27 protein-coding genes (1 of these 27 cut by a window edge) are annotated in these 40,988 nt (G+C 48.3%); 12 read left to right on the top strand and 15 right to left on the bottom strand.

The window, feature by feature from the left end; genetic code table 11:
* On the bottom strand, window positions 1-586 hold a 586-nt coding region (locus AC5JO6_RS01460), incomplete at its 3' end, for a tetratricopeptide repeat protein (RefSeq protein ID WP_496079256.1).
* A 321-nt stretch (window positions 587-907) separates the two neighbouring features.
* On the opposite strand from AC5JO6_RS01460, the gene AC5JO6_RS01455 reads away from it, so the two are divergent.
* From AC5JO6_RS01455 to AC5JO6_RS01440, 4 genes are all read left to right on the top strand, one after another.
* Window positions 908-4,345 carry a CHAT domain-containing protein gene (locus tag AC5JO6_RS01455; protein WP_496079255.1) on the top strand — a complete coding sequence of 1,146 codons (3,438 nt, stop codon included), beginning with the start codon at window positions 908-910 and terminating at the stop codon, window positions 4,343-4,345.
* A gap of 113 nt (window positions 4,346-4,458) precedes the next feature.
* Window positions 4,459-6,708, top strand: a complete 2,250-nt coding sequence (locus AC5JO6_RS01450; protein ID WP_496079254.1) for a caspase family protein — start codon at window positions 4,459-4,461, stop codon at window positions 6,706-6,708.
* A 225-nt stretch (window positions 6,709-6,933) separates the two neighbouring features.
* Window positions 6,934-9,846, top strand: a complete 2,913-nt coding sequence (locus tag AC5JO6_RS01445) for a tetratricopeptide repeat protein (RefSeq protein WP_496079253.1) — start codon at window positions 6,934-6,936, stop codon at window positions 9,844-9,846.
* A 45-nt stretch (window positions 9,847-9,891) separates the two neighbouring features.
* The gene (locus tag AC5JO6_RS01440; RefSeq protein WP_496079252.1) at window positions 9,892-11,949 is read left to right on the top strand and encodes a S8 family peptidase; all 2,058 of its coding nucleotides are present in this window, start codon (window positions 9,892-9,894) and stop codon (window positions 11,947-11,949) included.
* Window positions 11,950-12,290: 341 nt separating this feature from the next.
* On the opposite strand, the gene AC5JO6_RS01435 is transcribed toward AC5JO6_RS01440, so the two are convergent.
* The 3 genes from AC5JO6_RS01435 to AC5JO6_RS01425 all read right to left on the bottom strand — a co-directional run bounded on the left by AC5JO6_RS01435 (window position 12,291) and on the right by AC5JO6_RS01425 (window position 15,459).
* Complete coding sequence (locus tag AC5JO6_RS01435; RefSeq protein WP_496079251.1) at window positions 12,291-13,247, bottom strand: ParB/RepB/Spo0J family partition protein; 957 nt, start codon at window positions 13,245-13,247, stop codon at window positions 12,291-12,293.
* Window positions 13,244-14,074: a ParA family protein gene (locus tag AC5JO6_RS01430; RefSeq protein WP_496079250.1), complete on the bottom strand. Its 831-nt coding sequence runs from the start codon at window positions 14,072-14,074 to the stop codon at window positions 13,244-13,246. Before AC5JO6_RS01430 ends, AC5JO6_RS01435 begins: the two co-directional genes overlap by 4 nt.
* Before the next feature lie 278 nt (window positions 14,075-14,352).
* Window positions 14,353-15,459 carry a tyrosine-type recombinase/integrase gene (locus AC5JO6_RS01425; protein ID WP_496079249.1) on the bottom strand — a complete coding sequence of 369 codons (1,107 nt, stop codon included), beginning with the start codon at window positions 15,457-15,459 and terminating at the stop codon, window positions 14,353-14,355.
* A 153-nt stretch (window positions 15,460-15,612) separates the two neighbouring features.
* On the opposite strand from AC5JO6_RS01425, the gene AC5JO6_RS01420 reads away from it, so the two are divergent.
* From AC5JO6_RS01420 to AC5JO6_RS01410, 3 genes are read left to right on the top strand one after another with little or no spacing between them, the layout of a single operon-like run.
* Window positions 15,613-16,410 carry a DUF4058 family protein gene (locus AC5JO6_RS01420; protein WP_496079248.1) on the top strand — a complete coding sequence of 266 codons (798 nt, stop codon included), beginning with the start codon at window positions 15,613-15,615 and terminating at the stop codon, window positions 16,408-16,410.
* A complete protein-coding gene (locus AC5JO6_RS01415; RefSeq protein ID WP_496079247.1) occupies window positions 16,410-16,952 on the top strand; it encodes a hypothetical protein in 543 nt (180 codons plus the stop codon). The genes AC5JO6_RS01420 and AC5JO6_RS01415 overlap by 1 nt, the downstream gene beginning before the upstream one ends.
* Window positions 16,952-17,641, top strand: a complete 690-nt coding sequence (locus AC5JO6_RS01410; protein WP_496079246.1) for a hypothetical protein — start codon at window positions 16,952-16,954, stop codon at window positions 17,639-17,641. Before AC5JO6_RS01415 ends, AC5JO6_RS01410 begins: the two co-directional genes overlap by 1 nt.
* Before the next feature lie 44 nt (window positions 17,642-17,685).
* Here the strand turns inward: AC5JO6_RS01410 and AC5JO6_RS01405 are convergent, their stop codons facing one another.
* From AC5JO6_RS01405 to AC5JO6_RS01360, 10 genes are all read right to left on the bottom strand, one after another.
* Complete coding sequence (locus AC5JO6_RS01405) at window positions 17,686-21,333, bottom strand: DEAD/DEAH box helicase (RefSeq protein ID WP_496079245.1); 3,648 nt, start codon at window positions 21,331-21,333, stop codon at window positions 17,686-17,688.
* Window positions 21,326-22,183, bottom strand: a complete 858-nt coding sequence (locus AC5JO6_RS01400; protein WP_496079260.1) for a Hachiman antiphage defense system protein HamA — start codon at window positions 22,181-22,183, stop codon at window positions 21,326-21,328. Before AC5JO6_RS01400 ends, AC5JO6_RS01405 begins: the two co-directional genes overlap by 8 nt.
* Window positions 22,184-22,317: 134 nt before the next feature.
* Window positions 22,318-23,037, bottom strand: coding sequence for a hypothetical protein (locus tag AC5JO6_RS01395; protein ID WP_496079244.1), 720 nt, complete (start codon window positions 23,035-23,037; stop codon window positions 22,318-22,320).
* A complete protein-coding gene (locus AC5JO6_RS01390) occupies window positions 23,034-24,689 on the bottom strand; it encodes a hypothetical protein (protein ID WP_496079243.1) in 1,656 nt (551 codons plus the stop codon). Before AC5JO6_RS01390 ends, AC5JO6_RS01395 begins: the two co-directional genes overlap by 4 nt.
* Window positions 24,690-24,762: 73 nt before the next feature.
* Window positions 24,763-25,488 carry a hypothetical protein gene (locus tag AC5JO6_RS01385; RefSeq protein WP_496079242.1) on the bottom strand — a complete coding sequence of 242 codons (726 nt, stop codon included), beginning with the start codon at window positions 25,486-25,488 and terminating at the stop codon, window positions 24,763-24,765.
* A gap of 2 nt (window positions 25,489-25,490) precedes the next feature.
* Window positions 25,491-26,609: a hypothetical protein gene (locus AC5JO6_RS01380; protein WP_496079241.1), complete on the bottom strand. Its 1,119-nt coding sequence runs from the start codon at window positions 26,607-26,609 to the stop codon at window positions 25,491-25,493.
* 55 nt (window positions 26,610-26,664) lie between these two features.
* On the bottom strand, window positions 26,665-27,480 hold the full coding sequence (locus tag AC5JO6_RS01375) for a hypothetical protein (RefSeq protein WP_496079240.1): 816 nt from the start codon (window positions 27,478-27,480) through the stop codon (window positions 26,665-26,667).
* Between the two features lie 13 nt (window positions 27,481-27,493).
* A complete protein-coding gene (locus AC5JO6_RS01370; protein ID WP_496079239.1) occupies window positions 27,494-30,739 on the bottom strand; it encodes a putative type IV secretion/conjugal transfer ATPase in 3,246 nt (1,081 codons plus the stop codon).
* 25 nt (window positions 30,740-30,764) lie between these two features.
* Window positions 30,765-31,397, bottom strand: a complete 633-nt coding sequence (locus tag AC5JO6_RS01365; RefSeq protein ID WP_496079238.1) for a hypothetical protein — start codon at window positions 31,395-31,397, stop codon at window positions 30,765-30,767.
* A gap of 33 nt (window positions 31,398-31,430) precedes the next feature.
* Window positions 31,431-33,380: a hypothetical protein gene (locus AC5JO6_RS01360; protein ID WP_496079237.1), complete on the bottom strand. Its 1,950-nt coding sequence runs from the start codon at window positions 33,378-33,380 to the stop codon at window positions 31,431-31,433.
* 143 nt (window positions 33,381-33,523) lie between these two features.
* Between AC5JO6_RS01360 and AC5JO6_RS01355 the strand changes: the two genes are divergently transcribed.
* Complete coding sequence (locus AC5JO6_RS01355; protein ID WP_496079236.1) at window positions 33,524-33,874, top strand: Pepco domain-containing protein; 351 nt, start codon at window positions 33,524-33,526, stop codon at window positions 33,872-33,874.
* Window positions 33,875-35,401, top strand: a complete 1,527-nt coding sequence (locus AC5JO6_RS01350) for a GUN4 domain-containing protein (protein WP_496079235.1) — start codon at window positions 33,875-33,877, stop codon at window positions 35,399-35,401. It abuts the gene before it with no gap.
* Between the two features lie 277 nt (window positions 35,402-35,678).
* On the opposite strand, the gene AC5JO6_RS01345 is transcribed toward AC5JO6_RS01350, so the two are convergent.
* Window positions 35,679-38,966: a hypothetical protein gene (locus tag AC5JO6_RS01345; protein ID WP_496079234.1), complete on the bottom strand. Its 3,288-nt coding sequence runs from the start codon at window positions 38,964-38,966 to the stop codon at window positions 35,679-35,681.
* A 136-nt stretch (window positions 38,967-39,102) separates the two neighbouring features.
* On the opposite strand from AC5JO6_RS01345, the gene AC5JO6_RS01340 reads away from it, so the two are divergent.
* From AC5JO6_RS01340 to AC5JO6_RS01330, 3 genes are all read left to right on the top strand, one after another.
* Window positions 39,103-39,429, top strand: a complete 327-nt coding sequence (locus AC5JO6_RS01340) for a hypothetical protein (RefSeq protein ID WP_496079233.1) — start codon at window positions 39,103-39,105, stop codon at window positions 39,427-39,429.
* A gap of 28 nt (window positions 39,430-39,457) precedes the next feature.
* The gene (locus AC5JO6_RS01335; RefSeq protein WP_496079232.1) at window positions 39,458-40,420 is read left to right on the top strand and encodes an Rpn family recombination-promoting nuclease/putative transposase; all 963 of its coding nucleotides are present in this window, start codon (window positions 39,458-39,460) and stop codon (window positions 40,418-40,420) included.
* A gap of 83 nt (window positions 40,421-40,503) precedes the next feature.
* Window positions 40,504-40,988, top strand: partial view of a PD-(D/E)XK nuclease domain-containing protein gene (locus AC5JO6_RS01330; protein WP_496079231.1) — the 5' portion only. It continues 304 nt past the right edge of the window; only the first 485 of its 789 coding nucleotides appear in the window; it begins with the start codon at window positions 40,504-40,506; its stop codon lies beyond the right edge, outside the window.

Genomic DNA, 40,988 nt, shown 5'->3' with positions numbered 1-40,988 from the left:
CTTCTCTGTGAATTGTCAGAGCCTGCTGAAAAGTCTCCAAGGCTTTCGGATACTGTCCCAGATTGCGATACACCTCGCCAATATTGCTAAGCGTGGTACCTTCCACTGGACGATTTTCCACTTCTCTGTGAATTGTCAGAGCCTGCTGAAAAGTCTCCAAGGCTTTCGGATACTGCCCCAGGTTGCGGTACGCCTCTCCAATATTGTTAAGTGTGAGACCTTCCCCTGAACGATTTTTCGCTTCTTTGAGAATTACCAGAGCCTGCTGAAAAGTCTCCAAGGCTTTCGGATACTGTCCCAGTCCTTGATACACAAGTCCAATGTTGTTTATTATGGCTCCCTCACCCTGGCGTTCTTTAATCGCACGAGTAATTGCTAGAGCCTGCTGATATTTCGTCAATGCGACTCGATACTGCCCCTTCTGTCGCAGTTGCCTTCCTTCGTTGTTCAATCGAGTTGCCTCAGCTCTGCGCTCTTGTATCGTCTGCGCTAAAACAGGATGGGCTGCCTGAGAAGCCACCAGCAGGGGCGGCATCACCCACAGTAGTGTTGTCATCACTAAACCAGCAGTCAGGCGGGGGCGCATCAGAAGGCTCCTTCTTAGAGAAAATCGCTTACCGAGTAATCTAACTCTCTGAGCGATCGAGCTTATGCAATTCCCCGATCTTTAAAGATTCCCAGCCACCGATGCCCTGAAGAACCGCAAAGTGCCGCTTTCTTGATCGCACGTCTGCCATTAACCCCCTTTCTCACCACACTGCATAACCCCCGATCGCCCAGAGTGATAGATTACTGATGCGCTTCTCTACTATCGGAGGATTATCTAATGCGCCCTGCTCTGAAGTCGGTTGGTTTCACCCTCCTGCTGGTTTGCTCGACTACGATCGCTTTCTGCACTCCTGCCAATATGGGGCGATCGCACCTCTGGGCACAATCCACGACAAAGCAAGACCGCAAAGCGGAGGCAGATCGCCTCTTTGAACAAGGCACAAAACAGTTTGAACAGAACCAGAATGAAGCTGCGATTGCATCCTTCCAAAAGGCGCTATCAATTTACCAGGAATTGAAGGAGAGGCAAAAAGAAGGACAGGTGCTGAAGGCGATCGGCAACGCTTATCTGAATCTTAAGAATTATGCCAAAAGTCTCGGCTGCTATCAGCAAGCGCTAATCATTGCTCGTGAGATTAAAGAGTCTGATTTAGAATCAAGAGTACTTAACAATATGGGCTTAGTTCACCAACGCCTGAAACAGATAGCGTTGGCAACCGTATCTTTTGAAGAAAGTATCAAGGTCGCTCAGAATGTACAAAACTTTAAAATGGTGCTACTTGCTTCATCTAATCTTGGGAGCTTATATGAAGATGCAAAGAAGTATGAAAAGGCAGCCGTTGCCTATCAGCAAGCAGTAGATGCAGCAAGAAAGGCAGAGAATCTGCAACAGGAAGTCAAGAATTTACTAAATATTGCGAACGTCTCTTTTTACGTTTCTACTTCCGAAGCAAACTATCAAAATATAGTTGAACTTACTCAGCAAGGATTAAAACTGGCTCAAAACATTCACGATGCAGAGCAGGAATCTAGAGCATTAGCGATTTTGGGTAATACTTATAAATATTTAAAGGATTATCAGAAAGCAATCGAATTCTATAAACAAAGTGTTACGGCTGCAAAGGAGGCAAAAAATGAATGGCGTGAGACTCTAATCTTAAATGCTATTGGAGAACTGTATCTTTACAGTCTGGAAAACTATGATGACGCAGCAAAATATGCTCAACAGGCTCTACTTGTTGCTAGGAAAATTGGTAATCGATCGCTTGAGTCAACTTCACTTTCTCTTTTAGGAAATAGCCTAAACAACTCAGGAGCTTATCAAGAAGCGATCAATTACCAATTAGAGGCTTTAGCAATTGATAGAGAAATTAAAGATCGTAATTCTGAAGCACGAGATTTGCTAAATATCTCAGCGTCTTATTGGTCAAGTAGAAATTACCAGAAGTCGATCGAATCAAGCTTGCAAAGTTTAGCGATTGCCCAACAAATTAAAAACCGCTATTTTGAAGCACTTGCTCTGACAGAACTGGGTGCCAACACATGGGGACTTAATGATTATGGAAAAGGAATTGGATATAACCAACAAGCCTTAGAAATTTATCAAGCATTGAAGGACTATGACAAAGAATTATTGGTTTTGCACAACTTAAACTCTAACTACCTTTATTTGGGAGATTATCAGAAGGTAGATGAGTATAGCAAACGGATTTTAGACCTTGGACGTAAAGTCAAAAACCGTGAGTTTGAAGGTACAGCATTGGCATTTTTAGGGTTTAGTTACTTCGGACAAGGAAATCTCCAGAAAGCGCTTGAGTATGGTCAACAGGCATTAGTTATTGCGCAAGAAACTAACAGTCCTAGATCAGAATGTTTTGCGCTGCTTGTTCTCAGTAGCGTTTACAGTAATTATGGGAATTACAATAAGGCATTAGAACTAGCTCAGCAAAGTTTAACAGCTGCAAGAAAACCTAAAGTCCGTCAACAACATGTTTCGCTTGAAGGTCTAGCACTAAATATACTTGGCACTCTTTACAGAAAAACTGGGCAAGTGGAGAAGGCAATTGCTACGTATCGAGGATCGCTAGTAAACAACACTACTGATTCCGCAGCAGCCCAAGTAGGTTTGGCGCGTACTTATCGAAGCTTAAATCTGCCTATTACTGCGATTACTTATTACAAACAAGCATTGACTGAGGTCGAGCAAGTCCGTAGAAAAATCTCCAGGCTACCTAGACCATTACAAGCTTCTTTTCTCAAAGCAAGTCAAGTGGATGACAGGGTTGAAAATGCTGATATTTATCGCGAATTAGCTGATTTGTTACTCTCGCAAGGACGAATTTTGGAGGCACAGCAAGTATTAGAACTCCTTAAATCCCAGGAAATCAGAGATTTTACGCGTGCAGCAAAAGCTGAAACTACAACACCCAATGTTCCTCTCACGCCCAAAGAAGGGCAAATTCTGGATAAGAGCAACAGCCTGATTGCGTTTGGGGTGAGAGTTGATGCATGCCAGCAGAAAAGTTGTTCCCAGCTAGACCAACTATTGAATCAGCGCGATGCCCTAAACCAGCAGTTTGACCAACAAGTGGAGGGAATTGAAAAGGAGTACCGCGATCGCGAAGTTAAAGATCGCACGACTCTTGCCCCCCAGGACTTTCTGCCCCAGGCGCAACAAATCGTCGAAGCACAACCCGGTACCATCCTGATTTACCCGCTTGTTCTGGAAAACAAAACCTGGCTTCTGTGGGCATCTAGAGGCGTTGTTGTCAAAAGTATTGAACTGCCGAATATTGGACAACGTCAACTTGGCGAAACCGTACTCAAGTTTCGTCAACTCCTGCAAAACCCTAACGCTAATCCTGATGAAGTTAAGGCAGTCAGCAAACAACTCTACGACTGGCTACTGAAACCTATTGAGCCAGAATTGAAAGCGAACCAAATTCAGAACCTAGTCTTCTCCCTCGATCGGGCAACCCGCTATATCCCTATGTCAGCCCTGTTCGATGGCGAAAAGTACCTGCTTGAACGCTACACGGTTTCGACCATTCTCTCTGCTGGCTACACCGATATGTCAGGTCAACCATCGCCCAGCACCCAAAGTACCAAAGTCCTTGCTCTGGGGTTATCCGATGCCAAAGCAGGCTTCAATGCCTTACCCAATGTGCCTGCTGAACTTGATGCGATCGTCCACCAAAGTAAGAGTGATAAGCAAGGAATCTATCCCGGTCTCAAACTCCTCAATGCTGCTTTTAACTTTCCAGCCCTACGGCGATACCTGGGTCGTTACCAAATTATCCACATCGCCACCCACGGCAAATTTGAGCCAACCAATCCTGAAAAGTCCTTTCTGGTGTTGGGCGATGGTAATCCACTGGCAATTCCTCGTATCCGCACGTTGCAAAACCTCCGTAATGTTTACCTGGTTGTTCTCTCTGCCTGTGAGACAGCTTTAGGCGGTGCTGACCAGGATGGCGTGGAAATCGCTGGCATCAGTTCCTATTTTCTCCAGAAAGGGCGGGCAAAAGCAGTTATGGCGTCTCTCTGGAATGTTAATGATGCCAGCACCAGTCGTCTCATGCAGCAGTTTTATAAAAACCTTGCAACAGGCAAAATGACTAAAGCCGAAGCCTTGCGACAGGCACAACTCAGCCTTATGAACGGCAAAATGACTACTAAAGACGCGCCTGCCCGATCAGACATCATAGTGACCGAAACCCGCGCAGGCAAGAAGCCTGGGAATTTTTCCCACCCCTACTACTGGGCACCCTTCATTCTCATCGGCAACAGTCTATAGCATCCTTGCATATCCTTAATGTGGCTGAGAGTGATAGTGCACTACAGCCAACGATATGCTTTTTGTCAGACCACTTGGTTCAACTGCGTCCTTTCCCTCTAGAGAGTCAACCGATGCCCCCCATCAAACGTCGTCATTTCTTACAAGGTGCTGGATCGACCCTGGCGGCGATCGGCTTCAGCCAAATGAACTTGTGGCAACAGGCAAATCAATATGGTCGCGTGCTGGCACAAGGCAAACCGGGCAGGAAATTGGCGCTCCTGGTCGGTGCGAACAATTATGCACCCCTGACGAACCTCCATGGTTGCCTCACCGATGTCCGCTTGCAATATGAATTACTCGTCCATCGCTATGGCTTTAACCCTAAAGATATTTTGGTAGTTGCCGATCGCAAGCTTCCCTTTACCGACTACGAGCCCCTCAAACCTACCCGCCAGAACATTCTCACTGCCTTTGAAACCCATCTGATTCAGCAGGCAAAACCGGATGATGTGGTGGTGTTTCACTATTCAGGGCATGGCTCACTCGTGCGTGACCCCAACCCGCTGCCACAACTCATTAAAAATGAGGATGGTGTCAAGCAAACTGTGCCCAATACCGATCGCGTCAATGGCACGATCGTGCCCATCGATCGTCAAACGTCCCGTCCGGATGAAGTGCAGGACATTATGGGACGCAGTTTGTTCCTCTTGATGCGCGCTTTGAACACCGAAAACATTACAGTCGTACTCGATAGCTGCCATTCGGGTGGCGGGTCACGGGGCAATCTGGTGTTTCGGAACGTCCCATCCCGACTGGATCTGGGTACACCTGCAAACCCCAGTCCTGTGGAATTGGAGTACCAACAGCAGTGGATGAGCAAACTCAAGCTCACGGAAGCTAACCTCACCACCTTGCGCCAAAAAGGCATTGCCAAAGGGGTGGCGATCGGCTCCGCGCAGTACGATCAACTGGCAGCCGATTCGCCCTTTGATGGGTTCCATGCGGGAGCCTTCACCTATCTCCTCACCCGTTATCTATGGCAGCAGGCTACCGACGAGCCGATTCGCGATGTGTTTGTCAGCCTAAGTCGCAGCACCCGTGATGTCTCTCGCAGTGGTGGACTCACGCAAGAACCGATTTTTGCCGCCAATCCCGACAGCAATGGTCAGAAGCCCGTCTACTTCAGTCCACCGCCACGCCCGTTTGCCGAAGCCGTGGTGCAAACGGTGGATGCCAGCGGACAGATCCAGTTCTGGTTAGGTGGCATTTCTTCCCGGAGTTTGGAAGCCAACAAAGAAGGCAGCATTTTTAGCGTGATTGACGATCGCGGCAAAGAAATTGCTGAAATTGAGCAAGTGAACCGCTACGACGGCTTAACGGCAGTCGGTAAACTCCGCAAAGGGTCGTTGCAAGGCATTCGTCCCGGTACGTTGCTGCGCGAACGAGTGCGCGGCTTGCCGTCCGATTTAAAACTGAAGGTGGGACTCGACCCCTCGCTGGGTACAGACCTTGCGGCTGCTAAAGCAGCACTCCAGACGATCGATCGCGTGGAAGTGGCGGCATCCAACCAGAATATGAACTATCGGGTGGGACGCATGACAGCGGCGTATCGCGGACAACTCTCCCGCTCCACGGGCACGCCACCAGAGGTGGGCAGCCTTGGGTTGTTCACTGCGAACTTGCATCCGCTGACTCCCACCTTCAAGCAGCCCAACGAGTCGATCGCCGATGCCATTGAACGCCTCGCACCGCGCTTAAAGTCCTTTCTGGCAGCAGAAGTGCTGAAGGCGATCGGAGGAGTCGATAATCTGGTCACGAGTCAGTCCGCCACGAACCAACAGACAGGAGCCATCCAAGTGGAACTGCGTCCCGATGCACCGACGCAAACCAATCTGGGACGCAATCGCTTCCAAGCAGGCACCCAGATTCGCGTGAATGTGACCAACACGAGCGATCGCGATCGGTTTGTCGCCGTCATTTCTATCGGCGACTCTGGCAACCTGCGGGTGCTGCTTCCCTACCTGGATGCACCGGAAGATCGGGCACGGATTGCGCCCAGGCAAACGTTGACGGTGCCTGAGAAAGGGGTGACGCTGACATTGGGTGCGCCTGGTTCGCTGGAGGTCATGGTGCTTTCCAGCGGTGGCTCGATTGTGGAGGCACTCAAAGCACTCAAGGCGATCGGAGCACGAGGGGGCGTTTCATCCAGTCGGGAGCTTTCCCGTGCGCCGATGGATGGTAGCGATACGCTGGATGTGGTCGGTAGTTTACTCGGCAACATCGATCGCAACACGCGCTCAGACATTGTTGTGAGTGCCAGTGTGCAAGCGGTCGATGTGAAAAAGTATGCCGTCGTCTCAACGGTAATTGAAGTGGTCTAGTGAAAGGGGCGATCGTCCTGCACTTGCTTGCTTATAGAGTCATTTGAGGCTGGAACGATAGCACTTGGAACGGCATCCATCGCGCTTTAAACCAGAACGATCGCATTTGAAGCTCGATCGTCCCTTTCCACCCCCCAGCTTGCTGAAATCTGCATAACCTTACCTGACTGAGAGTGATAAATTAACGTCGATCGGGTTTACCGTCTTTCGTAAAGGATCATGCTGATGCACGGCTTGAAGTCTGTGAGCTTGGTAGTGTCACTGCTGCTGGTCAATGTCGCGGTGCTGGTGCTACCGTCAGCGGTGCCGATCGCAGCGGTAGCTGAAACGGCTCAGAATGCAGCGGCGGCACAAAAGGCAGAAGCAAAGCGATTGTTGGATCAGGGTGTTCAAGCATATCAAACTAGGCAATATGAGGCTGCACTTCAATCCTGGAAACACGCTCTCACAATTTATCAAGCCATTCAAGACCGCAACGGCGAAGCTAACGTACTGATGAATCTGGGCGTTGCTTATGGAGTCCTGTGGCAATATGACCAAGCGGCTACCCATTTTCAGCAAGCATTACTAGTCTTTCAACAAGTCAACGACCAGAATGGCGAAGCAAAAGTACTGATGAATCTGGGCGAGTTATATGGTTCTCAGAGGCAGAATAACCAAGCGAAAACCTATTATCAGCAGGCATTACCAATCTTTCAACAAGTTAAAGACCAAAATGGCGAGGCATTCGCGCTAATGGGTTTGGGCAATGCCTACCTATCTACATCGCAGTATGACCAAGCGAAAACCTATTATCAGCAGGCATTACCAATCTTTCAACAAATCCAAAACCGTATTGGTGAAGCGAAAGTGCTGATGAATTTAGGCGAGGTGTATCTGTCCCAGTCGCAATATAGCCAAGCAATCACTTTCTATCGGCAAGCACTGCCAATCTTTCAACAAGTCAAAGACCAAAATGGTGAAGCAAAAGTACTGAATAATTTAGGTAATACTTATTTGTACTTGTCGCAATATAGCCAAGCAATCACTTTCTATCGGCAGGCATTGCCAATCTTTCAACAAGTCAAAGACCAAAATGGTGAAGCATCCGCGTTAAATAATTTAGGTAATGTCCATCTGCTCCTATCGCAGTATGACCAAGCGATAACCTATTATCAGCAAGCCTTACCACGCTTCCAACAAGTCAAAGACCCGAACGGCGAAGCAAAAGTACTGATGAATTTAGGCAATGCTCATCTGTTCCTATCGCAGTATGACCAAGCGATAACCTATTATCAGCAAGCCTTACCACGCTTCCAACGAATCCAAAATCACAATGACAAAGCAACAGCGTTGATGAATCTGGGTATTGCTTACCAGTTGCTCTTACGGTACGGCAAAGCAATTGCCTATTACCAACAGGCTTTACCCATCTATCAACAAGTAAAAGATCGTGAGGGTGAAGGGAAAGCTCTCAATAACATTGGTAAATTACTGACACAGCAAAAGCAGCCAGAATTAGCAATCGTTTTCTACAAACAATCCGTCAACATTCGCGAAACAATTCGTCAGGATCTTCGCCAACTCCCGCACGAATCGCAAGAATCCTACACCCAGAGTGTTGCAGGCACCTACCGCAGCCTCGCTGACCTCCTCATCCAGCAAGGTCGCCTTCCCGAAGCGCAAGCCGTCCTCGAACTGCTCAAACTGCGCGAACTGCGTGACTTCACCCGCGATGCCGGGATTGATAGCCCTGGTATTAACCTCGCTAACATTGAAACTACGGCACTGAAAGCCATTCTGGATCGCTTCACAACCCTTGGCAACTTTACTGGACGCCTTGCAAAATGCCAGCGCACCAACTGCCCCGATTTGAAAACGCTTGAGGCACAACGCGATACCCTCAATGAAGCCGTCAACTTCGAGCTAAAACAACAACGCGCCGTTCTTGCCAAATACTTCTCAACCGAAAGTGCCACACTTACGCCCGAAAAGCTCAATGCCGAAGCCAATCGTATCGTCAATGCTCAACCCGGCACGGTGCTGATTTATCCCCTTGTCCTCAAAGACAAAATTCAATTCCTCCTCGCCCTCAAAGCAGGCGATGGTGCCGTTACCTTCCGTCCGATCGAAGTCCCCAACGTCTCGGCTGAAACGTTGTTTAAGACAATCCAAACGTTTCGTGAACAACTGAAAAGCCCTGGCGATCTTAAAGTTCTACAAGCCACCAGTAAGCAACTGTATGACTGGCTGATCAAACCGCTTGCATCCGAAATCCCCCCGGATAAAGTCCGGCACCTTGTCTTTGCACCCGACAGCACCATCCGCTATATTCCCCTCGCTGCCCTCTACGACGGGAAGCGGTATCTCATCGAGCGCTACAGCATCAGCACCATTACCGCCGCCAGCCAAACCAACACTACTGAAACCTTTGCCAGCCTACCGGTCAATGCCACCTTCCTACTGGCAATGGGAGCCTCCACCTTTCCCAACCTGGCTCCCCTCAAAAACGTGCCTGCCGAACTCGGCGCGATCGTGCAAGCCAGTAATGTCAAAGACACCCACGGTATCTATCCCGGCTCCGAATTTCTCAACCTGAAATTTGATTACGAGGCACTCAAAGACCACCTCAAGAACAAGTATCGTATTCTCCACATCGCCACCCACGGCAAATTTAAACCCGGTCGCCCAGAAGATTCTTACCTTGTGCCCGGACGCGGCGATACACTTACCACTGATCGCATCGATCAATTGCTTAACTACGGCATTAGCAACGTTCACCTTGTCGTCTTATCTGCCTGCGAAACGGCAGTGGGCGATCGCGCCAGCGACGGTATCGAGATTCCTGGCATCAGCTACTTTTTCCTCAAAAACGATGTGAAAGCAGTGCTAGCATCACTCTGGTCGGTCAACGATGCCAGCACCGCCTTGATGATGCAGCAGTTTTACACGCAACTGGCGACAGGCAAACGAACCAAAGCAGAAGCACTACAAACGGTGCAGCATGAATTCATCAAAGGCAAACTTACGGCTAAAGATGCACCGACACGATCGGATGTCATACCGCAAACAACGGCTCCTGGTCGCACACCCGCAGCAACAGACTTTACCCATCCCTACTACTGGGCACCCTTTATTCTCATTGGCAACAGCTTGTGAGGTATGTCTGTTCCATCCGTTCTAAGTTGTTTTGGTACTTTCTTCATGAACAAGCGTTTTCTAGCCTACACACTTCTCTGTATCAGCGTCTGTCTGGCGATCGTTCTAGGCAGTTGGTTTTTGGGCAACCCAACGATCGCGCAAGAGAAGCTTGCTTCCGAACTTGTGGTGGTGCCTGGCTCCTACCGCTACAAAGGACAGCAGATTCCGTTAGTTCTGCGTACCAATGAAGTGGCTGTCGCGTTCAAGCAGCCGGGTGCAGTGCGTGAATTGAATCAGCAGCCCTTGTATCGTCAGCTTCAGAATGACTTACAAAGCGGTAGTCGTGATCTGGATGCAAGCATTAACGTGAGTCCTGTTGGCACTGGCTATGCGATCGTCAAGCTACCTAGTAGTCGAGGCTTAGAGTCTGGCTTGCTCCAGCGGATTGAGGCACGTCCCTACGTCCAAGAAACGTTACCTGTCCTGAGCCGAACGGGTCAGCAAGAGAAGGTCATCCTACCTAACGAAATCATCGTCAGTTTTGCGCCCGGTATCACGGATGTTGAGAAGCAAACAATTCTAAAAGACCAGAACTTGGAACTCATTCGTCCCTTGCCGTTCACGCAAAATCGCTCGTTGGTCAAAGCACAATCGGCAAAGGGCACTGCAATACTGACCGTTGCTAATCGTCTCAATCAGGTTAAAGGCATCACGTCCGCCACACCCAACTTTCTACAAATCTTGCCTGGTCGTTCTGCTTTCCTCACACCGACACGAACACCTACTGCGTCCAACCCATCGCTTACATCACCCACTACCAGTCGATCGCTCACTCCTTACACCTCGGATCTACTGCCGTTGCAGTGGCATCTTGACAGTCGATCGCGTCGTCCCAATCAGCCTCGCACTGATGTTCACGCTCTAGAGGCGTGGCAGCAAAGCACCGCTGGCAAAGGCGTAGTGGTCGCAGTTTTGGACAACCTGATTCAATGGGATCATCCGAACCTGGCAAACAGTCTTTATCAGCCGGAGAAACTGCCCAATCAGCTACCTGGAGAGGTGAGCGGTTGGGATTTTGTCCAAAACGATCCTGATACGCGGCTGAGTCAAGCTGAATTGGCAAATCTACTCCCCGATTTTCAGCGTGCGTTTCAGCTCTCTGACTCAGAGATCTTAAGCAGTGATGCTGCAAAAGCTCTCAAGAAAGATTATCCTAAAGCCTCCGACAGCGCTATTGCTAATGAAATCAGATCGCAACTCCGAGAGGAAGCAATTGTTAGCTTTCATGGCACGATGACGGCAGGCATGATTGCTGCCCGTCCTGCGGATGGCAAAGGAGTCATCGGAGTTGCCCCTAATGCCAAGATTTTGCCCGTGCGCGTTGGTGGCTTGGGCAGCAGTGTTGACCTTAAAGCAACCATACAAGGTATTGGCTACGCGGCAGAGCGCCGTGCGGATGTCATGAACATGAGCTTCGGTGGTTTGCTGCCCTCGGACGAAAGGGATGATGAAATCCTGCGAGCGCTGCAAGCAAACCCTAACTTAGTCGTAGTTGTTGCATCAGGGAATGAGCAACTGGAACGGGCTGGCTTTCCTGCGGCCGTGAAGGGAACAATCGCAGTTGGAGCTACAAATTTAGCCGGAAACCGTGCCTCTTACAGTAACTTTGGCACAGGCTTGGATGTAGTGGCTCCGGGGGGCGATAACCTATCTCGTCAGCCCAATGAGGGCGTTTTAACGACAACGGGTATTGGAATGGGTGGTTTTTGGCAGCGGGTTGAGATACCCAAAACTGCTTGGGATCTAATGCAAGACCCAAAAGGTGATTACGTCTGGACACAAGGGACTTCCTTTGCTGCTCCAGCCGTAGCAGGAGTCATTGCATTGATGAAAGGGGAAGATCCACAGCATAAGCTCAACCGTGATCGCCTCACTGCCATCCTCAAAGCTACAGTCAGTAAAGGTGGCTTAAAAGTGTCTGATGGTGATCAAAAACTGTTTCAGCGCTTGCGATCAAAAACAAAATTATCCTTACCCACTGATCCAAAGCTTTATTTCTTTGGCAGCGGCTTAGTCAATGCTGAGGCAGCAGTGCAGGAAGTGAAGCGATCAGTGAAATGAGTTTTCGCGACCACTGGGTTCCCCAAGGGTTTGCAGACTTTAAAGCCAAGCAACCAAGCATTCCATCATCTTTAAATGCGAGGACAAAAAAGGTAGTGTCATCTGGTTTGTTAACGGGCAGTACCGTGATTACAGGAGGTACTGACTCCACTGCTGTAATAGGTGAAGTACTCCATTCCCTATAGCAGAAATCCCTAAACCGTTTTCGCTGGTAGCAGGTTTAAATAAATGGAGCATCCTCATTCAAAACCTGCAAGATGTTAAATGGGTAAATGGGTTCTATCAAGATTCAAACTGGAAAAAGATAATTTTTAGACAACGAAGCGTAATCCAAAGAATTCTTACAAGATCAATCCTTCCATCTCTTTCAACAAGGCTTCCAAACGTTCGAGTTTTCGTTGATCGTCCCAAGCACTCGTTTTTTTAAGTTGGCGACTCACCGCATTGAACCGCTTTAAATACTCTAAATGCTTAAGGCTAGGATTCTGTGATTGAGAAAGTTGTTTGATGCGATCGCGAATATCCCGGATCGAGAGATTCTGAGCAATCGTAGCCTGAAGCAGCTCTTGACGCTGCCCTTCATCCTTAACCCGTGAAATAGTTTGCGCCTTGGTATACTCAATTTTTCCTTGCTGGAGTGCCTCAAGCACTTCTTCAGGCAGGTTCCGTAAAGGCAAGCGATGTTTCACAAACGACTGCCAACTCATTCTTCCAAGAGCATTAAATACTTCTTCTACAACCTCTTCTTCCTGAACCACAACGTTGTGGTTCAGATTTCGGGTTGACTCATTCTGCATCCGATACAGAAGAGACACCGCTTCCTGAACAGATAACTCTAGTCGAATCGCTAGTAGTTGTAAGATCCCTTCCGTTTCCTCAACTGGGTTTAAATCCTCCCGTTGCAAGTTCTCGACCAGCGTGAGTTGAAGTGCTTGCTGATCACTTAACTCAAGAATAGTGGCAGGGACCTCTGCTAAACCCGCTCCCTGAGCCGCTCTGTAACGTCGCTCTCCCGCAACTAGCTCATACTCTCCAAGTTCCCCTGGCATAGGACGAACCAGCAGATTCTCTAAAATGCCGTACTCCCGTACAGAAGCAGTAAGCTGCTCCATTTTCTGAGGATCAAAGTAGCGTCTGACCTGCTCAGGTTTACGATGAATCTGAGCAATCGGCAAAAAATTCTTAGTCTCACTAGGCTCCGGCTGAGCCAATTCTTCAGTACTGGAACCGAATAGCCTAGTTAAATCAATACTTCCCCCGTAGGGTTTATCTTTTTTAGAAGCTTTGGATTGTGTCATAGAAGCTCCAGCCCTTCAATAATCTGATTCATCGTTTTAAGCGCAGGGTGTTTTCTATCATAAAGTGCTAAGGGCAGATGCTCTTCTGAAGCATCTGCAAAGATTGTAGACCGTGCGATCGGGGGGTAAACTGTCGCAACTGCTGAAAGCTGTTCTTGGATCGCTGCCAATGTCCGCTCATCATGAGAATTTCGCTGATCATACATGGTTGGTATAAATCCAGCGATCGCAAGATCTCGGTTTGGACGCGCCCGCACCAGTTTAATGGTGTCAAATAACTGTTGCACCCCATTAAACGCTTTGTATTGGGACTGAATTGGTACTAATACATGAGTTGCTGCAACTAACGAAATATAAGCCAAGTTACCTAAACTCGGAGGGCAGTCGATCAAAATGAAATCATACTGCTCTTGAACGGGCAATAGTGCCTCTCTCAAGCGAAAGTCACTCATCATGGCTGACATCAATTCACGCTCTGCTAAAGCAAGCCCCAAGTTAGCTGGAACCAAATCAACACCCGGTGTGCCATCTTCTTTCTGAGTCTGAGCATAAATTCCCTTATGAATGGGTAACGGCTCGTCGTGCAGAATCGCGTGGTATATCGTTTTTTCTAATTCGTAAGGATCAAGACCCATAAATATTGTGAGGGAAGCCTGAGGGTCCATATCTACTACAAGGACTTGATAGTAATCTCCCTTCTTCTTACTCCGTTTTTTAGTCTTCATATCCAACCGCTTACAACAAGCAATCATGTATCCAAGTTGATTGACAAGAGAGGTCTTGCCAACCCCACCAGCCTGATTAAACAAAGCAATAATCCGACTCATTCAAGTTTTTCCAAGTATTAGAGTAAGTCAATTTTTGAACCACAACGTTGTGGTTCAACTGCAAAACACACTTTTGAACAATCCTGAAACGTCCCTTAACATGGGGATCATCAAAAATAGCAACAAAACTTTAAGCGAAGCCAGGTTCACTACAAACCTGTACGCAGGACTGAGAACAGTGGCCAAAAAACCTCTTCGGGATTAGTCAGACCAAATATGCCTGATAAATAGTATGTATCAAGACCAGCTTAATTGAGCATCCATCTTTGAAATTCGTCTCATTTCAACTCACTGTTTTGGGGAGGCTCTTCACCAATCGATTGATAAAAAGCCCGTTCGGCCGCCGCACTAAGCGCTCGTTTTGCATATCGCTTAAAACTTGCTTCTGATTTATGACGGGTCAGTGTCCGAGCATGAAGGCTTTCAACCCCCCGTAAGAGCAAGCCAGTCGCAAACGTGTGGCGTAACTGGTGAGGATGAACATTTAGCAAAGTCAGGATTTGTTTAAGTTCTGCCTCATTGAACTGTCCCCATCTATCCTGTGGATCAGTTTCTAGCTCTCCTTGCTCAATTCTTTGCCGCCGCTCTAATGCCAATTGAGCCTGCTCTGCTGCAATTTTACCCAAAGCTTTAACTGCGTAATATAACCCTTGGTATCCCAATCGCTGACCCGCCCGGTTCCGCCCAATGGACAAAAACAGAGGGCTATCAGGCAGCAAATCACCCTCCTCAGAGCGACGTTGAACTAAATACGTGTTCAACTGCTCTCGCGCTTGACGACTGAGCGGGACTCTCCCCGTACTGTCATCCTTAGCTTCTCGAATCGTCAACCGGACACCATCGTAGTCTTCTACATTCAAATTCACGACCTCTTCCGCCCGCAAGCCATGACTGAGAACCGCAAATAAAGCCCGATCGCGCACCTCCGCGTCCTCTCGTTCCTCCAATGCCAGGTACAGCGCCGCTATCTCGATTTCTGATAAATCCCTGGCTGGGGGCAAAGGAACCCGCTCCATCTCTACTGCTGTAGTGGGATCATGGGCAATTTGCTCCGGGTAAGCCGCTAGAAACCAAGCAAAGAAACTCATTAGAGCCGTCAAGGCTCGATTAATAGAGTTGGGAGAAAGGTTTTTCCCCTGCAAATAAGCTTTGAACTGGGCAATCTGGCGAGGAGTGAGATCAGACCAGGCGCGATCGGTCCAAGCTAAAAACCGCTTCAATTCCCGTCTATAGGCTTTCTGAGTGTTGTCAGCCAGCGATCGCGCTTGAAAGAACTCCTCTACTCGCAACCAACGCAGATCCGTGAGTTCCGTTGAACGAGTTGGAACTGAAGTCTGAGAAGAAACTAGACGGATGGAGGGTAGCCCTTCTGAACCAGAAAACATGACAATCGCCATACAACAGAGGTTATCACTTTGAGTTTAAGACATTTTAAGTAAAATATCTAGACAATATCTTCTATACGACTAAACTACGACTACGTTCGGCGGGGTTAGGGTATACTGAATGAAAATCCTTGCACTGCGGGAATTTCACGGATGCCGTCGCCCTTCCCTGGCATGAATCCCTATCTGGAACAGCCAACCTTCTGGTCGTCGTTTCACACCCGACTGATGGTGGCGATCGCGGATACGGTAGCGCCCCAACTGCGCCCCAACTGTTACATTGAGGTTGAGACTCGCACCTACCAGGATCAAGAAGAACCCGAAGAAATCCTTGTGGGTATTCCCAATACCGCTGTCTTAGCTGCTCGGTCAATCGATCAAGTGGAGCCGTTGCGAGTTGAATCGGGTGCAACGTTAACTCAGAAGCGACCCCGCTCCATTTTCTTGCCCCAGCCAACGACCATTAAAGAGCGCTATCTCGAAGTTCGCGAAGTCGGCACAGATACGGTCATTACAGTGATTGAGGTGCTGTCACCCAAAAACAAGCAGAAGGGAAAAGGCAGAACGGCTTATGAAAACAAGCGCAGGCGAATTCTGGGCAGTCTCTCCAATCTAGTTGAAATTGATCTGATCCGGGCTGGCATCCCAATGACGATGATAGGAGAGGTGCAGCTGAGTGACTATCGCCTCATTGTGAGTCGTCGTTCACAACGTCCTCAAGCTGACCTGTATGACTTTGACTTGCGTGAACCCATTCCCAGTGTGCCGCTGCCGCTAAGACTCGAAGATGAGGAACCGTTGGTAGAATTACAGGCAATTGTGCAGGGTGTTTATGATCGCGGCAGCTACCACGTCCGCATTGATTATCATCAGCCCGTCCCCCCGCCTAGATTATCTGAGGCGGATCAGCAGTGGGTCGATGCGTTACTTGCCCCCCTGCGAGGTGCGTGATGGCACGTCCCGATCAAGAAAAATGTCGGCTGTGCTCCAAGCTTAACTCCCAGGAAGCGCAACAGCGTCATGGATCAGATGGAGACGGATGCTGGAATCCAAAGGTTTGCCATAATCGCCGTTCCTACTATCGCCACCGGGGAGTCCGGAACCATGTCCGCAAACAACGACGACGCGGACAGCTAACTGAACCTTTATCATCAGAACCGGGTGTTTCTGGGGTTGTACGAGTGGCGACACTAGACGTAATGGCTCCGGCCGTTCCTGCCGCTGTCGTTCACTGGTATCGCATGACCAAGGATTCACCGCTGCACGCCCTGGGCGCAGAACTCTGGATGGGGAACGATCGGGTTGCCAAAGTTGAACCCGTTCACTGCCTGGGACTGACCGAATTGCAGGTCAAAACACTGCTGGTTCGGATTCTAGATGTGTTTTCGCAGCACAGTGGTATGAAGGTAGAACGCTTTCGTTCCTCCGTTGAACTCCATCCCCATAACTGCCCGATTCGCCCCTGCCCACTCTATCCAGAGGTTAGGCTGTAATGGAAGTGCAGCAGTTAGAGCTTGACCTCTGGCAATCCCTGGAGAAAGCCTCTCGGTTTCCAGAGACGGCGGATCTGCGATCGCTCTGTGACGCGCTAGAGCAAACCCTATCTGACCAGTCTCTGGCAGAACAGTTGACCGTCGCAGGAGATGTGTTAGTGCAGCTCTCAGAGGTCCATGCCGCGCGGGCAAATCTCTTGATTTCCGGGTGGGAGCGTCGGCATAACCCGGCTGAGCCAGTGGTAAATCTAGAGGACTGTGTCGATCTGTTCGTCCAATCTTTAACGCTGGATGTATCGGATCTGTTTGAAGAACCAGAGCCGATTCAGTACCCTGCCAACCGCAAGAAAACATCATCTCAGGAAGAGGGTTCGATCGTCGGAGAAGTAGATAAGAATGCGTTGTTGGATTGGGTAGACCAAATGACAGCAGCGCAACCACTCGATGAGCTAGAGATGGCGGAGCAGATTCAGGATCTAGCACATGGAGAAAATGTAGAGGAGTGGTCGAAGGCGATCGCGAACTATCTTGACCAAACCAAATCACCAATTCGATTTTTAGAACTTCAACAAATGCTCAAATTGTCAATTGTCGAAGTTTGGCTGGGGTTGCTATTAGGCAACTTCAGCTTAAGGCAGCGAGGAGACTTTTATAGCAACCAAAGTATTTGGGTTGACAGCAACTATTGAATGCCGGATCAGTGCTGTACAGTTGTTATTTGGTGCAGCTTTTTCTATGCAATTCTAATCAGCATTTCAATTGAAGGATAACTATTGATTTGATCGATTAGTCTCACATGGCTTGCACGGGCTGTAATCTGTTTACCAAGTTGTAATTCCCTTGAAATAATGACTGCCTTTTCTCTCTGAACGTATCCAATTTGTTGCCCTTCAAAGGAAACACGCACAGCATTGGGATCATAAGGGTTATCGAGTTCTGCTTCTAAGGTTAAAGAGTCTCCTTCTCTTACTCTTGTTGCCACGACGATTCGGCTATCCATGTAAGGAATTCCCCGAACCGGAGATTCAAGCACTTGTGCTTCCTCCCGTATAAATTGCAAACTTTCATCCCCAATAACAATTCCATTTCTAACCTTCAACAAACTACTACGCTCAAATGTGGAAATATTTAGCTCGTTGAAAATATAATCATTCGGCAAATTAACAATCCACCTAATAAAGTCGCCATAATCTGAGGTTTGGGGAGAATATTCAGATGAATATACCTGTGCTAGTTGTAATGCAGAGTTTCTAGAGGTGATACCAAGGCTACTAGCCCAACATGCAATGATGTTATCGACACCAAATTTTATCATTGAAGGGAGATGTTGCCATGAAATTGGCAGATCGCTATATTGTCGCTGCAACTTAAATGCCAAAATACCAAGAAATCCGTTTATCCCCCAAGGAAGTTTATACGTGAGCCTATCTGCCAAATAACGGCTGAATGATTCTCCTTCAGTTGGATTCCAAAAATTAGTTCGTAGTTCTCGAATTGATTCACCACTTATCCATCTTGCCACAAGAGAAAATTCATTTTCAGGTCCACAATAATCAATCGTATCCAGTAACTTCATCTCCGGTAAATTTTGGCAAGCTAAAAAAGCTGATTGAACAAAGGTTTCGCTGTTATGTAACGGGTTGTCAACCACAGTCTGCAACTCTGAGCTAAGTTGCTCAAGAAACTGATTGACACTCGCCTCAATGAACTGACAACTGGTTACTCTTAATCCAGTAGCAGCAAACACTTTTCTAAGTTCTCCATCTTCAACTTGATTAGTGATCCAGGTTGAAACGGTTCTAATCGTTGAAGTTAAGGGAGCACGATCTACATTTCTACGAGTTGTTTGAACTCCGACTAGGCTGTTTTCGAGAAATCTTGAGATACTAGGCTCATCCTGAGTATCAACCACTTCCTCAGCAAGCAAAGCTAGGATATGTGAGTCAAGGTAACCAATGAGATCAGTTTGACTAATTCGATGCTCAACTAAAGCCTGAAGCAGTTTAAAGAGAGCACTATCTACCTCTTCAAGATTGGCTTGATCTTGATACTCTCGAATCAATGCCTCATCATTCGGAGTAATTTTTACAAATACGACTTGTCCCTCAGTCTCTTTTCCTGCACGACCTGCACGACCACAAATATTCCAAAAGTCTCGCTTCCTCAGTTTACTAGTGCGGTTAATGGATTCACCATCATTCATAGATTCAACCCATCGCCGCTCTAGGCTATGAATGACTACTGTCTTAACAGGCAAGTTGACTCCCTGCCCTAACGTATTGGTGCTGACTAAAATCCCCAAACGATTTTCTCTAAATTCTTCTTCGATCGCTTGTCTCACTGCATCTGGCAATGGACCGTAGTGTAGACCCACACGGTAATGAAGGGCTTGAGTTAAAGGATGATCTTCTCCTAACCATTCGTTCGCTTCATGATAGGAGGCTAAGTTGGGCTGAGCTACATACTGAAAATCAGCACTAGGAAGTTCACCAGAGGCTTCAAGATATTTGAGTGTTGTCACAAGATTATTCAAAACATTTCGAGCATCATTAGTCTGGGCACAAAAGACGAGAACAGGTCCAGTTTTAGCGAGTCTCGCAGCAAGCATTGCTGTAGTCTGACTTTTATTCTTGATATTTGCTGGCCAACTTTTTCTCTGTTGTCTTCCAGTCGGAGTTCGTTCACCTGTATTATATTGCTTTTGCTGAATAAAATTTGGAACCCAAGGTTGGCGTCCGCCCGTTAGTGAAGGTAAATTGAGATATTGAATTTCACCATTGCTAGCTGAACGCCATTCAAACTTTGCAATAACTTGACGTGAAGGACGTTCAGACGGCCTAATTCGTAATGGTTCTTGCGGTCTATTACATAACCAGCTCACAAAATCTTCGGCATTGACCTCGGGCATAACCGCAGATAGAAAAATAAATCGGCTCTGCGGAAGTTTAGCCTTAAGCCGTGTCATTAATAACTCAAGAAGAACTCCTCTGCCAAGCGTTTCTTGTTCATGTAGTTCTTCTAAGAGTGTTTTCCCTTCAGCTATCTCTTCAGATGAAGGAATTCCTTCATCAATCATGTGTCCTTCATCCACAATAATTGTGGCTAAACCCTCAAAGTAATCTGGTTTAGTTCTTAATAGTAGCTCTACCTTTTCAGGCGTAGTTACAAGAACATGAGCTTGAGTTAACAGAAAATTTTGGAATGTATCAAACTCAAACCCGCCAATAAGAGTAGATACTCGATAGCCAATTTTACCGAGTACATTTGATAGATGGCTTTGAATCTCGTTGACTAATGCACGATATGGAGCGATATAAAGGCATCGAGATTCAGGACGGCTAGTCAAGGCTGCTAAAATGGCTAACTCAGCAATGAATGTCTTACCAGCACTAGTCGGCATTTGTACCACAAAACTATCATCACTTGTGAGTAAGTGATTTTGAATAGCTTTCAGTTGAGATGACCAAAATTCAACGATCGATTTCTCTAGAGCAAGATTTCTAAGGTAGAAACGCCACACCGGATCTTGCAATAAACCACCCGCGTACTCATGTACGCTATTCCATGTGGAGCGTTCACGGAATAAGTCAAGACTTGCTGCGAGTTCTGAAACGATTACTCCCAGTGTTGCGTCACCTGCTTTAACAAAGTTTTTTTGGCTTTTCTGAAATTTTTCTTTGCAAGTATCAAGAAGTTCAAAATTACCATTAAGGCAATATTGAGAAAAATCCCCCAAGGATCGATGGAAAAAAGCATGAGCAGCTAGAGCAAAAACATCATTGAGTGGAAATCCTGCTTCCTCCGCCTGTTGAGTAATAGCAGTTTGGCTAGCACTAATCCGAACAAGCGCACGATTTGAAATCTCTTGAATCTGCTTAACCTCTCGGCGCAAAAACTTGATCAAGGCTTGCCTAAAAAATTTTACCAATTCAGCATCTACTCCTCCCTCGCCTGATGGCGGATTCTGCTGCAAATTCAAGAACCTAGTTTCAACAAGCTTACTAATACAGAATGCATTTGCCTGATATCCGGCAATGTTATAACAAATTGCTGCATTTAATAGTAAAATCTCTTGATCCTTTAATTCGGCAAATTTGGCAAGGAATTCAAAAGCTTGAGCAGCAGTTTTAATGTTTTGCAATAAACTAGTTCTATCCCCAAATCTTTCGTTCAGTAGCAATATACTTTCTGAAAATAGATATTCACAAGATTGCCAAATTTGTTTGGCATCAAAAGTAAATTGAGTGGTAGATTGTTCGGGGACAAACTCTTGTTGAATCGCCCGTGCTCGAACTTGAGATAAGTTGTTCCTAAAAATTGAATCCGTGCTTAACTCATCAAGGCTATTGGAGGTGTTTTCTAAAAACGTTTGCTTATCCATTAAGAATCGCTTCAACCCCCTTCCAAGCCCGCGTATAGGACTCATCAATAACTTCTCTCAGTTGCTGAATGAGTACTACACTGACACAAAAATTTGCTAGGCGACCATCTAATGGATGAGCATCAAGCTTATCCAGAATTTCATCTCTCCAAGTTGTTTTTTCATGTACTAGAAATAGGTTGTATTGTTTTTCATACTCAATTTTACCAAGTCTCAGTCTTGAGAAAAAATCAGCTTCCTCATACTGCTGACTGCTATACAGAATTGTGCAAAAGAATTTGAGGATTTCTGGATCTTCTAATGCATCATCTTTAATTAAGCTGTCGTGACCTTCAATACCAATATTGGTATCACAGTTTTTTGCAGATTTAGTCTTGACCTCGCCATAACAGACTAAGGGCTTACTCAATGATTCGTCTCTATTAATGAGACAAAGATCAGTCAGTTTCATAGCCCAGGACTGCTTCTCTCGATACCTTAGCTTGTAGATTGGTAACGAGAATCCTTGAAAAGTCATTAGAAGATAGGATGATAATATCTCACCAAAATTGCCAATTCTAGCTACACCTCTGACACCACTAGCGGATACGGGTAGCACTTGTTCCTCGATATAATTTTTAATAATAGATAAGTTTAAATTATCTAGATCCTCCAGAAGTATATTGCATTCCTCTCGTATCATGACAGGATCTGCATGAGCAGTTAGAAGAGAATTCGCAAATCCATCGAGAATAGGGTCATCAGGATCTGCTAAATTCGGTTGGTTGATCTCCGTAATGTCCTCAACGACAAATTTGTAAGAGCAAGGATCTCTTTTATCAACGTTAAACCAACTGCTGAGCAAGCGCATCTCCAAGAAACCTAGAAGGCTTAGGACAATATAGCCTTTCCAACTCTGCCGCTGCCAGAAGTGCGATCACCCTGAGCTAGATATTAAATGTGTAGTTTTATACAAATCAATACACTTTTCGGATGATTTTGACACTACATTCTGCGGCTATGGACCGACTGAATGAGTAAAACCCTCTCTTCTTGGACAAACCGTCCCAGTTCTAAAAGTACTGCTAATGGTACGCCAACTGAGTGGGCTGCCTCCGAAATTGTCATATTTTCAGTTCGCATCAGTTCCAAAAGCTGTCGGACTTTGGCAACAACAGGATCATCGATCGACGTGTAACCTCGCAGAATGGCAATGCTTAACCCGGTTTCAATTCTGTCAGGAGTTATGTTGAGGTTGTTAACAACGGGAGATGGTTGAGAACGGGCGATCGCAGGCAAAATCTGAACACCGACATAACGCGGATTACTGCTGTGAATAATATCAAACGTGTAGAGCCGATTCTGCCCTCTAGCATCTGCTGTTTGCACCATCAGGTTGGTTACAGGCGTAGTGGTTGCTCCTGGAAAGCGAAGTGGTTGAATCACTCTCAAGAAAATAGTCTTTGCCCGCCCAGTCTCTAACTCAGCATCCGTGCTGTAGACTACTCGCGAGGCATCTGCCAGCAAAATATAGGCGATCGTTTCATCAGTCTGGCTAAAACTAATTGAGGTTGCCCGTCCAGGAGCAACTTGAACTTGAACCGCACTGGTCGTCGCTCTGTTGCGATCGATGACCTGGTAGGCTGACGTTTGTGCCTGAGCAGGCACCCCAAAACCAATCAATAAGGCTGTGCTGACTAAGGTCAGAGCAGGCAATCGTCTCATCGGTCTACCCTCAAAAAGCTATTGACCACCACAGAAACTTCGGTTCCTTCAGGAATAAACACCACGTTGGATCGCTGCAAGAGCTCTTGCCTCGTTTGCTCAGAACGACTGGACATCCGCTCCATAATAGGATTGAAGAAGCCCTCCACTGCCGCCGCCCAAAGCTGAGGTTCTGCACTGGTCGTACTTACACTCTGGTTCAAGCTCCCTCCTGATATGACCGCACTGGACTGGGTGCGCGGCTGATTCACGATGCTTCCCACCCGACCCAAGCTACTGAGCAACCCAGTCAATACATCCTGGCGAGCAATTTCGGGTCCCACATCATTGAGCTTTTGGGCGATCAGTGGGCGATTGTCTTGTCCTCGAATCTGAAGGCTATCGGGCGGTAAGGCTTGCTGACGGATCTGACCCGTGCGATCGCGATAGACAATGGCGATGACGCTGGCTGACACTAAATGATTACCCTGCTCCACAGTACTGGTACGAACAACTAGAACCGTACCCGCAGGTAACGCCACCGTGCCATCTGTCGCTTGCATCGCCTCAGTCAATTCCACCGCAAAGCGATGATCGACAGGCGCTTGACCAGCCGTTGAATGCTGACTACCCTCATCCCAAAGCATCGGCAGCGTAACTTTAGCTTTGGTGGCAGTGGCGATCGCCACCTCCTTCAAGCCGCTCGCACGCTGATCCAGTGAGCCGACTGGAGTTCGGTTCAGAATGCCAACCATACCAGGACTCATAGCCTCAGCAGACGTTTCTTCAGGGATCACGTCAGCATTGGGCAGCCTGCTTGTAGAGGACTCCGGCATTGCCTCTGCTGTTTCTGGCTTGGTTGCACCAATCGAAACAACTGGAATCACGGTGTTCTGCTGTGTCGCTGCTGCAACAGGATTGGACTGAGCCTCAGGGACTTGACTGGAAGCCGTGCTCGAAGGCTCAGAAGGCTCACCAGCTAGCTGACTGAACGCTGTCTCCGAACGCTCCGGAGTGCGAGGATTCACACGTTCTTGTCCGACCTTTGCCAGTTGTGCCCAGTGCTGAAACGGATCGATGCGTTCCACAGGTTGAATCCTTTCAGGGGGCGCAATGGGCGCACGAACCACCACTGGCTCTGGTCGAAAGACAGGTGCAGGGGATGCTACGGCAACCGGAGTGCGAGCAGGCGGGATTGACTTCAGCGTTGGCGGTCGTGGTGGTTTTGTTACACGCGGTCTCGTAACAGGTTCAGGCTGAAGCTGCTGCTTTTGATCCTGAAAAGCCAGCCGACTTTTTAGTTCGGCAGTCTCATCAAAGGTTGGGGGTGCGGCTGGTGTAGGGGCAAGCGACGGCGTGACCGGTCGGGCTGGTGTTCGCGGCTGGAGGAAGCCAAACCATACAACCGCTCCGGCTCCCATAGCTGTTCCGACCACTGCCACCACCGAACCCAGCCGGATACTGGCGCGCTCTGCCAGCGGACGCTCAACCGCCCTTTCCTGATCTTGCTGGAGCCGATATGCTTCTGAAATTAGCTGAGGCGTTGCAGGATTAAAGCCCGCTAGCTGTTGCTCTTCCTCAAGAGTCAGATCATCAGTATCCGACACATCAGGAGGGACTGCTGTTACAGAAGTTTTTCCGTTCCCGTTGCGGTCATGCGTCATGGTTGACATTGGCTCAGAGACTTGATCAAATTTATGGGGTTCCAATCGTTGTTGCACATTTGTCATTCGTATCCTCACTGCACTACCGCTGCCTTTGGGGGTTAAACTCAACAATGCGGGTGATTTGCAATCCCGCAGCACGCATTTCGTAGATTTTGCGTTCTACCAGCGGTGCATCGGCTCCGAGGGGCGATCGCGGCACTTCAACCGCCTGCAACGTAAACGTGCGATTGAAAGGAATTCGTTCATCTTTACCCGTCGTGCGATCAATCAGCACCCGCGTCGCCACCAGATCCACTTCCCATTCGCCGGGTCTAATTTCTCTCGGTTCCGATAGGTAGGAAACAATCGTCGTGCTCCGAATCTGCCCCGAAAAAAGCGCCGGAGGAACCAGTTCCGCAACCTTGGGCAGAGACGCTTTGGCAAACTCCGATTCCAGCAGCAGAGAAGCAAACCAGGCGTTGGTCGGCATCCGTTTGTTATTGCCAACTCGAATCCCCTGATCGGCTTCATTCGTGCCAGGAATCTTTTCATCCCAGTTGAAGGTTAGGGTCGTCCAATCACTGACGACTTTCTGGATCACCGATGGATAGCGCCAGTGACGCTCTTGCTCCGAGACATAAATCGTTTCACCATTCACCAACTGAGCAAAGGTTGTCTTCTGTTCGGCAATGCGGTTCACTCGAAAGGCAGTGAATAGCGTTAAGACAAAAATCAAGCTGTTGAAGACAGTCAGACAGATAAAACACACTGCCAGCAAGTTTTTTGCCTCGGGTAAGAGTGGAGCTTGAAGTCGTTTAATCTGCATCGCTACCCCCGTCGTATCAGAGCAATGCTGGTGACTGTACCGATCGCATTACTGAAAATGTCGATCAAACTTTTCACATTGGATGAAATGCCGTTGTAAAGCGCAAAGCCACCACCACCCGCGACCAGAACCGCTAGTCCCGGTGCAAAGATGCTGAGAAAAAAGAGAAATGCCACATCCGACACCAACTCTGCTCCAGACTTAACCAGCACAACGGCGGTTAAGCCAACCACAATGTTGTAGCCCAGTTGAATCCCGAACAGAGTGATGAATCCAGTGAGCCATGCCCAGATCGGACGACCTTGCAGCGGTAAGAGTGAGAGTCCGATCGCGATGGGTGCAAACAGCGCCGTTAGCAACAGTGCCGCTTCCAAAATATTGACAAATCCCCATTGCAAAGCGTAGAGAATAAACCGGATGATGGGAATCGCAGTATCTCGGAAGACGCTACCAGGGTCAGTTGTTAAGCGCACGGCTGTGCTAATTTGACCGGGCAATGACGCATTCCACAACGCCTGACCAAAGGCACGTAACGGCTCCAGGGGCGATCGCGCTTGTCGTTCTGCTTCAGCCACGATCGCTTGCGCCTGCTCTTGCTTCGAGTTCCAGCATTCCACCAGTTCAGTGCCAACTTTACCCTGACATTCGCTATAAAGACTTTCAAGCTGTTGTTTAGCAATACCCGTGATCGTCACATTGGAAATCGCATCTCGAAAGGTCAGTTCACCGACCTGAAGTTGCAATACATTTTGCACCTGCGTGTAAGAAAAGCCTCGAATAAACTTGATCGTGCCCGCTAGAACATTGCCATTCGCACCTAAAAAAATCATAATCACCAACGGCCAGACGAAGATTGAAGCTAGCTCTGACCAGGACTGCTTATCGATAATGTCTTTACCCGTAGTCATCGCAATAAACAGAATGCTGGCAGCTCCCAGGGTAATGCCCAATTGGATCAGCCCAATCCAGAGTCCAGACGCAAGCGGGTCTAGCGTTACTAGCCAGACCGTATTCCAGGACTCCACCGTGGCACGGGACAACTCCAGCGAACTGGTGATAATGTCCAGGGCATCGGATTCTCCGCCTGTGGTTGGAAAGGATTGAGCAATCAGGTGCATCATGAGCATTAGCCGTCAAATCAAACCATTAAAGACATCACGATTGTTTCGAGTTGGACTATTGATCGGAACCCAGCGTCACTCCACCCGGCATCATCAACAAACCACCTTGCTGACTGGCCGCATTGCCTGCGGAAATATTTTTGCGGCGATCGGCAGTGGTAATCGCTGATAGTTCACGGGCAGTTTGAGCCGACAATGTATTGCCGATCGCCCGATCAACTCGCGCTTGCTGTGCCTCTTGCAGCACCCGCTCATTCACCTGACTGTTAAGTGCTGTCTGTTGGGAAAGGTTTTGCATAATCCGTTGAGTTACGTCCAAACCCTGGGATTCCTCACCCAAACGCACACTTTCCTGCGTATTCTGCTGCGTTGATTGCCGTACTTGAGCCATCTGGGTTTGTGCTGCCTGACTCAAGGTGGACTGAGCCGCTACTCCTGTAGCCGTGGCTCTAGCAGCATATTTGCTCAGATCCTCGCGAATACCGTAAGAACTGCGCCCACTAGTCTTATTCTCTAAAGTCTCAGACAGAACCGCACCTGGATCACGGCTGGCTGAACCACCCATAATTTGACTCCAGAGCTGAGATAGATCTGGAACCTGAAACGCACCCAGAGTCGAGTGAATTAAATTGTTAACCGGACTCAGTAAATCGTTTTGCACAAAGTTTTGCACATCTCCCAAGAAATCATTGATTTGATTGCCCGTATTCGATACGTAGACATTGCTGCCATTTACCTGATTACGAATTGCTGCCTCAACCGGGTCTCTACCTGTGTCTTGAGTACGTGCAAATGCCGGACTATTCACAGATCCAGCACCCACGACTAGAAACAGCATCATGAGTCGAATTGTCATCCACTTGAGTCGCATAGTTTATATCTCCTTAACGTGCAATAAGTGAGCGTTGATCGTGTTCAGCCGGATCACTGGGATCATCCTCCTGTTGGAGCGATCGCCCTGATTTCTCTACAGATAAACCCTGCCCGATATGACTGAACCCTTTACCTTCCCGCAATGCTGGAATATATTCATCTGCAAACGCTTTCAAACCCATCAATCGACCTTTGGGCGTGAGAGAATACTGTGCCATTACCCGATCGCGCGCCTCGCGTTCATCCTGATTGTTAGCAACGCTGGCAAGCATCAATTCACCGGGATAGAAACGAGTCCTCCAGAACCGACCACCCAGTTCTAGTAACCAGCAAGAGTAGAGATCACTGCTACGAGGCCAAAAAGCTTCTGTGGCATTCTGACTGATGATGTTAGGGGGGTAACCAAGATACCGCTGAAAAGAGTTGATACCGCTGCTGGTAATGCGTCCGGTAATTCGGTAATTAATGTTCTGCATGATTTGCGAACCTGCCGAACACTCACAAATGGTGTCTGGATCTTGAGAGAGCAACAGCACTGCGATACCGTCTTTACGCCCCGTCGCGCAGGTTTCTCCGACAATCTGGGCAAATCCATCTCTGCGAAGCAAGACCGATAACTCATCGCCAATGAATAAACTGCGCGGATGGGAAAGTGCATTGCGGATACAGGCAGCATGAGCGTTGATTGCCATCAGATAGGCATCCTGCTCATTGGTCAAACCGCTGAGGGCAAAGAACTTAATCGCAGGTTCAGGTGAGAAAGTACTGGGACGGGCGATCGCCTTGCCCAAGCGTGAAGCCAGCAACTCGCTCACCTGGCTCTGAATCTGGTTAAGCGAGTGTCGATCCAGATCCTCAAACGAGCGGAGATTTAACCGTTCACGGGTACAGAACTTGATGAAGTCTGGCAAGGTTGGGATCTGTTGCCACTCGGGCGATCGCCAACCCATTTCAAATGCACGATTGTAACGAGTGATGATTTCTGGGTCACGGAGAAAGACATCCAACGCTCTGATCAGCAACGCATCGACCCGTTGTGCCAGATGAGGATTATGGATCTTTCCCATGGCGATCGCGCTCAATGCACGGCGAATAAAGTCCTTCCAGGACTCCATGCGGCGATCGCGCTCCAATTTATCAAAGCGGCGTAGATCGGGGGGTTCCAGCAGATTGCTGCTACCGTTGGAGATGTCGTAATACGCTCCTTGATCGCCTAAGAGTTCGATCGCCGTTTTGAATGTACTATTACCACTGGAGGAAATGTCCATCCCGACCACTGGAATGTTATTTGCCAGAGCTTCCATGGCAAAGCGCCAGCCCAATACACTCTTGCCTGAACCTGACGTTCCGGTAATCAGCGCCCGTCCAATCTGATAATGAAACAAGTCAATGTAGATCGGCTTGCCGCCGCGTCCGGTTAAAAACTCTACACCGCATCGATCGATATCCTTCGGCATCGTCAGGGGTATAATGCCTGCCACTGTATGTGTGTCAAGGGTCAATCGGCGCTCATTCAAGTTATTGCCATGCAGCAGACGCTTACAAGTAATCGGTAATGCCTGGAGCCAGATTTCCCAGGCAATATGGCGCTCTCGAATCACCTTCGCCGTTTCAAAACTGTTCGCCAGCAAATTGCAGGCATGGATCAACTCCTCAGTGCTGTTGCGATAAACCAAAAAGACTGGCGCACAGTGTAGCGCTTTCGTACCCTCATAAAGACGGCGCTGTGCCTCAAAGGACTCTTCCTGCTTCATTTCAGCTCCGACATCTCGCCCCTGCCCCTTCGTAACCGCAATAGTGCGAGCTGCCTTGGACTGCTTTGCCTGTCGTGCCAGGTTGTCCTGAATAAAAAAGTCGTTGCCACGGCTGATCTCAATCCAGGCTTCAGTGTCATGCACATAGCTCGAAGAGAGAATTTTCCAAACCCACTTGAGATGTTCTCTGGTACTCGTCCAGCCCATCGGTGGATCGGTCATCGTCATCACGCCACAGACCTTACCTCGTCCCGTCAGGTAAAGCCGATCGTGATCACCTCGATGCTCCGGGCAAGCAGAACGCCCCTGAGTTCCCTCAATGAGCAAGGTACACAGATGCTTATCCGTCGTCACAGTTTCGGTCAGTTCCTGTCCGGTTTCTGTCTCCTTTAAAGTAATGACCTGCGGGATGGGAGGCGCAACGCCTTGATTGAAGCGGCTCCAGAGCCACTGCCACAGGTCTACTGTGCTACAGGGCGTTACCTCCAGCCCCACTTTAGTATTGAGCAATACTTCCCATTGCATAAACCCCTGTTGAAACCCTTGTAGTAAAAGCTTTTTGAAAAATGCTTCTTGATAAACCCGCTTATTTCCCGTAATCTGCTCGACTACCCAGGAACCTGTTTTTCTTAGTTTTTCAATCAGTCCGCCAACCAAATCTTTGTGTTGCGTACCTGCTTCGTCATCACTCGTCCAGGTACAAAAAGCAAGTTGATGCCAGGTCTGCCGCGTCCCTCCCTGAGTCAGTTGCTGTACTCGTAATTGCTCATTGCGAGTCAGCACGGAAACAGGTTTTAATTGGCATGCCTCTGCCAGGGTAGACAGTTCTTCTTGTCGCGCTGCATCATCACTTGAGCACCCTGTGCAGAAGGTAAGTCGTTCACCAATCGGTAACTCTTTCATCCCTTCTTCAATGGCATGAGCAAACGCATTCACCTCACTGTCGTACAGCACATCGTGCAGTCCAGCAACACGAAAGCCAAACACAAGCTGATACTGAGATTTACCTTTCTCTAGCAACAGTGCAGCCACTTCACGATCGTCTTTTTTGATTTCTGCAATACAGCAGATATTGACTTCATTCTGGAATGGCATAAACGTACTTTTGCCTCCATACTGATTGGGCACTTGCACTGGTTTCAGCCGAATGTTGACCCGTGCATCCCCATAACGTTTGCGAATCCAGGTTGGTCTATGTTCTGAGATAGGCGAAACATAGATGTTGCTGCCGTTACACCAATCGGTTCCCGGCGGCTTACGCCAGCGATCGAGAAACTGATGGGGTTGATTCCCGGTCAGAATCCACCAGCTCGCAATCAACCAGAATGATGCTCCAAAGAACCAGCCAAGACCCAGGCTGAAGAAACCATTTGTGATGACATAACAAAGAACAACAATGGCAACCCAGGGACCGAGTTGATCGGCTGGAATCGGACCAATACTCGCCTGCTTACCTAAAATTCGATTGACTTTGATGAATTCTCGATTGAAATCTCGTTCCATAATGCTTGCAATTCACGTTGCCAGATCAACCACCAGCCGTTCCTGTTCCATTCCCCACGAAGATGAACGTGACCACATCAATCGCAATGACGATCGCAAATGCCAGTCCTACTTGGGTTACGATCGGTCGCCAGTCATTTCCTTGCTGTGCCTGGTTATAAGCGAATAGTGCCGACGCTGCAACCAGTAACAAGAAAACTCCACGAATCAGGTTGAAAATCAACCCAACCACGTTGGTATCCAGCGTATTTGTCGCACCGCCGGACTGGGAAGTTTGCTGCGCCAGTTTGACAAAGAACTGCTCCAGCCCACTGAGAAAGATAGCCTGGGCAGGTGCAGCAAAGGTATTGAGCACTGCCGTGATCGCAATAATGAGGGAGGCAATATGCCAAAAACGAATTTTGGCACCCAGGTATTTTTCTAGAATAGGTACCGCCTTGACCAAATGCCAGAAGCTGAGGAATACCACACTGGCACAACCCATGCTCGTTATGAGCAACGGCTCTTTGATTAACAAATAGATCACAACAGCAACACAAAGCCCAATGAACAATAAATCAGGTTTAGTAAGGTTGAAATGCCGCCATTGTTGAGTAGAGCGACGACGTAGTTGAGTTAAGTGAGACTTAGTAACGGGAGTTTTCATGTTTTGCATCATCGGTTCTCCATCCATGCTGATCCAGCTCGTTAATTAAACTTGCAATTCTTCGCGATTCGGTTTGGCAGACGCTTTACCAGAACGGCGATTCAGATGCTTTTCATCCATTTGTTCAGGTATTTGCTCATTGATGGCTGACTCCATCTCTCGTATGGGAATACTGCAATGCAGGATGTCTGGTGATTGACCAGGCACCAACATGGCATCAAATACCTGCTCATCCTTGTGGTTCGGGTCAAACCCTTGCAGCAACTGAGTCCCGTTCGGTAACGTCACAACCTCAAACTCATACTTAGCTTTACCCTGATCTGTCCAGGTGAATACAGGTTCAGCCTCCCCATTGAATCGATCCGATAAGCGCTCCTGGAAGGTGGCAATCAACCCTTGAGCACTGGCTTTGGTGGCGTATTCCTGTTTGGACTGAGGAAGTTTAGCAATGCTGGCTTTCTCATCAGCACTGAGGTGATCTGCTGCAATCGCCCACTGCCCATCGGTGCGGTTGCCTGCAAAAAGGGTATTACCCTGATTGTTGTTAAGGGCGATCGCTACTTGATTCCCTTGCTCTTCAATTTGCAGCGTTTTATTACTGGAAATTGTAATTCCCTCCCGATCGGCATCATCCAAGTCTGCATGAGCAGCTCTGGCAAACCCCACCAATGATTCTGCACAGGCAATTTGCTCAGGATCGGCTCGTCGCGCCATAAGTTGTTCCAGCACTTTGGACTCTACGATCGGTTGTGCGGGTGGAGCCAATTTACTTTCTGCCGTGTCAGCCTCTGGCCCAACCATTGCGGCATTGGTTTGTTCTGCGATTTGCTTCTCCAAACGACTCACCGCCACTTCTAAACGGTCAAGTCGTTTGGATAGCCCTTTCAGATATGCCTCAATCTGGTCAAGCTGTTCGCTAATGCTGGCTTCCCGATCAATCTCCAGGGGTTGCCCTTTGTAAGTGGGGTCTAGTTTTACACCCAACGTGTCTACCTTACTCCCCACCGTTGCAGCCGCATCTGCTAGAGGATTTTCACCCGCAACTGGTTCTGGTTCCGCCGATGGCGTTACCGTTGAGCGCCCGGTTGTTGCCTCTTGCAAACGGCTGGTTAGATGATCAACCTGCTCATTCTGCCGCTGAAGTTCTCGAACAATTCGTTCGATCCGTTCTTCGTCATCCTGAGCTGCCAGGTTTTCTAACAACCCCTGTCCAACCACAATGCCCAGAGCTGCCAGTTGCCCTGCCAGCCCTGCCACATTGACCCCATTTGTCTCGCGTCCATTCACAGCTGCCGAAGCACTCAGACGAGACGCTTCCTCCATCGGGTCTCGGTAACGGAAGTCCCGACCATTAGCTTGACTAGCTTTGCCTTGAGTCTGCGCCTTAGATTGAGTCTTGCGCTGAGCTTTCGATGATGATTTGGCTTGATTTTTAGCTGTCGGAACTGGAGCAAGCTCTTCATCCCTCAGATCCTCTAGATCATCATCAAGGTCTCCGTCCAGCAGGGTATTCAGTGCCTCGTCTGGCGCTTCATCCAAGTCATCGTCCAGATCGAGGGCATCATCCAGGTCGGTATCCAGATCACCGAATTCTGCTTCTTCAAACCCAAACATCTCAGCAATATTGGAGGGCGTAAAGTAGTTTTCATCCTTATCCGTAACGCCTTCCAGGTTCTTGATCAGATACTTGCCGCTCGTTCTTTGACTAGGATCGCTAGTGAGGTAGAAGCGGTAGCCCCGAATTTCATCATCACTGCCACCACCTTCACAAAGTTCAACGGTAATGGGAGCCTTGCCCGATCGCTCACTGAATGACTCAACATAAGCCTTGAAGTCCTCATGAGACTCAATTCCCTCTTCCTGGAGCGCCTTAGTGATGGCTTTATCCAGGGTGTTTTCGAGATGGCGGAGTTTGCGGCGATCGGTCAGGTTCTGCCAGGATCGCTTCTGGGTACTTTGCCACTGTTTGGGTCGGGTGGGTGTTTTGGTAGCCATAGGCAGCCCTAGAACACAAGTTAAGGATGCTGTAGATGTCACCTTAACAAGGCGATCACCCTCTCCACCTACGCCCAATGGCGATTTGTCCAGTATCCAGTTGGCTAGATTATAATGCCTTCAGAATTAGCTCCCTTTGCTCTATGCCAGAAGACTACATTTTGATTGTGACTGATGAGACCGATGAAACCTCCGTACCCATTGAAGGTCAAAGGGGATGGGGTGAAGAAGTTCGCAATCGCATCGCTAACCTCAAGGAGGTCAGGTTGCCAGTCGCACAGCTAGAGCAAAACATGAATCAGTTCTTACAACTGGTCGGACGCTTGTTCAAGCAAGTGGATCAGCAGATTGGTGCAGAATCTGACATGAAGCTGGATGAGGTTGAGCTATCGGTTGAAATTAGTGGGGAAGGGGAAGTTAAATTAGTGGCAGGCGGGAAAGCTGCGGGAAAGGGAACAATTAAGCTGAAATTTACTCGATCGGATAAGAAGTAAATGGCAAGCAATTGGGCGATCGTCATTGGCATCAATCAATATCGATTTTTGCAACCGCTGAAGTATGCCAAGCGGGATGCTGAAGCCATGAACGGTTTCCTGACCGAAGAAGCCAAATTCGATCGCATCTTTTTGTTTACCGATGATTCTCCCCCCATTAGCGGCAAACCCACGGAACCGTTCCGGGCGAATCTGCTGCGGGTCTTGCGCCAAATCTTTGCAACGCCTTTTATGAAGGATGGCGACAACTTCTGGTTCTTTTTCAGTGGACATGGCATTCCCCACAACGGACAGGATTATCTGATGCCGCTGGATGGCGACCCGGAGGATATAGAAAACACGGGCATTTCCACCAATACCATCACCAATTACCTGCGGGGTTGTGGAGCCGATAATGCGGTTATGATTCTGGATGCCTGTCGCAGTGGTGGCAAGAAAAGCGGGGAAGGCATTGGCAGACAAACGGAAGCAGAAGCCCGCCAAACGGGAGTAATCAGTCTGTTCTCGTGTAGTCCCGACCAGTTTTCTTATGAACTGGAGGCAATAGCCCAGGGAGCCTTTACCTATGCCCTGCTTGAAGGACTGGGAATTCGTGGCAGATGTGCCACTGTGGAGCGGCTAAATCAGTATCTTGAACATCGAGTTCCTGAACTGATCAGTCACCATATGCAGAGGGTGAGGCAAACTCCTTATACGATCGTAGAACCACTCAATCGATCGCACTTGATCTTGATGCCGCAACACGCCAGCCTTACCGATATTGCAACTCTGAAAAATGATGCCTATCGTGCTGAGAGAAACCTAGAGTGGGATCTAGCACAGCAACTATGGATTAGGGTATTAGCAGCAGCTTCCGGGCAGGATATAGAGGCGACCGAAGCCTTGCAAAATCTGGGAATTCAGCGTCACACCAGAACGGCTCCCCCTCAACCTGAACCGCCCCAAACTAAATCTCGTTCATTAACTCGACGGCAAGTTCTCAAGTGGGCAATTGCAGCAGGCGTGGGAGTGGTGGGAGTGAGAGTTGTTAGCCAACAAATCAATGTCGATTACTCTAAGCTAGAGGGATTTCTGAAAGCCGCGAAATGGAAAGCGGCTGACCTGGAGACTGCTAACTTGATGTTGAAAGCGGCAAATCGAGAAAAGGGCCGTTTTCTTGACGAAGACAGTACCAAGAATTTTCCCTGTGACGTTCTAAGTAAGATAGATCGCCTATGGGTAGATAACAGCAGTGGCAAATTTGGATTCAGTGTGCAAAAAAAGATCTACGTCGAAAACTGTGGCGGCAAACCCGATGGATATTATGATGAGAAGGCTTGGCAATGCCTTAGCGATCGAGTGGGTTGGCGTGTGAACAACGAATGGATAGTATACCGTGAGGTAACTTTTAGTACCCAAGCTCCAAGGGGACATCTCCCTTGGCAAGGGAGTGGAGAAAGCCCTTGGAGTAGATCGAGCTTTTTTGATAGTGGAGGTGGTTGGGAAGTCTCCTCTCTCATGCAGAAACTTGTAAGCTGTAGCATTTAACAGTTTCAGTGATTTCTAAAGATTTGTAATAGAAGCCTTTTCGGACAAATAATCAGTATTCCAGCACTTCGTTACCTGCACCAGAGAGGTCTTACCCAATCAGGAAATTCTGCGATCGCTCTTTTAAGAGCAGCAAGCGATCGCCCCTCTCTGTAGGCTAGATTGAGTACCGTCAAGTTCTTGCCTGTAAATACATTGGATGAAGTGAAATTCAACTGCAATCGATCTCTGCACTCCTAAGCATCGGCAGCAATTTGCAGGCGATCACTAATTGCACTCAGAGGATAGTTTGGAAATTGGAATGTCGAATTCGAGATGTAGCGCGTTGGGGCGATCGCTCCCTCCCCACCAACATTCTTTCCAACTCCCCTGCGTACTCTTCTGAAAGTGACACTGTTTCCTCACCTGTATGCAGATTTCCTCGACAAATCGTGCGCCTCGCTTCATTCCGAACAATAAAGTCACCTGTGGGTTGAACGTAGGCAGTCCATTTGTCACCCACCTTAAACTGAGCAATTTCAGAATTATCTGACCGGCGCTGTTCATAGGTTGTGGCTACGGCTGTCACCAGTCCTGAAAACATCTCCTTACGCCATTGATCTCTATCCAGTTCAAAACTTTGAACAGCTTCCGCACCAGGGAGGACTGGCTCAGGCAGTTGAATGGAATCAGGGTTCAACTTCAGCACCACGCTGGAACCTTCAGGACGTAGATTAGCTTCAAAAGAACTCCCGATCGGTAGCTTAGGGGTATCCGGTGAGAACGTTCCCAGGTTCTTGTCGTCGATCTGGACAATCGGGGTGCCGTTATAACGGTAGTACTCTGGATGCGATTCCGGCAGTTCAAACTCCCCTACCTGAATGCTCACGGACTGATTGCGCCATTGCTTACTGGCAAAGTTTTCCTCGGCAAAGTCATTGTGGCGGATACCCAAAACCTTGATTTCATCGAACTGAAATGCCTGAAGCTGCTGACAGACTTCCTCAGTCAACAGGTTGTATGCCAGCGCCCCCACGCCTGAATCCTGCCGAGATTCCGCCCAGGTATGATCAGCGGGAGGAATAATCCGCAAATCATCGGGCACACGAAGCGTATCCAACTCATTGACGTTCTGACCGAACTTAGCTTCTAGCTTTTCAACCAAACGGGGCGGCAGATCTTTGAGCGCAAACTCAATCATCGGTAGCTGCGGATGAATCATCGCATCAAATTGAATACCTTTTTGCTCTAAGGTTTCCTTCCACCGAATCGCATCTGCCCCAAACGGTACACTCAACACATAAGCATCTCTGGGTAGCGCTTCACTGGGTACTTCATAGCCATGCTGAAGGGCAAAGGTGATAGCCATTTGCTCTGCCAATGCCAGACAATCCCGACGATGCCGATCCATTTCCGGGCGCGTGTGCTGGGTATACCAGAGTGCAGCGGCTCCCTCAAACCGTTCCTCTGGGGTCGGAAACAACTCATTAATTTCAGCACGATAGCTGTCGTAAAGCTTGCCCAATTCCTCATTGAAAGCATCCCGATCTTCCCCAACCCGCTCCTGAATTTCATCCCTGGCTTGCTGGAACCGGGTCTTCAGTTCCTCTGCCCACTCCAACGCATCCACAGACAAATCATCTTTCGGAAATAAATAGCGGAACTCGTGGCGATCACGGCTCCGAATGCGGGTCGGCTCCCACAAAGGGTTGACGACTTCTCTAGCAAGCACATTGATCGAGCCAGGAGCATCGGCAGGCATCGCAAAACTCCGATAAAGGCGATCGTCCTTCTTAAAGTCAAAAAAGTGGTTGGGATGAGATTCTGACCAGCGTTTTGCATCCGAAAGCAGATTCTCCCCTTCGATCTCCTTGATATCCTCCAACCGTTCTGCACTTTTGGGTGAATCGACCTCGACCTGAAGTGCTTGAAACAGACGGTTAAGCAGTTTGCGCTGACGGCGCTCAAACCGCTCGACATTCTCCCCTTCCCCCGGCATCGACGATTGCACCCGCCCAATGTTGGTTGCCACCAAACCTACCTTGTTCTGATTCGCTGCCGCCGCAATCTGAGCCAAATTCTGATACTTTGAGCCACCATCATCAGTGACAACTTCGCTGTAAGCCAGCTTGGGGCGTTGCTTCACGGCTTCAAACCGTCCTGGCTCGCCCGCTCGCAGCGTTTCCTTGGCAAGGTTAGGCAACTGGCTAGCAGGACTAACCATGAGTTGATCGCCATCGAAGTCTGCCTGATGATATTCCTCCGCATCTTTGGGGTTAATCCAAATGACATTGCGAGTTTTCTTCAGCTCCAGGTCATGGCTGTTGTGGTAGAGGCGAATATTGTCTGAGTTAACGATCGGGTAGCGGGTCAGAATCACATCTCCTTCCGGCAGATGAGGCACACAAACCGTGCCACGCGGTAAGTCATCTGATGGCATCGCCATACCAGAACTATGGCTGTAACCGCTCTTAATCGCTAAATCTCGCCATCTACCTGCCGCATAATCCGTTGCAAACTTCCGAAACTTGGGAGTTTCAACCAATTGCCCATATTTGTCGCTTCGCAGCAGTGAAATCCAGCGAGATTCTTGCACCTGACTGTTGGCATTACCATCCTCATCCTCAAATTCTTCTTCTGAACGCTCCTGTCGCCGTTGTTGTTCCTTGTCGTATTCCTGCACGATGTATCGTGCCAGTGCTAAAGGATGCCGCTGTAAATCTGCTAAGACTCTGGCTTTTTCCTCCGTCGGCTGCTTCAAATCCTGCCGCACTGCATCCTCGGAATACCAGATAGTAAATTGCCAGCTATTGTCGTAACTGGTGGCTCTAGCATTGCCCCGGTTGCCCATGGCGGCTCGCGGAAACTCATAATCTCCACACGGAACCAGCTCGTCCAATCGGGCTTTTTTTATCCCCTTAATCGACGATCGATCCATGATAATGTCATAGCCCTCTGCCTCAGTCAGTCGGGCATCGGGCAGCAGCGTTCCTTTAGAGAAGAAGCTGACGCGAGGGCAGCTTTGCTCGCTTCCTTCTGCCCACTGCTTCCTCCAGGCAAACCGAAATTGAAACGGACAGTTCTGCTCACCCCCCAGTTGACGAGCCAACTGCGGTGAAATCTTACCGTGACAATCGCCGGTTTTGTATTGGGAATACTCCGGGTCATTAAAATCCACAATCTTGACCCGCAGGTTCTCCAACGTGTCAGACCCTTTGTAGCAATTACTCACTAATAGAGAACCATACCGACAGGCAGTATCCGGCTCTGTCGCAAATAAGCGCCGGATCTTCTTACGCAAGTCGTCATCCGCAAAGTAGTAACTGTTGCCAGAACTAAATGTGAGTTGCCGCGAAGTGCCATCGGCAAAATTGCGCGCCCGCAGATGATTTGCATTAGGATTACGATTGTCAATTTTTACGAGCAGCAGCGATTGCAACTCCTCTGGCTCAAACATCTGTTCCAGCAAAGAGTTTTTAATAATCTCCGGCTCCGACAAATACCGTCCCTTCCCGTTGTTGTGCGACCCATCAAAAATCGGGATGCTGAGACCGGAACCCTCAATGACCCGCGTGGTCAGCTCCATTACCTACGGTTCATGATATAAACGTACTATCATCTAACTTAGAAAGCGTTAGACTGTTTTTTGACCTTTACACAAAGCAGCCATGGCAAAATCAGCCAGGTGGCTATTCTTGAATTGAACAGCGAGGAGGATAACAATGCCGTGGCACATTAAACGTCTGGAGAACGGTTTGCTGGTGCAGGCATACGATCAGGAACCCGATGATGAAAGCGAAGAACTCCTGACCCCAGATGACAGAACTCAAGATGAATGTCACCCGCGCTTTGCCCATCTGAAACCTGGCGAAAGTATGGTGCTACCTGATGAACCAAGAACCACGACTTCTAGTTCCTGGTATCCCAGCCAGTATGAGGATCTGGGCGATTTTTTAAACGGTGATCCAGGGGCGATCGATAAGTTAGATAGCGGTAGCGGCTCTCGTCGCTACAACTGGCGCTATTACGAACCTGACGAATCTCTATGATTACAGGTAATACACGGGTTAACGTTGCATGAGCGATGAACCAAGCATTCAATCTACCAATCCATCTGAACCACAAGCCAGTTTTGATGACCCTTGGAAAGAAGGGCTAGAGCTTTATTTTGAGCCATTCTTAGCATTTTTCTTCCCAGTCGTGCATGAACTGATTGATTGGAACCGAAGCTATGAGTCGCTAGAGCAAGAATTTCAGCAGTTTGTTAAAGACAGCGAACTGGGAAAACGATTCACCGACAAGCTGTTCAAAGTTTGGCAACAGGATGGCGAAGAAACCTGGATACTCGTACATATAGAAGTCCAATCTCAGGAGGACTCTGGCTTCGCAGAGAGAATGTTCGTGTATAATTATCGCTGCTTTGATCGCTATCGTAAACCTGTGATCAGCCTTGCTGTTTTGGGCGATGAGCGTCCAAACTGGCGACCCTCTTCTTACGGTTACGATCTGGGTGGGTGCCGAGTTGGAATTGAATTTCCGATCGCCAAGCTCATTGACTATGAAGCCCACTGGGAAGAACTGGATCAGAGCCGAAACCCATTTGTTGTTGTGGTCATGGCTCATTTAAAGACAAAAGCCACGACAGGTCAGCCCCAGCAACGTAAGCAGTGGAAGTGGACACTCGTTCTCAAGCTATTCGAGCAAGGTTATAGTGAAAGTGATGCGGTGGAGCTATTCAGATTGGTTAGCTGGATGATGACACTGCCTGATAGCCTAGAGCGGGAATTTCTAGCAGAGCTGCGACAGTACCAGGAGGAACGGCAAATGCCCTACGTTACTAGCATCGAACGTCTAATTAAGGAGGAAGGACAACGCGAGATTATTGAGAATATTCTCAAAGTCCGTTTTGGCGCTTTAGATGAGCAGTTAGCGTCGATTGTTGCCCACTTATTGACTTTATCGCCTGAGGAGTACACGCGGCTCTTGCTGGAACTATCCCGTGAAGATCTCCTAGCACGATTTGCTCAGATAGAATCCTAATAGTACAAGCTGACGAGAGTAGGAAACTCAGACAAGATCAGTGAAATGGGTAGTCGAATCCAGAGAAATAATTTAAAGAATTAATGGAATACAAGAAATCATCAGTGATAGAAGACCTCCAAAAGCACTTAGAATGCATCGATGAAATCTCTACAAAAGGTATTCTTTCGCATGAGTTTAAGATTTGGCATGACAAAATCCTTACCATTCTTGAAGAAATCTTTGGACTTAACTCCGTTTATGTCCAAAGATTTAAAGATGTAAGCTATTTGCCTCAGAACGAACATTCAAGAACTCCTGAGCTAATAAAAATAAAAGCCTTTGAATCCGGCTTAAAGCGAGCAGAATCTTTAATTTTAGATTGCATTAGAGTAATCAACAATAATTACTATGCACTAAATTATTCACAACAAAGTGCCATCGAGTTTATCGAAAATTTATGCAACCGTTTTCCTCGGATAGCCAAGCAACTTTGCACAGAATATAGAGGAAGAAAAATACGCAGTATTGAAGATGAATACGATGTTCAACATCTTTTTCATACATTGCTACTTACAAGATTTGATGA

The organism is Tildeniella sp., from assembly GCF_059505325.1.
This window is presented reverse-complemented; position numbering and strand designations above follow the sequence as displayed.

Excerpts from the sequence above, each read along its gene's own strand:
- AC5JO6_RS01455 (WP_496079255.1), top strand. The coding sequence starts at position 908 with ATGGGGCGATCGCACCTCTGGGCACAATCCACGACAAAGCAAGACCGC.
- AC5JO6_RS01450 (WP_496079254.1), top strand. The coding sequence starts at position 4,459 with ATGCCCCCCATCAAACGTCGTCATTTCTTACAAGGTGCTGGATCGACC.
- AC5JO6_RS01445 (WP_496079253.1), top strand. The coding sequence starts at position 6,934 with ATGCACGGCTTGAAGTCTGTGAGCTTGGTAGTGTCACTGCTGCTGGTC.
- AC5JO6_RS01440 (WP_496079252.1), top strand. The coding sequence starts at position 9,892 with ATGAACAAGCGTTTTCTAGCCTACACACTTCTCTGTATCAGCGTCTGT.
- AC5JO6_RS01435 (WP_496079251.1), bottom strand. The coding sequence starts at position 13,247 with ATGACACAATCCAAAGCTTCTAAAAAAGATAAACCCTACGGGGGAAGT.
- AC5JO6_RS01430 (WP_496079250.1), bottom strand. The coding sequence starts at position 14,074 with ATGAGTCGGATTATTGCTTTGTTTAATCAGGCTGGTGGGGTTGGCAAG.
- AC5JO6_RS01425 (WP_496079249.1), bottom strand. The coding sequence starts at position 15,459 with ATGTTTTCTGGTTCAGAAGGGCTACCCTCCATCCGTCTAGTTTCTTCT.
- AC5JO6_RS01420 (WP_496079248.1), top strand. The coding sequence starts at position 15,613 with ATGCCGTCGCCCTTCCCTGGCATGAATCCCTATCTGGAACAGCCAACC.
- AC5JO6_RS01415 (WP_496079247.1), top strand. The coding sequence starts at position 16,410 with ATGGCACGTCCCGATCAAGAAAAATGTCGGCTGTGCTCCAAGCTTAAC.
- AC5JO6_RS01410 (WP_496079246.1), top strand. The coding sequence starts at position 16,952 with ATGGAAGTGCAGCAGTTAGAGCTTGACCTCTGGCAATCCCTGGAGAAA.
- AC5JO6_RS01405 (WP_496079245.1), bottom strand. The coding sequence starts at position 21,333 with ATGGATAAGCAAACGTTTTTAGAAAACACCTCCAATAGCCTTGATGAG.
- AC5JO6_RS01400 (WP_496079260.1), bottom strand. The coding sequence starts at position 22,183 with ATGCGCTTGCTCAGCAGTTGGTTTAACGTTGATAAAAGAGATCCTTGC.
- AC5JO6_RS01395 (WP_496079244.1), bottom strand. The coding sequence starts at position 23,037 with ATGAGACGATTGCCTGCTCTGACCTTAGTCAGCACAGCCTTATTGATT.
- AC5JO6_RS01390 (WP_496079243.1), bottom strand. The coding sequence starts at position 24,689 with ATGTCAACCATGACGCATGACCGCAACGGGAACGGAAAAACTTCTGTA.
- AC5JO6_RS01385 (WP_496079242.1), bottom strand. The coding sequence starts at position 25,488 with ATGCAGATTAAACGACTTCAAGCTCCACTCTTACCCGAGGCAAAAAAC.
- AC5JO6_RS01380 (WP_496079241.1), bottom strand. The coding sequence starts at position 26,609 with ATGATGCACCTGATTGCTCAATCCTTTCCAACCACAGGCGGAGAATCC.
- AC5JO6_RS01375 (WP_496079240.1), bottom strand. The coding sequence starts at position 27,480 with ATGCGACTCAAGTGGATGACAATTCGACTCATGATGCTGTTTCTAGTC.
- AC5JO6_RS01370 (WP_496079239.1), bottom strand. The coding sequence starts at position 30,739 with ATGGAACGAGATTTCAATCGAGAATTCATCAAAGTCAATCGAATTTTA.
- AC5JO6_RS01365 (WP_496079238.1), bottom strand. The coding sequence starts at position 31,397 with ATGATGCAAAACATGAAAACTCCCGTTACTAAGTCTCACTTAACTCAA.
- AC5JO6_RS01360 (WP_496079237.1), bottom strand. The coding sequence starts at position 33,380 with ATGGCTACCAAAACACCCACCCGACCCAAACAGTGGCAAAGTACCCAG.
- AC5JO6_RS01355 (WP_496079236.1), top strand. The coding sequence starts at position 33,524 with ATGCCAGAAGACTACATTTTGATTGTGACTGATGAGACCGATGAAACC.
- AC5JO6_RS01350 (WP_496079235.1), top strand. The coding sequence starts at position 33,875 with ATGGCAAGCAATTGGGCGATCGTCATTGGCATCAATCAATATCGATTT.
- AC5JO6_RS01345 (WP_496079234.1), bottom strand. The coding sequence starts at position 38,966 with ATGGAGCTGACCACGCGGGTCATTGAGGGTTCCGGTCTCAGCATCCCG.
- AC5JO6_RS01340 (WP_496079233.1), top strand. The coding sequence starts at position 39,103 with ATGCCGTGGCACATTAAACGTCTGGAGAACGGTTTGCTGGTGCAGGCA.
- AC5JO6_RS01335 (WP_496079232.1), top strand. The coding sequence starts at position 39,458 with ATGAGCGATGAACCAAGCATTCAATCTACCAATCCATCTGAACCACAA.